The organism is Vibrio sp. 1F169 (assembly GCF_041439605.1).
Lineage (GTDB): Bacteria > Pseudomonadota > Gammaproteobacteria > Enterobacterales > Vibrionaceae > Vibrio > Vibrio tasmaniensis_A.
Genome location: NZ_JBGOOI010000004.1, coordinates 1 through 56,113, shown reverse-complemented (window position 1 = coordinate 56,113; position 56,113 = coordinate 1). Strand labels below are relative to the sequence as shown.

Annotated in this window: 65 protein-coding genes and 2 pseudogenes (1 of these 67 cut by a window edge); 53 read left to right on the top strand and 14 right to left on the bottom strand. The window is 43.4% G+C overall.

Translation table 11 applies throughout. The features are described 5' to 3' along the window. From ACED53_RS02765 to ACED53_RS02755, 3 genes are all read left to right on the top strand, one after another. A protein-coding gene (locus ACED53_RS02765; protein ID WP_017099862.1) for an AAA family ATPase crosses the window boundary here: on the top strand, positions 1-3,029 show its 3' portion. It extends 688 nt beyond the left edge of the window; only the last 3,029 of its 3,717 coding nucleotides appear in the window; its start codon lies beyond the left edge, outside the window; the stop codon is at positions 3,027-3,029. A 203-nt stretch (positions 3,030-3,232) separates the two neighbouring features. Continuing rightward, positions 3,233-3,376 carry a DUF2256 domain-containing protein gene (locus ACED53_RS02760; RefSeq protein ID WP_102579980.1) on the top strand — a complete coding sequence of 48 codons (144 nt, stop codon included), beginning with the start codon at positions 3,233-3,235 and terminating at the stop codon, positions 3,374-3,376. Positions 3,377-3,465: 89 nt separating this feature from the next. After that, the gene (locus ACED53_RS02755; protein ID WP_081326152.1) at positions 3,466-4,350 is read left to right on the top strand and encodes a PA4780 family RIO1-like protein kinase; all 885 of its coding nucleotides are present in this window, start codon (positions 3,466-3,468) and stop codon (positions 4,348-4,350) included. A gap of 147 nt (positions 4,351-4,497) precedes the next feature. Here the strand turns inward: ACED53_RS02755 and ACED53_RS02750 are convergent, their stop codons facing one another. From ACED53_RS02750 to ACED53_RS02735, 4 genes and pseudogenes are all read right to left on the bottom strand, one after another. Beyond that, the gene (locus tag ACED53_RS02750; RefSeq protein WP_017099865.1) at positions 4,498-5,238 is read right to left on the bottom strand and encodes an SDR family oxidoreductase; all 741 of its coding nucleotides are present in this window, start codon (positions 5,236-5,238) and stop codon (positions 4,498-4,500) included. Then, positions 5,238-6,797 (bottom strand): annotated as a pseudogene (locus tag ACED53_RS02745) (cryptochrome/photolyase family protein). Before ACED53_RS02745 ends, ACED53_RS02750 begins: the two are co-directional and overlap by 1 nt. Beyond that, on the bottom strand, positions 6,794-8,176 hold the full coding sequence (locus tag ACED53_RS02740) for a DASH family cryptochrome (protein WP_017099867.1): 1,383 nt from the start codon (positions 8,174-8,176) through the stop codon (positions 6,794-6,796). The pseudogene ACED53_RS02745 and the gene ACED53_RS02740 overlap by 4 nt, the downstream one beginning before the upstream one ends. A 274-nt stretch (positions 8,177-8,450) precedes the next feature. Next, a complete protein-coding gene (locus ACED53_RS02735) occupies positions 8,451-8,873 on the bottom strand; it encodes a universal stress protein (protein ID WP_102579981.1) in 423 nt (140 codons plus the stop codon). 243 nt (positions 8,874-9,116) lie between these two features. On the opposite strand from ACED53_RS02735, the gene ACED53_RS02730 reads away from it, so the two are divergent. From ACED53_RS02730 to ACED53_RS02695, 8 genes are all read left to right on the top strand, one after another. After that, the gene (locus tag ACED53_RS02730) at positions 9,117-10,247 is read left to right on the top strand and encodes a PcfJ domain-containing protein (RefSeq protein WP_017099869.1); all 1,131 of its coding nucleotides are present in this window, start codon (positions 9,117-9,119) and stop codon (positions 10,245-10,247) included. A gap of 24 nt (positions 10,248-10,271) precedes the next feature. Further along, positions 10,272-10,406, top strand: coding sequence for a hypothetical protein (locus ACED53_RS02725; protein WP_017099870.1), 135 nt, complete (start codon positions 10,272-10,274; stop codon positions 10,404-10,406). Positions 10,407-10,471: 65 nt separating this feature from the next. Then, a complete protein-coding gene (locus ACED53_RS02720; RefSeq protein WP_029225359.1) occupies positions 10,472-10,924 on the top strand; it encodes a GNAT family N-acetyltransferase in 453 nt (150 codons plus the stop codon). Between the two features lie 317 nt (positions 10,925-11,241). Beyond that, positions 11,242-12,021, top strand: coding sequence for an ABC transporter ATP-binding protein (locus tag ACED53_RS02715; protein ID WP_029225360.1), 780 nt, complete (start codon positions 11,242-11,244; stop codon positions 12,019-12,021). Then, on the top strand, positions 12,018-12,956 hold the full coding sequence (locus ACED53_RS02710; RefSeq protein ID WP_017099873.1) for an ABC transporter substrate-binding protein: 939 nt from the start codon (positions 12,018-12,020) through the stop codon (positions 12,954-12,956). The genes ACED53_RS02715 and ACED53_RS02710 overlap by 4 nt, the downstream gene beginning before the upstream one ends. Continuing rightward, complete coding sequence (gene fhuB, locus ACED53_RS02705) at positions 12,953-14,929, top strand: Fe(3+)-hydroxamate ABC transporter permease FhuB (RefSeq protein WP_017099874.1); 1,977 nt, start codon at positions 12,953-12,955, stop codon at positions 14,927-14,929. The genes ACED53_RS02710 and fhuB overlap by 4 nt, the downstream gene beginning before the upstream one ends. 415 nt (positions 14,930-15,344) lie before the next feature. Further along, complete coding sequence (locus tag ACED53_RS02700; RefSeq protein WP_029225361.1) at positions 15,345-17,546, top strand: TonB-dependent siderophore receptor; 2,202 nt, start codon at positions 15,345-15,347, stop codon at positions 17,544-17,546. Positions 17,547-17,792: 246 nt separating this feature from the next. Beyond that, positions 17,793-18,047 (top strand): DUF3297 family protein, encoded by a 255-nt coding sequence (locus ACED53_RS02695; protein ID WP_029223190.1) that lies wholly within the window; start codon positions 17,793-17,795, stop codon positions 18,045-18,047. 105 nt (positions 18,048-18,152) lie between these two features. On the opposite strand, the gene ACED53_RS02690 is transcribed toward ACED53_RS02695, so the two are convergent. Both ACED53_RS02690 and ACED53_RS02685 read right to left on the bottom strand, forming a co-directional pair. After that, a complete protein-coding gene (locus ACED53_RS02690; protein ID WP_017099876.1) occupies positions 18,153-18,653 on the bottom strand; it encodes a hypothetical protein in 501 nt (166 codons plus the stop codon). Positions 18,654-18,830: 177 nt separating this feature from the next. Continuing rightward, positions 18,831-19,550, bottom strand: a complete 720-nt coding sequence (locus ACED53_RS02685; protein ID WP_017099877.1) for a membrane lipoprotein lipid attachment site-containing protein — start codon at positions 19,548-19,550, stop codon at positions 18,831-18,833. Between the two features lie 511 nt (positions 19,551-20,061). On the opposite strand from ACED53_RS02685, the gene ACED53_RS02680 reads away from it, so the two are divergent. From ACED53_RS02680 to ACED53_RS02650, 7 genes are all read left to right on the top strand, one after another. Then, the gene (locus ACED53_RS02680) at positions 20,062-20,526 is read left to right on the top strand and encodes an ASCH domain-containing protein (RefSeq protein ID WP_017099878.1); all 465 of its coding nucleotides are present in this window, start codon (positions 20,062-20,064) and stop codon (positions 20,524-20,526) included. Positions 20,527-20,622: 96 nt separating this feature from the next. Continuing rightward, positions 20,623-21,567 carry a D-2-hydroxyacid dehydrogenase family protein gene (locus tag ACED53_RS02675; protein WP_029225362.1) on the top strand — a complete coding sequence of 315 codons (945 nt, stop codon included), beginning with the start codon at positions 20,623-20,625 and terminating at the stop codon, positions 21,565-21,567. 16 nt (positions 21,568-21,583) lie between these two features. Next, on the top strand, positions 21,584-22,090 hold the full coding sequence (locus tag ACED53_RS02670; RefSeq protein WP_017099879.1) for an HAD family hydrolase: 507 nt from the start codon (positions 21,584-21,586) through the stop codon (positions 22,088-22,090). Continuing rightward, positions 22,083-22,679 (top strand): class I SAM-dependent methyltransferase, encoded by a 597-nt coding sequence (locus tag ACED53_RS02665; protein ID WP_017099880.1) that lies wholly within the window; start codon positions 22,083-22,085, stop codon positions 22,677-22,679. Before ACED53_RS02670 ends, ACED53_RS02665 begins: the two co-directional genes overlap by 8 nt. A gap of 113 nt (positions 22,680-22,792) precedes the next feature. Next, on the top strand, positions 22,793-23,173 hold the full coding sequence (locus ACED53_RS02660) for an STAS/SEC14 domain-containing protein (RefSeq protein ID WP_017099881.1): 381 nt from the start codon (positions 22,793-22,795) through the stop codon (positions 23,171-23,173). 165 nt (positions 23,174-23,338) lie between these two features. Continuing rightward, positions 23,339-23,932, top strand: coding sequence for a hypothetical protein (locus tag ACED53_RS02655; RefSeq protein ID WP_017099882.1), 594 nt, complete (start codon positions 23,339-23,341; stop codon positions 23,930-23,932). 165 nt (positions 23,933-24,097) lie between these two features. Beyond that, the gene (locus ACED53_RS02650) at positions 24,098-24,499 is read left to right on the top strand and encodes an NUDIX domain-containing protein (protein WP_017099883.1); all 402 of its coding nucleotides are present in this window, start codon (positions 24,098-24,100) and stop codon (positions 24,497-24,499) included. Between the two features lie 53 nt (positions 24,500-24,552). Here the strand turns inward: ACED53_RS02650 and ACED53_RS02645 are convergent, their stop codons facing one another. Further along, positions 24,553-24,954 (bottom strand): YkgJ family cysteine cluster protein, encoded by a 402-nt coding sequence (locus ACED53_RS02645; RefSeq protein WP_017065706.1) that lies wholly within the window; start codon positions 24,952-24,954, stop codon positions 24,553-24,555. Positions 24,955-25,163: 209 nt separating this feature from the next. Here ACED53_RS02645 and ACED53_RS02640 point away from each other — a divergent pair, with 209 nt between their 5' ends. The 22 genes and pseudogenes from ACED53_RS02640 (at position 25,164) to ACED53_RS02535 (ending at position 37,844) form a co-directional block, all read left to right on the top strand. Continuing rightward, the gene (locus tag ACED53_RS02640; protein WP_017059212.1) at positions 25,164-25,325 is read left to right on the top strand and encodes a hypothetical protein; all 162 of its coding nucleotides are present in this window, start codon (positions 25,164-25,166) and stop codon (positions 25,323-25,325) included. Next, the gene (locus ACED53_RS02635; RefSeq protein WP_017099884.1) at positions 25,325-26,023 is read left to right on the top strand and encodes a pseudouridine synthase; all 699 of its coding nucleotides are present in this window, start codon (positions 25,325-25,327) and stop codon (positions 26,021-26,023) included. Before ACED53_RS02640 ends, ACED53_RS02635 begins: the two co-directional genes overlap by 1 nt. A 65-nt stretch (positions 26,024-26,088) precedes the next feature. Beyond that, positions 26,089-26,463, top strand: coding sequence for a VOC family protein (locus ACED53_RS02630; protein ID WP_017099885.1), 375 nt, complete (start codon positions 26,089-26,091; stop codon positions 26,461-26,463). 94 nt (positions 26,464-26,557) lie between these two features. Beyond that, entirely contained in the window at positions 26,558-26,692 is a 135-nt protein-coding gene (locus tag ACED53_RS02625) for a hypothetical protein (RefSeq protein WP_017099886.1), read from the top strand. A gap of 78 nt (positions 26,693-26,770) precedes the next feature. After that, positions 26,771-27,183, top strand: a pseudogene (locus ACED53_RS02620) (GFA family protein). Positions 27,184-27,413: 230 nt separating this feature from the next. Then, positions 27,414-27,665 (top strand): hypothetical protein, encoded by a 252-nt coding sequence (locus tag ACED53_RS02615; RefSeq protein WP_009846834.1) that lies wholly within the window; start codon positions 27,414-27,416, stop codon positions 27,663-27,665. Between the two features lie 322 nt (positions 27,666-27,987). Next, entirely contained in the window at positions 27,988-28,734 is a 747-nt protein-coding gene (locus ACED53_RS02610) for a hypothetical protein (RefSeq protein WP_102579983.1), read from the top strand. A gap of 118 nt (positions 28,735-28,852) precedes the next feature. Beyond that, entirely contained in the window at positions 28,853-29,713 is an 861-nt protein-coding gene (locus ACED53_RS02605) for an NAD(P)-dependent oxidoreductase (protein WP_017099888.1), read from the top strand. A 263-nt stretch (positions 29,714-29,976) separates the two neighbouring features. Beyond that, positions 29,977-30,594 carry an RraA family protein gene (locus ACED53_RS02600; protein WP_017099889.1) on the top strand — a complete coding sequence of 206 codons (618 nt, stop codon included), beginning with the start codon at positions 29,977-29,979 and terminating at the stop codon, positions 30,592-30,594. 79 nt (positions 30,595-30,673) lie between these two features. After that, complete coding sequence (locus tag ACED53_RS02595; protein ID WP_029225364.1) at positions 30,674-31,162, top strand: GNAT family N-acetyltransferase; 489 nt, start codon at positions 30,674-30,676, stop codon at positions 31,160-31,162. An 18-nt stretch (positions 31,163-31,180) separates the two neighbouring features. Next, positions 31,181-32,026 (top strand): MBL fold metallo-hydrolase, encoded by an 846-nt coding sequence (locus ACED53_RS02590; protein ID WP_017099891.1) that lies wholly within the window; start codon positions 31,181-31,183, stop codon positions 32,024-32,026. A 56-nt stretch (positions 32,027-32,082) separates the two neighbouring features. Continuing rightward, a complete protein-coding gene (locus tag ACED53_RS02585) occupies positions 32,083-32,496 on the top strand; it encodes an NUDIX hydrolase (RefSeq protein ID WP_017099892.1) in 414 nt (137 codons plus the stop codon). A 49-nt stretch (positions 32,497-32,545) separates the two neighbouring features. Next, positions 32,546-32,953, top strand: coding sequence for a VOC family protein (locus tag ACED53_RS02580; protein ID WP_009846826.1), 408 nt, complete (start codon positions 32,546-32,548; stop codon positions 32,951-32,953). 77 nt (positions 32,954-33,030) lie between these two features. After that, positions 33,031-33,465, top strand: a complete 435-nt coding sequence (locus ACED53_RS02575; RefSeq protein WP_017078753.1) for a GNAT family N-acetyltransferase — start codon at positions 33,031-33,033, stop codon at positions 33,463-33,465. 89 nt (positions 33,466-33,554) lie between these two features. Continuing rightward, complete coding sequence (locus ACED53_RS02570) at positions 33,555-33,911, top strand: hypothetical protein (RefSeq protein WP_032499009.1); 357 nt, start codon at positions 33,555-33,557, stop codon at positions 33,909-33,911. Positions 33,912-33,947: 36 nt separating this feature from the next. After that, positions 33,948-34,418, top strand: coding sequence for a GNAT family N-acetyltransferase (locus ACED53_RS02565; RefSeq protein WP_017099895.1), 471 nt, complete (start codon positions 33,948-33,950; stop codon positions 34,416-34,418). A gap of 49 nt (positions 34,419-34,467) precedes the next feature. Then, positions 34,468-35,082 carry a LysE family translocator gene (locus ACED53_RS02560; RefSeq protein WP_102579984.1) on the top strand — a complete coding sequence of 205 codons (615 nt, stop codon included), beginning with the start codon at positions 34,468-34,470 and terminating at the stop codon, positions 35,080-35,082. Between the two features lie 110 nt (positions 35,083-35,192). Beyond that, positions 35,193-35,609, top strand: a complete 417-nt coding sequence (locus ACED53_RS02555; protein WP_029225365.1) for a VOC family protein — start codon at positions 35,193-35,195, stop codon at positions 35,607-35,609. 53 nt (positions 35,610-35,662) lie between these two features. Continuing rightward, entirely contained in the window at positions 35,663-36,244 is a 582-nt protein-coding gene (locus tag ACED53_RS02550; RefSeq protein WP_017099898.1) for an HD domain-containing protein, read from the top strand. A 121-nt stretch (positions 36,245-36,365) separates the two neighbouring features. Continuing rightward, the gene (locus tag ACED53_RS02545) at positions 36,366-36,758 is read left to right on the top strand and encodes a hypothetical protein (RefSeq protein WP_009846819.1); all 393 of its coding nucleotides are present in this window, start codon (positions 36,366-36,368) and stop codon (positions 36,756-36,758) included. 188 nt (positions 36,759-36,946) lie between these two features. Continuing rightward, positions 36,947-37,204: a hypothetical protein gene (locus tag ACED53_RS02540; RefSeq protein ID WP_017099899.1), complete on the top strand. Its 258-nt coding sequence runs from the start codon at positions 36,947-36,949 to the stop codon at positions 37,202-37,204. Positions 37,205-37,385: 181 nt separating this feature from the next. After that, entirely contained in the window at positions 37,386-37,844 is a 459-nt protein-coding gene (locus ACED53_RS02535; RefSeq protein ID WP_009846817.1) for a DUF302 domain-containing protein, read from the top strand. A gap of 199 nt (positions 37,845-38,043) precedes the next feature. Here ACED53_RS02535 and ACED53_RS02530 read toward each other — a convergent pair whose 3' ends face one another. Further along, a complete protein-coding gene (locus tag ACED53_RS02530; protein ID WP_009846816.1) occupies positions 38,044-38,376 on the bottom strand; it encodes a PBPRA1643 family SWIM/SEC-C metal-binding motif protein in 333 nt (110 codons plus the stop codon). A gap of 255 nt (positions 38,377-38,631) precedes the next feature. Between ACED53_RS02530 and ACED53_RS02525 the strand changes: the two genes are divergently transcribed. The 4 genes from ACED53_RS02525 (at position 38,632) to catB (ending at position 41,369) form a co-directional block, all read left to right on the top strand. Then, on the top strand, positions 38,632-39,348 hold the full coding sequence (locus ACED53_RS02525; protein WP_017099901.1) for an HAD family hydrolase: 717 nt from the start codon (positions 38,632-38,634) through the stop codon (positions 39,346-39,348). A gap of 97 nt (positions 39,349-39,445) precedes the next feature. Then, complete coding sequence (locus tag ACED53_RS02520) at positions 39,446-39,829, top strand: nuclear transport factor 2 family protein (protein WP_017099902.1); 384 nt, start codon at positions 39,446-39,448, stop codon at positions 39,827-39,829. Between the two features lie 88 nt (positions 39,830-39,917). Then, the gene (locus ACED53_RS02515; protein WP_009846813.1) at positions 39,918-40,649 is read left to right on the top strand and encodes a glucose 1-dehydrogenase; all 732 of its coding nucleotides are present in this window, start codon (positions 39,918-39,920) and stop codon (positions 40,647-40,649) included. Between the two features lie 93 nt (positions 40,650-40,742). Continuing rightward, a complete protein-coding gene (gene catB, locus ACED53_RS02510) occupies positions 40,743-41,369 on the top strand; it encodes a type B chloramphenicol O-acetyltransferase (protein ID WP_017099903.1) in 627 nt (208 codons plus the stop codon). A gap of 79 nt (positions 41,370-41,448) precedes the next feature. On the opposite strand, the gene ACED53_RS02505 is transcribed toward catB, so the two are convergent. Continuing rightward, on the bottom strand, positions 41,449-41,814 hold the full coding sequence (locus ACED53_RS02505) for a cytochrome c (protein ID WP_017099904.1): 366 nt from the start codon (positions 41,812-41,814) through the stop codon (positions 41,449-41,451). 220 nt (positions 41,815-42,034) lie between these two features. On the opposite strand from ACED53_RS02505, the gene ACED53_RS02500 reads away from it, so the two are divergent. From ACED53_RS02500 to ACED53_RS02490, 3 genes are read left to right on the top strand one after another with little or no spacing between them, the layout of a single operon-like run. Further along, positions 42,035-42,286 (top strand): Rho-binding antiterminator, encoded by a 252-nt coding sequence (locus tag ACED53_RS02500; protein ID WP_029225366.1) that lies wholly within the window; start codon positions 42,035-42,037, stop codon positions 42,284-42,286. A gap of 8 nt (positions 42,287-42,294) precedes the next feature. Continuing rightward, entirely contained in the window at positions 42,295-42,528 is a 234-nt protein-coding gene (locus tag ACED53_RS02495) for a hypothetical protein (protein WP_004733848.1), read from the top strand. 48 nt (positions 42,529-42,576) lie between these two features. Beyond that, positions 42,577-43,026 (top strand): GyrI-like domain-containing protein, encoded by a 450-nt coding sequence (locus tag ACED53_RS02490; protein ID WP_029225367.1) that lies wholly within the window; start codon positions 42,577-42,579, stop codon positions 43,024-43,026. Between the two features lie 150 nt (positions 43,027-43,176). Here ACED53_RS02490 and gltS read toward each other — a convergent pair whose 3' ends face one another. From gltS to ACED53_RS02475, 3 genes are all read right to left on the bottom strand, one after another. Further along, positions 43,177-44,400 (bottom strand): sodium/glutamate symporter, encoded by a 1,224-nt coding sequence (gene gltS / locus ACED53_RS02485; RefSeq protein ID WP_017099906.1) that lies wholly within the window; start codon positions 44,398-44,400, stop codon positions 43,177-43,179. 76 nt (positions 44,401-44,476) lie between these two features. Continuing rightward, complete coding sequence (locus ACED53_RS02480) at positions 44,477-45,850, bottom strand: patatin-like phospholipase family protein (RefSeq protein ID WP_017099907.1); 1,374 nt, start codon at positions 45,848-45,850, stop codon at positions 44,477-44,479. A gap of 205 nt (positions 45,851-46,055) precedes the next feature. Then, positions 46,056-46,715 (bottom strand): glutathione S-transferase, encoded by a 660-nt coding sequence (locus ACED53_RS02475; RefSeq protein ID WP_017099908.1) that lies wholly within the window; start codon positions 46,713-46,715, stop codon positions 46,056-46,058. A gap of 104 nt (positions 46,716-46,819) precedes the next feature. Here ACED53_RS02475 and ACED53_RS02470 point away from each other — a divergent pair, with 104 nt between their 5' ends. Next, the gene (locus ACED53_RS02470; protein ID WP_017099909.1) at positions 46,820-49,075 is read left to right on the top strand and encodes a peptidase U32 family protein; all 2,256 of its coding nucleotides are present in this window, start codon (positions 46,820-46,822) and stop codon (positions 49,073-49,075) included. Positions 49,076-49,202: 127 nt separating this feature from the next. On the opposite strand, the gene ACED53_RS02465 is transcribed toward ACED53_RS02470, so the two are convergent. Both ACED53_RS02465 and ACED53_RS02460 read right to left on the bottom strand, forming a co-directional pair. Then, complete coding sequence (locus ACED53_RS02465; protein WP_009846805.1) at positions 49,203-49,667, bottom strand: thioesterase family protein; 465 nt, start codon at positions 49,665-49,667, stop codon at positions 49,203-49,205. 220 nt (positions 49,668-49,887) lie between these two features. Next, the gene (locus ACED53_RS02460) at positions 49,888-51,723 is read right to left on the bottom strand and encodes an ABC transporter ATP-binding protein/permease (protein ID WP_017100135.1); all 1,836 of its coding nucleotides are present in this window, start codon (positions 51,721-51,723) and stop codon (positions 49,888-49,890) included. A 541-nt stretch (positions 51,724-52,264) separates the two neighbouring features. On the opposite strand from ACED53_RS02460, the gene artP reads away from it, so the two are divergent. The 5 genes from artP to ACED53_RS02435 all read left to right on the top strand — a co-directional run bounded on the left by artP (position 52,265) and on the right by ACED53_RS02435 (position 56,055). Next, entirely contained in the window at positions 52,265-52,993 is a 729-nt protein-coding gene (gene artP, locus ACED53_RS02455; RefSeq protein WP_009846803.1) for an arginine ABC transporter ATP-binding protein ArtP, read from the top strand. Positions 52,994-53,096: 103 nt separating this feature from the next. Beyond that, positions 53,097-53,840 (top strand): lysine/arginine/ornithine ABC transporter substrate-binding protein, encoded by a 744-nt coding sequence (locus ACED53_RS02450; protein WP_009846802.1) that lies wholly within the window; start codon positions 53,097-53,099, stop codon positions 53,838-53,840. A gap of 3 nt (positions 53,841-53,843) precedes the next feature. Further along, the gene (gene artQ / locus ACED53_RS02445) at positions 53,844-54,530 is read left to right on the top strand and encodes an arginine ABC transporter permease ArtQ (protein WP_017100134.1); all 687 of its coding nucleotides are present in this window, start codon (positions 53,844-53,846) and stop codon (positions 54,528-54,530) included. Then, positions 54,527-55,195 (top strand): arginine ABC transporter permease ArtM, encoded by a 669-nt coding sequence (artM, locus tag ACED53_RS02440; protein ID WP_017100133.1) that lies wholly within the window; start codon positions 54,527-54,529, stop codon positions 55,193-55,195. Before artQ ends, artM begins: the two co-directional genes overlap by 4 nt. A gap of 320 nt (positions 55,196-55,515) precedes the next feature. Beyond that, positions 55,516-56,055, top strand: a complete 540-nt coding sequence (locus ACED53_RS02435) for a hypothetical protein (RefSeq protein WP_017100838.1) — start codon at positions 55,516-55,518, stop codon at positions 56,053-56,055. Positions 56,056-56,113 lie beyond the last annotated feature (58 nt).

The following is a 56,113-nucleotide window of genomic DNA, read 5'->3' as shown; positions in this document are numbered from 1 at the left end:
CCGAACAGAAGCGATTAGCTGAGCAGTTAAAAGAGTGGCAAGCGCATCTAAGCTGGTGGAAAGACGTGACCAAAGCTCAGCAAACTATTGCAACCAGTGAGCACGATTGTAAAACCGCTCAAGATGAACTAGGCCGTAACCAACCTTCATTAGAGCGCTTGGCAAACAGTGAGCCGGCTGAAAAGCTGCGCCCAATGCACAAAGATTTAAAGCGTTGCGAACAAGAGGTGAACACTACTCAAGCTCACTTAGATAACAGCACCAAGTTACTTGCCCTTCGTGATGTAGAGAAGCAAGACGCGCAAACTCAACTGACTCAAAGCAGTGCAATTGTCGAACAGGTTAAAGCCGAGCAACAAGATCAAGAGAAGATCATCGATCTCGTACGTCCGCTAGACAACCAAATTACCGTACTCAAAGATAAGCAAACTGCGGCCGTTAATGCAGCAAATACGCTAAACGAGCAACACACGCAACAGCGTAATCAACAGATTGTTTTAGTCCAAAAAATTGATGCACTGAAGCAACAAGATCAACTCAGCACTGAGTACTTAAATACACATCAAGCTGACCAACATCTGGAAAAATACTTAGGTCAGTGGCAAGCCAAAGTTGAGCAAGTTCGTACGCTAGAGCGTCAACATGCGGAACAGTTAAACTCGGCTAAGCAAGCTTTGTCGGCTCTTGATGCTCAGCAAGCGGTTATCAAAAGTGCGCAACAAGCCAAAGCAACGCAAGACAAAACTTTAAGTGAATTGGTTGTGTTAGAGAGTAGTGCAAAGCAACAGTGGGAAGCATTGCAAGGCAACACCAGCGAACAAGTATTGAATGCGCAAAAAGATCTGTTGGAGTACTGGAATCGCAATACGCACTCATTACTTGAGATCAACCGTGGCTTCCTAAATGCCCAGCAACACCTGCACGCAAAAACTCAGGCACATCAGACCAACATCCAATTGGTCGACAAGCTTTCGAAAGAACGTGAAGTGTTGGTGGAGCGATATAAAGAGAAAGAGACTTCGCTTGAGCGATTAACGCGTTTGATTGATCAAGAAGGCGAGTTGGCGAAGTACCGTGCAGCTCTAGAATCAGGCTCTGAGTGCCCGCTATGTGGTTCAACAGACCATTCGATTGAACAGTCACAAGACACTGCAAATTTGGTTGCTCAAAAAGAAACGGAAAACCTAGAGTTAACGGCCATCAAAAAAGAAGGCCAAGAGCATCGTCAGCAGTTAGATTCTCTGGCCCCTATGATTGCGGCGCTTAACGATGACATTCAGCGAGCGCAAGCGGATATTCAACAAGCTCAACTGAATTGGCAAGGCGTTGTCGGCAAGCTTCAACAGAGCTTATCTGATTTCGTTGACACGGCTCCAGAGCTAGCACTGCTAACGGTAAACGATTTAGGCAATGAAGCTACAGTCGCGACCTTTGCTCAGCAGTGTGAACTTCAACTAAGTCAGTTCTCGCAGCAACTCAAAGCGTTGGGTGATGCTAAAGCACACTATGCCGAAGCTGAGAAACAACGCTTGTCGGTAAGTGTTATGGCTGACAAGGCGAAGTCTAATCTCGAGTTGGCCGAGCAACGCTTAGCGGATCTGAATAAGCAAAACCAAGTCGCAAACGAGCAAGTGACTCAGATTGCTCAAGCGAAAGATCAGCAATGGAACGCTTTGAAAGAGAGCATTGTTCAAACGGCTATCGAAGCGCCTGAACTTGAACATATCGATGATTGGTTTACTGCAAAATCACAGGCATCAAGCACTTGGCAGCAAACTAAACAGCAACAGGCCGATATTGAAAAGCAGCTGATTACTCAAAATGCCGAACTGAAAACTTTAGATGACAAGCTAAGCAGTGTTGAGAAAGAGCTTGCGACACTGACGCAAGAGCATGAGTCTTTAGTGTCAGAGCTCACTCGTGTAACGGCTGAAAGAACTGAGTTGTTTGGTGACAAAGACATTCAAGCCACCAGCAATGCGATGAAGCAAAAAGTCACTGACGCGGTAAATGCATTTGATGCTGCGCAGTTGGTGCTTAACCGTTGTGAACTGGAGCATCGAACTGAGCAAACCAAACACACCAGCTTCTCTGGCGAGTTGATCAGCAAGCAGTCAAGTCATACACAAGCGTTGAATGTTTGGTTACAAGCACTGAAAGCTAGTCCTTTCGAAGTTGAGTCTGATTTTGAAGCGGCGTTGTTAGACGAAGAGATTAGAATTCAACTTCAAAGCCTGAAGAAGTTTTTAGACGAAGCGATTGTCAGTGCGCAAGCTAGGTTGAACACCGCCAAAGCGACACAAGTGGAGCTACAAAATCACGAAAATGCGAAAGCATGGCAAGAGCAAGACCAACAGCAAGTTGAAGAAGCGACTACTGAGTGTCAAAACGCACAGCAAAGCCATGCGACAAAGATCGGTGCAATTTCTGCCAATCTTGAAACGGATAGCCAGAACCGCAGCAATCAGCAAGATCTGTTCAAGAAAATCGACGAGCAACAGATCGAGTTCGATGATATCTCACGTCTGAATTCACTTATTGGTTCTAAGAACGGCGACAAGTTCCGTAAGTTTGCTCAAGGTCTAACACTGGAAAACTTGGTGTACTTGGCCAACAAGCAGCTACAGCGTTTGCATGGTCGTTACGAGCTAAAACGTAAAGCCGACGATGGTTTAGAACTGCAAGTGCTCGACACATGGCAGGGCGATGTGATGCGTGACACCAAGACGTTATCAGGTGGCGAAAGCTTTTTGGTGAGCTTGGCGCTGGCATTAGCGCTTTCTGATCTTGTGAGCTACAAAACCAGTATTGATTCTCTGTTCTTAGATGAAGGTTTCGGCACGCTCGATAGTGACACATTAGACATTGCTCTAAACGCGCTGGATAACTTGAATGCGTCAGGCAAGATGATAGGCGTAATCAGCCACGTTGAAGCACTGAAAGAGCGTGTGCCTGTGCAACTTAAAGTGACGAAACATTCAGGCCTTGGCGTGAGCGAGATGGAGAAACAGTACAAGGTTGTCGCTTAGGTTCTTGCTATATTTATCAGCGCAGAAATAGAAGCAGAGCTAGATGAAGCGATCCCCGACTCGGTCGTTCCTCCTTCTCGAGGATGACGGAGTCGGGGTTGTTATCAATCACATCGTCGTCACTCGCTAAAGTCAGGAACGAGCGTAATAGGGAATCTCTCTTCAACGAATAGGTTAATGGATTCATCGACAAGGAAGCGGTCATGCACAAGAAACAACATCTACGCACCAAGACATGTCCCGTTTGCCTCAAACCATTCTCATGGCGTAAAAAATGGCAACGTTGTTGGGAAGAGGTGATTTATTGCTCTGAACGTTGTCGTCGCCACAAGACAAAACCCACATAATCTCCCTTCATTTAAGAATCTATTGAGAATAACCACTCATTTAACGAGTTAATATTTTATCTGTCAGGTAACTCATGTATAAAGACGACATGAAGATACCTAAAAGAATACAGCCCTTAGTTGACGATGGTTTAGTCGACGAGGTGAAAAGCCAACTCATGAGTGGCAAAGAAGCGTCAGTGTACATAGTACGCTGTGGTGATACGATCCGTTGTGCCAAGGTATATAAGGAAATTAGCCAGCGCAGCTTTAAAAAAGCGACCGCGTATCGTGAAGGCCGAAAAGTCCGAAATAGCCGCCGTGCTCGAGCGATGGAAAAAGGCTCTGGCTTTGGTCGAGAGCAACAAGAAAAGGTTTGGCAAAGTGCTGAAGTGGATGCCTTATATAAACTGGCAGAAGCGGGCGTACGTGTGCCTGTCCCTTACGGTTGCTTTGATGGCGTGCTGCTTATGGAACTGGTCACTGACGATGATGGTTATGTTGTACCACGTTTGAACGATGTTGTAATGCCACCAGAACAAGCGATTGAAGATCATGCGGTGATGATGACTTACGTGGTTAAAATGCTTTGCGTTGGTTTGATCCATGGTGACTTGTCTGAGTTTAACGTATTGGTTGATGAATACGGTCCGGTGATTATCGATCTACCACAAGCGGTTGATGCTTCGGCGAACAACAACGCTGAGTGGATGTTGGCTCGTGACATCAATAATATCCGTGACTACTACGCTCAGTTTGCTCCTGAATTGGCGAAAACCGAGTATGCCAAGGAAATGTGGGCGCTTTACGAGAAAGGCGACTTAAAGCCAGACAGCAAGCTGACGGGCGAGTTTACAGAAACTGACGATTTGGCAGACATCGAAGCCATTATGCAAGAGATAGATGCTGCGCGAATTGAAGAACAACACCGACGCGAGCGTGTTAAAGAAGAGAAAGAAGGTGTAGACGACAGTAAGTTCAATTGGGCTGAGTAGTCGTAATGACCCGTTTTGATCTTTCGTAAAATGTCAGTCATAACGCCTTAAAAAACTCAGGCGTTCTTTCAAAAAATAACCCAATAGAGCCTCAACTCTGTTGGGTTATTTTTTTTAACACTCATGAAAGACGGCCACTGGTATTAACTACCACTTTAACTGCTCACCATCGTAAGCGTAGAAGTGACCACTGTTATCCGGTGTAGCAGTGCGAATGATGTCCACCAATTGATGGGCGACATAGCTCGACTCAAACAACTTACCTTCAGGGACATTGGTCTGAAAAGGTTTCGATAGAGCCGTGTCTGTCGTGCCCGGGTGCAGAGCCAACACGGTGCCTTTCTTAATGGTGCGTTGCCATTCGATCGACATGGTTTTGATGAACATGTTAAGGGCTGCCTTCGATGAGCGATAGCTATACCAACCGCCTAATCGGTTGTCTGAAATACTACCTACCTTTGCGGAAACCACAGCAAATTTTGGATTGTCACTCGTTCTAAGAATTGGAGTGAAGTGCTTTGCCAATAACAAGCTGGGTAGGGTATTCACAGAGATGTTTTTCAGGAAAAATTCAGGGTCGATAGACGACAAGTTCTTTTCTGGCCCAAGATCTGGAGTGTGGAGCATACCCACGCAGTTTATCAACCAGTCCAATTTTTCAAACTGTTTGCTGAGTTGCTCAATATCAGCTTCGTTGGTTGCATCGACTTTGTGCCAGTTCAAACGACTGTTTTCTAGTTCTGGCTGTTGAGAGTGGTAAGTCGCGTCGACATGCACATCAAGAAAATCAAAGCGAGACAGCTCAGATAATAGGTGTTTAACCACAGCGAAACCGATACCGCCACTCCCACCGACCACCAAAATGTGTAATCTGAGTTGCTCAACCATTATAAATTCTCCAAGTTTGTGATTCGTTGTTCTGCGGTCTCGAGTATCGCTTGTTGGTCTTGTTCATCCATATTGTCCCAAGAGCGATATAACATGCCCATGCGTGGGTTACGGTTTAACGCATCGCGGTGCTGGTTCATAAAGCGTCAGTACAAGCTATTGAAAGGGCAAGATTGCTCTCCGCTGCGTTCTTTAATTTGGTAATGACAGCCTTTGCAGTAGTCACTCATACGGTTGATGTAAGAACCGCTGGCAGAGTATGGTTTGGTTCCGACGATCCCGCCATCCGCAAACAGTGCCATACCTCGCGTATTTGGCATTTCGACCCACTCAATCGCGTCGACGTATATACCAAGGTACCAACTGTCTACTTGGTCGGGGTCTATGCCCGTAATTAAGCAGAAGTTGCCAGTGATCATTAACCTTTGGATGTGATGCGCGTAAGCAAACTCAAGGGACTGGTCAATCGCATGCTTCATGCAATTCATATTGGTTTGTCCGTCCCAAAAATAATGGGGCAGCTTATTGGTTGCTGAATAATGATTTTTATTGGCGTACGCAGGCATGTTTGCCCAATAGACGGCGCGTATGTACTCTCGCCACCCCAGTATTTGGCGTACAAACCCTTCGACTTGTGCAATGTCGATAGTGGGTGTGTTTATCTTAGAAGAGGCCTGATAAGCCGACAGCGCAGCATCAATCACTTCTTGGGGGCTTAGCAGTTTGCTGTTCATCGAAAAGGAGAGGCGGCTATGGTACAAGCTCCATTTTGAGTCGTGTTCTGTCGTCATCGCATCTTGAAACTGACCGAACAGCGGTAGACAGACTTGGCAGAAGTGCGCGAGCAGAGACAAGCTTTGTGCGCGGTTAACTGGCCATAATAATTGGTCGCCAACTTCACCAATGGTTTGAGTTTGATGACGCTCGATGCGTTCTAAAATCGCGGAAATGTCGTTGGCAAACATCAGAGGTTGAGGCAGGCTTTCAATGTCTTGTTTCTTGAGTTTCTTTCGATTGTTCGCATCGTAATTCCATTTGCCGCCAACTGGCTTTCCGTCTTCTAGCAAAATGTCAAAACGCTTTCTCATTCGACGATAGAAGTGTTCCATCATGATGTGTTTGTCTTTCGGAAACTGTTGTTCGATTTCTTCGAATGGAAAGAGGAAGTGTTCGGAATCACAACAACCTTTGGTTGCATTAGTAAGTTTGAGCTTGTTCATCTGTTCTAAAAGGCGATATTCATCTGGCCTTTGATATTCGAATTTCTCTGCGCCGAATTCGTGTACGTAGTATTGCAATAGAGCATCGAGATTTTCAAATTGCGTGGTGTCATCAAGAGTGAAGTGGAGTACCTGATGACCTTGTTGTTTGAGTTCGTCGGCAAAATAGCCCATCGCAGAGAAAAAAGCGGCCACCTTTTGGATGTGCGATGCAACGTAGTCAGTCTCTTGCTTAAGTTCAGCGATGATGTAAATGACCTCGTCATCAACCTGTTGATACCAAGAGTGCTGGATATTGAGTTGGTCGCCTAAGACAAGGCGCACGGTTTTGAAATTCATAACACATCCCGATTGTTGGTTAAGACAAGTTCTTTGCTGCTCGCATTCCACTTGTTGATAAACGTATGGTTTGGGTCGTACATATCCGTTTGCTTACCCAAATCAAAATGACGTGATTTGGGTTGTGCTTGGTTGGTATTCTTTTGCTTGTTGGTTTGAGTGCTTACCTGAGGTCTCAGCGCTCCGGCTATATACGCCCAATTGCCCCAGTTTGATGCCACGTCATAGTCGATAAGTTGGCTCTCAAAATAGGCTGCGCCGTGTCGCCAATCGATCCCTAGTTCGTAGATCAAACAGCTAGCGGCCAGCTGTCGTCCTCTATTCGACATATAGCCTGTTTCGTTAAGTTGGCGCATACACGCGTCGACAATCGGGTAGTTGGTATTGCCACTTTTCCATTTAGCGAAATCGCGGTTCGACGTTGCCGAGGAGTTAGGGCTGTAGAGTTCACGGTTTGAAGAATCACCGAACAACGACGAGCCCAGTGATAAGCACTTCCAATAGAAATATTCGCGCCATAACAACTCAAAGTAGATCCAATAGGTCGAATCGTTACTGCCTTGTTCGGCTTCGAACTGTTTCAAATGGCGATAAATCGTTTTAGGCGAAACGCAGCCGAGCGCTAACCACGGCGAGAACTTGGTTGAATTTTCGATGCCGTCAAATGCGTTTCGAGTCTGCTTGTAATTAAAAGCGTAGTCATGTGAAAAGTAGTTTTCTAAATGCGCTAGTCCGGCATCTTCTCCGCCCAAATAATCGCTTATTACTGCGCTTTCATCATTTGGTGAACTGAATAATGAGATTGTCGATGTCGATGCTAGTCTCACTGCTGGTGGTAGAGCTGAAATAACCGTCTCATTGCGATTAACGTCTAAGTGCTCGACTAGCTTTCTAAATTTGGTAAAAGAGCTCGGGACTTTTGAGAATTCGAACGGTAGCTCATGTGAGTCAAACAAGGTTGAGTGATGTGGTAAACACATTACTAAGTTAGGCGACTGTCTTTGTATTGATCGAATCAATAGTCGCTCATCGTAACCGCAGTGTGCATTGGCGAAAAAGTGGGTGACGTGCTGTGTAGCAATAATTTGGCTGAGTGTTTGCTCAGCAGCGCCTGGTTCTAATTGGTTACTGTGAATTACGACAAGTTGCTGCCCAAGCTTTACTAAATTCGATTCTAAATTGGCTATCGATTGTGAAACAAAAGCCTGGCGATGTGCGCCATAATTTTGCTCTTGTGCTAAACCAGCAGAGAAACGAACCAAAGTGGGTTCGACAATCACGCAAATGAGTTTATCGACGCTCTGCGCAGCGTAATGGAGCAATTGATTGTCGTTGATTCTTAAGTCGTTCGTAAAAAGATAGAGACCAATCTTTTTCATTGCTTGCACTCGTGATTTGTTAGTTATTAGACGGTTACGAGTGGATGAACAAACAAGATCACAAATGATTACGTCAAATGGGTAATGGTTGAATTTGGGGAAAGAAGAGGATTGAGGAGGGGATAGAAGCCAACCAATAATACCGATAGAGGTTGGCTCATCAAGTCTGGCTTTATAAGCACAAACAGCTATTTCTTAAGATCGACAGTCTTTAGGAGACGTGAGCCTTTAGAAGCTCTAGTCCATAGCAGCAGTCAGTCTTTAGGAACGAGCTCTAGTCCATAGGAACGACGAGTATGTCGACGGGAGAAGAGTCTATCAATTGCTTCGAGTGCGAGATGATCTTATGCCAAAAATCATGATGATGACCACAGAGCATTAGATCAATGTTGTGTGTTTTCACAGCATCTTTGAGTTTGTCATTCAAATCACCCGTACCTACAAAAATATGCTGAACCGGCTGTTTAGCGTAAGCCTCAAACTCTCTTAAGTGTTTTATCGCATCATCATTGACAGGTAAGTCACCATTATTTTTTTGAATATCAACGAGTTCTGGGTAGATTTCTCCGTGAGTACCGTCGATATAAACAAACGAAAGTTCCGTTTCTAGTTTGTTCGCGAAGAAGGTTGCTCTATCAATGAGTATTTTCGAGTCATCAGACATTTCAAGTGCGACCAGAATATGTCGGTATTCCATAATTAAAGCCTCTTGTTATTAGTGATGTTACAAGCATAGTTTCTCTCTAAGTAAATGATATCGAAGAGGTCTCATATTACGTAAAATCATCATTCAAAGATCTTCTAAGTACTCTCGTATTTATATCGCTTTGATTGATAAGAAATTTACAAAAGGTTGTTATAGTGAAGTGAGTTCGATCTTTACGCTTTTTGCTATTAGATAAGCTCGCTAGTCCAACTCGTCAATAACCAAGAGGCATTAATGACAGCATTACTCACCATCCCAACTCGAACATTAGGCTTTGACTACGATATTGAGATCCGCGATTGGTCTCAAAAACTTGTCGGTTTTCACGTATTTGAAGATGGTAGACGACCGCTCGATGGTGGTATTGGCTTGAGCTTAAACCTCGTTGAGCAGTTTGATGTGAATGGTCGTTGGTTAGATTCATTGCCAGCTCGTTATCGTGAGATCACCGATGATTTCCCAGAGTATCAATACCAGATGTTGTGGCTCGCGGCGAATACTTATGAAGCAGCTCAACTGCTTGAATTGAGGCCGGTTATTTTGGCATTAATCTGCATGAAGCACAGTGTCGATAACAAGAAAGCGTTGGAACTGAGTCGCCTAGGGCAAAAGAGAATCTTAACCAAACTGGGCTTAGACGGCAGTAAAGCGACCCTAAAATTCATCGATAAGCTAGAGCTTCATTACAACGTCGGTGATGAGCTTGACCACATTGTACGAATTCTCGAACCGCTGCAAAGGCGAGTTCTTAAGTTTAAGCATTACTCAAAAGTTGGATACACAGCCCTGCGTTTGGACCAAGTTCATCCGTTTTTAACCGGCAGTCGATTAGGTATTGCAATGGTTGAAGAGGGCAGGCTCAATGCGCCTTCAAAGATGGCCATGTTCCAAGACGCGATTTTACTGGGTCAAGATTTGGAGATGGACGATCCATTGCGCGCCATCACCAGTCAAAATTCCTTTGCTATGTTTGAGCAACTGCATGATAGGTGGACAGAACAGCGTCAGTTACGCCGTCTAGAAGGAAATCGGCCAGTGGACATGGACATCCCTTATCCCGTTCCTTTACTCGGTAATGACAATATTCATCCGCTTACTGATTACTACGACCTTGAACAAGAGGGTGTGGAACAAAAACATTGTATTGGCGTCTATCACAATCGAATCATGAGCGATCGCTATGTGGTGTTTCGAATGCTTAAGCCTCAGCGCTTAACCATTGGCCTACGTCGTGTTCCAAGCAAAGCCTTTCCGTTTGAAATTGACCAGATTTGTGGGAAACGAAATGCGCCGCCATCGGAGTCTGCTCGCCAAGTCATCCATGATTGGTTAGAAGCGAGTAAGCAAAAGTATCCGAAGCAATAGCTGTGACGTAGAAGGAATAACAGGATGTTTCAACAAGGTGATTTATGCCCGCATTGTGGTTTGATTATTGTGATGCCAACAGATTTGCAAGCCGAATGCTTGGGGTGTGGCGAAGAAATCAATCAAGACCCAGCAGACAGTTACGACGAAGAAGAGTAGCTTTATCTACACTGATATAAACCAAGGCTAGGATGGCCAAATTACCCTTTCAAAGGATGGAAAAAATGCAGAAAGTAATCTTTAGAAATTGTGATGAAAGTTCACCTTTTTGGAGTGAATTAGAAGGCTTATTTCAAAGCGAATGGTCTGATTTCAAGTTTAAAGATACCTATAAAGACAGCGTGCAACTACCACCAGCAATAACAGTACTTCGCGATAATGTGGTCATTGGTGGCTTGGCGTATTCCCATTTTCAGGAACCTCATCAAGTGCGGGATGTGGTGTGGATCAACGCCGTGTTTGTTGAACCTCAATGGCGCGGTCAAGGTATTGCGAGTGAATTGATTAAACGAGCTGTTGAACAAATGCCAGACTATTATCAATCCCAACCCTCGAAAGATTCAACGTCTAAGTTGTACGCCTACACCAATATTGCGCCTTTGTACCTTTCTCTTGGTTGGTCAATCGTCGAGATTGAAACCGAACCCAATCATCACGTCATGAGCGTTTCGTTTTAGGCTGAATATTCGGAAACAGCCTAACAGACACGAAACTCTCTGCCTTTCTCATCTATCTACTTATGAGCGCATTTTCATAAATGCTTAAACTTCGTTGCGACAAGATCTTGAATCAACGTCAGATTGCCTTCTCTAAATTAATCTTCTAACTCTTTAAAATATAGGGATAAATTGGTACGACATTCAGTTTAATCTAAATGAAAATCGTTTGCGTTAGCGTTTTTGCAAGTGTATAAAAGCGTGTCTGTTAATGATTTTATGAATATGTTCGTATTTCATTAATTCTTTAGTGAATGATGTGTTTTAAGGTTGAAGATATGCTCGAAGCAAAGGGACTCGGTTTTAGCGTAGGGGATAAGCAATTGCTCAAGACATTTGATGTGTCGTTTGAACAAGGAAAAATCTACGCTTTGGTTGGGCATAACGGCTCAGGGAAATCGACCTTATTAAAGTTGCTAGCGAAGCAACAGCACGCCACTTCAGGCGATATTTTCCTGAAAGATAAACCAGTCGCTAAATGGTCGGATAAGGACTTCGCACAACAAATTTCTTACTTACCTCAACATTTACCTGCAACCGACAGTTTATCCGGCAAAGACCTGGTGAGTTTTGGTCGCTACCCTTGGCACGGCCTATTAGGTCGACTTTCAAGTAAAGATAAGCAATACGTTGAAGAGGCGATGCAACTTACCGACACAACGCAATACGCTGATCGTTTGGTGGATACTTTATCGGGTGGTGAACGCCAGCGTGTGTGGCTTGCGATGCTGTTGGCTCAACGCACCAAATACCTTTTGCTGGATGAGCCTTTAGCAGCGCTCGATATTGGTCATCAGATTGAAATGCTGACATTGATTAAGCGCCTGAGTGAAACATTGGAAATTGGCGTGATCATTGTGATACACGACATCAATATGGCTGCACGTTTCTGCGACCACATTATTGCCTTACATAGTGGCGAGCTATTAGTCGAAGGTGAGGTTGATGAGGTGTTCAAAGAATCGACCTTGAAAGATATCTATGGTGTGCCTATGCACATTACTCAACACTCTGCGGGTTACCCAGTCGCGATGCCTGGTGATTTGGAGCCAGCATGATGCTTAAACAGTCTTTCCAATCAATATTACATCGCTCGCACGTCACTCGTAATCTTATTTCAATAGTCGTCATATCGAGCGTACTGGTATTTTCTCCACTTGCGTTAGCCAATCAAGATACATCTGGGTTGAATGATGGCGATCGACCTCGATTAGTTTCCATCGATTGGACTCACACTGAAACGCTTTTGGCGTTGGGCGTTACACCTATTGCTGTCGCGCAAATACCCGATTACAACTCGTGGGTAAAGTCTCCTCAAATTCCCCCAACTGTTGCGGATGTTGGCTTACGAACACAGCCAAACCTTGAACGTATTCATGAGCTCAAACCCGACAAGATATTACTCTCTCCAATGTTTTCAACGTTGGAGACTCAACTTAGCAAAATTGCCCCTGTTACGACCATTGGTTTGTACCGAAGTGGTGATGTTGATTGGTCAGCGCTAGAAACGGTTACTCGAAAGCTAGCAGAAGTCTCTGAGAAACAACCTCAAGCTGAAGTTTTGATTCAGAAAGCGAACACTGAAATGGATCGTTTAGGATCTCTGCTACCCAACAGTGCTCCTGCAATGTTGATGGTGCAATTCATGGACACTAATCACGTTCGCGTCTTTGGGGATAACAGCCTATACAAAGCCTCAGTAAACAAGATTGGCCTTGAATCAGCATGGAAAGAGCAAACCAACGCTTGGGGTTACAGCTTGGTTGGTGTCGATCAGCTTATTGGCGTTAAAGGACAAATCGTGATTATTTCGCCAATGCCAGCAGGAACTGAAGAGAGCCTTAAAGCAAATCAGTTTTGGCAATACATTGTGAAAGAGTCGGGCTATCCCGCGCTACAAGTACCAGCGGTGTGGAGCTTCGGCGCGATACCTTCTGCAACACGCTTTGCAAGGTTCATTGTTTCTGAATTGAACCAAGAAGACGTGCTATGAGAGCTCTCTCGTTTGGTGTTTTAACACTATTAATGGTTTCTACACTGGTGTTAATGGGCCAACACTTATCTGTATCTCAGTTCGGATTGAGCCGACTTTCTAGCTTGTGGAGCGCTGATTTCACTTCTCCTGACTCAGTGAAACTGCATTTGGCTTGGTGGCCGAGGTTATTCACTACATTGCTATCTGGCGCAGCGTTGGCAGTGGCGGGTGTCTTGATGCAACAGGTGCTCAGAAACCCATTGGCTTCACCGTCTACATTAGGTGTCGCGAGCGGTTCGAGCTTTGCACTTATGTTAGCGACGCTTTACGCCCCTTGGCTTTTGGAGTGGTCTTATTCGTTGGTGGCACTTGTTGGTGGCCTAACTACGATTGGTTTGGTGTTTGTTTTGTCTTGGCGACGTGCTTTATCTCCAACCGTCGTGATTGTGTCTGGCTTGGTCGTGAACCTCTATTTTGCTGCTGTGAGTACTGTTTTGTTGATGATGAACCAAGACAAACTGAATGGCTTAATGATTTGGGGCGCAGGTTCATTGGTTCAAACCGGATGGGAAGATGTTCAGTACTTGGCTCCACGCTTATCGATTGCGACTCTCATGGCGTTTCTGTTTGTAAAACCACTGAGTTTGCTCCAGTTATCAGAGCAGGGCGCTAAGAGTTTAGGTGTTTCGTTACCGAAATTGAGAGTCGCTTGTCTCGGTTTGGCGGTGTTGCTAACGGCTTGGGTCGTGAGTGCTGTGGGTGTTATCGGTTTCGTTGGTTTAGCAGCCCCTGCGTTAGCACGCTTGATGGGTGTGCACCGTTTAGTCCCTAAATTATTGGTTTCGATGGTACTTGGTGGTTTGTTGTTAAGCCTTACTGATCTGCTTATTCAACAGTTGCCGGGCATCATGTCTATGTTTGTCCCGACAGGGGCCGCAACGGCTGCGTTGGGTGCTCCACTGTTGTTGTGGTTATTACCCAAGTTATCAATGAAAAGCCAGTCACAAACGCAAACTGTATTAACGCGTCATAAGGAAGTAGCTTCTCGCTTAAACAAATATTCAGTGGTATTAGCCAGCTTGTTTATTGTTCTGTCGTTGGTCGTGTTTAGTTTGTTCTCTGTACAAACTGAAGGTTGGCGTTGGTTATTTCAAACTCAAGACTGGGCAATGCTCGAATGGCGTTTACCTCGATTAACTGCAGCGGCATTGGCGGGCGGCATGCTGGCAGTTGCTGGTACGATCGTTCAGCGTTTGAGTGGCAACCCAATGGCTAGTCCAGAAGTGATTGGTATCAGTTCTGGTACCGCATTAGGTTTGATCATCGCAATCTTTGCGGGCTTTGGCAGCAACGTGGTTGGCCTTTATGTCGGTGGCTTTATTGGTGCGGTCTGTACTTTGGGCATCATTGTCGTGCTTAACCAGAAGTCGGGCTTCCAACCGGAAAGAGTACTATTAACAGGCGTTGCGATAACGGCACTGATGAACGCTGTGCAAAGTTTTGTATTGGCAGGCGGTGATCCAAGAAGTTATCAAGTTCTGGCTTGGTTGGCAGGTTCAACGTATTACGTCACCGAAGCAACACTCGTTCCGTTACTGATATCTTCAGTTGTATTTATCTCGTTAGGTTTCCTCTGTGCGCGATGGTTGGATGTGTTGCCATTAGGGCAAGCGAGTGCGCAATCTCTTGGTATCAATGTATCAAGATCTCGAATTCTATTGTTGGTGCTGGTGGCATGTTTAACCGTGAGCGCAACACTGGTGGTGGGCCCGTTAAGCTTTATCGGTTTGATGGCTCCACACATAGCGAGATTATTTGGTTATAGCCGTGCTAAAGAGCATCTGATCTGTTCTTCGTTAATTGGTATGGCACTGATGTTGTTCTCGGATTGGCTTGGTAGACAGTGGCTTTACCCACAGGAGATCCCAGCAGGATTGGTAGCTTCGATTATCGGTGGCATGTATCTGATGTGGGGCTTAAGAAGGTTATAGCTTAGCTGCTTGTAGTCCTTGTCGTTACTTATCGCGACTACTGAACGCTTGTTAACGGATTTCTGTTGAATGAACGGGTTGAGCTTTTAGAGGACAAGACTAAACAACAAGATTGTCGTGCTTGGTTTATACGGAATTGTCTCTTTCTTTATTGATAATGATAATCACAACAATAACTAGTTGGTCATTTCAACGAAGAAGCTGAACGTATTCTAAAAATGGATAACGGCAATCTTATTGAGTTGAGTAAAGGGCGTTTAGCTCAAGCGCACCAAGCACTAGAAAGTGTTGTCGCGTGAGTTTTTAAGAGCCTAGTTAGGTTCAAGAACAAATGATTTAAAAGTAAAAATCATTTGTTCTTTTTTGCAATTGGTTCATAGCCGTATTGAAGGAGAAATATATGAATCGGCACTTTATGCGTACCCCAACAGCACTTGCGGTCGCTTTAGTTATATCGTCAGGAATGGCTCAAGCTAACGAAGATGAAACCGTTGTTGTTATTGGACAGCAACTTGAAGACAGCTCAGTAGGTCCTGATTTTAGTTACGTAGGATTAAGCAGTCGAACAGCAACAAAAACAGACGTTGCGATAGGTGAGACACCACGTGCAATTTCTATTGTTACTCGTGAACAGATGGACGACCGAGCGTCAATCAGTATTGCCGATGCATTACAGTACACGCCTAGTATCCAAGCGAACTATTTTGGTGAAGACAACAAGCAAGATTGGTTTGTTATCCGCGGCTTTAAGCAAGCTAACAGTGGTTTATATCAAGACGGAACGCGTTTGTATTCATCGGGCTTTTACAGCTGGCAAATCGACCCGTTTGGCTTGGAACGAGTAGAAATCTTGCGTGGTCCAGGATCAGCGCTATATGGCCAAACTCCTCCAGGTGGTGTTATTAACGTAATCAGTAAGCGTCCACAGTTTGATGGTGGCTCGGGTAAGTTTGCTATCGAATACGGTACTGATGATCGAAAGCAAATTAGCTTAGATGTGAACTCTGAAGTTAACGATAAAATGGCGTTTCGCCTGCAAGCGCTTGGTCGTAAAAATGGTACCCGTGTCGATGGTGTAGAAGCTGAACGCATTTTTATCGCTCCTTCTCTGGCTTACAAGTTTACAGACGATACTAAAATTACGGTGCTAACTAGTTACCAAAAGGATGACTCTGACCCATACCTACAATTCTTACCGATGGAAGGGACGCTAACGTCAAATCCAAATGGAAAAATCAGTGATAGCCGGGCATTGGGAAATACAGATTGGGAGACGTTTGAGCGTGAACAAATCTCGATAGGTTATGAATTTGAACATCACTTTAATGACCGTACCTACTTAATGCAAAACGTTCGTTACAGCCAAATGGACATAAACCTACGTCAAATGTATTACTCGCGGTATATTGGTGACACAGCTCTAGCACCTTACGATCCAACCCGTTCTTCTATTATCCGACAAGCATCGACGGAAGAGGGGACATCCGATGCGTTTAATATCGATAATCGTTTGATCCATAAATTTACAACGGGTTCGGTAGAACACACCTTGTTGACTGGTATTGATTACCAGAGCATCGATATTGATAGTAAAGATTACGCTGCTGATCCAATCATTGGTGACGGAAACAGTCTTTTGCCTGTGCCGGGTGTAGGAAATATACCGAACCCAATATTTAACGTGTTTGACCCGTCATACAGCACAAATGTAGCTTTGTTGAATCCAACAACGTTTGCGCCACTTGATGAATCAGATCGTCAAACCACTAAAACGAAAAATAATCAATTAGGCCTTTATTTACAAGACCAAATGATGATTGCGGATAAGTGGGCAGTACAAATCGGTGTTCGTTACGACGATTCTCAAAACAAGACTCATAACACGACGACAGGTGCTAAAACTAAGGTTGATAACGAAGAGTGGACAACCAACTTCGGTGTTGCTTACCTGATGGATAGTGGCTTTACACCTTATGCGAGCTATGCGCAGTCGTTTAATCCAATCATTCAGCTTGATCAAAATGGTGACCCAGCGAAACCAGAACGTGGCGAGCAATACGAAGTGGGCTTGAAATACCAACCGCGTAGCTTCGACGGTTATTTCAACATTGCAGCGTTTGAAGTCTCGAAAGAAAACTTAGCGCGTCAGGTTGCCGGTCAACTAACCCAAATTGGTGAAGTTCGTAACCGCGGCCTTGAGTTAGAAGCTGTCGCAAACGTAACTGAAACATTAACCTTGATTGGTAACGTATCATTCATTGATTCCGAAATAACTGAAGATGCGACAAGCAGCAATGTAGGAAATACGCCGTCACAAATTGCTGACCAACTGGCTTCTGCTTGGGCAAACTATCGTTTCCTAAATGGTCCATTAGATGGCTTAACGATTGGTGCGGGTGCTCGTTATGTTGGTGATTCTTACGCCGACAACACTGAGACGAACAAAGTGTCTTCTTACACATTGTTTGACGCAACATTGAGCTATCGTATTGAAGACTATAAGTTCCAAGTTGCAGCGAAAAACTTAGCAGACAAAGAGTACGTTGCGACGTGTGATTACTACTGTTTCTACGGTGATCGTCGTAACGTCATTGCAAGTGTAACGTACGACTGGTAAGACTGACTAATAAGCACTCAGCTTGTGGGCTGGGTGCTTTTATTAAGTTCATCATTTTTCTTCTTATTAACAATGCATAACTCTGTTAAATTTTCGTTGAAACTCATGCCTATATCGCCTTTAAATCAAACAACTCGCTGTTGATTAAAACGATCTCTACGATTTATTGCACCAGTTGTTGAGCACCAAGCCTATATTGACTAGAATGACGCACTTTTTTTATTTACGTACATACAGGTAATGAACATGAGCGATACTAATTCAAGACCAGCTTTACCAGATCATCTTGCAGGTAACCCACGCAGCCCACACCACGTGGCTGAGTGTTTCGAATACCCAATCGGCATTCGTCTAAATGGTAAAGAGCGTACTGATGTTGAAGAATACTGCATCAGCGAAGGTTGGGTTAAGATCCCTTCTCCTAAAGCGCTAGACCGTTTTGGCCAGCCAATGCTTATTACTCTTAAAGGCACAGTAGAAGCTTTCTACATCGAAGATTAATCACTTCGTGTAACTCGAGAATGTCGAGTACAAAACGCTGTTTATATAGAAGGGTCTAGAGAAATCTAGGCCCTTTTTGTTTGCGTATGATTCCTTGAGTCGACTTTACCAAGCGATACCTGCACCAATCGAAAACTCGACGTCTTCACCTTCTGCTTTATCAAAACCTGCGGTCACAACAAAGCCACTGTCCATAATATAGGTTGCGTCTAAGCCACCGACTTGTTTGGTTGAGCTATCAGAGAACTCACGGTTATCTAAAGTGATGTCCATATGGGTACGCTTAATCCCGTAACCTGGGGTGATGTACAAGTTTTCGGTGATACCAATAGGGGCGTGAAACTGATATTCGTTGTCGTGTTGCTTGTATTCGTACGATTCTTCATCTTCGTTATAAGCCGAGCGAGTAAACTCGATGCCATAACCTATGCTTCCCGGGCCACGATACTTGATGTAAGAAGCAGACCAATCTCTCCACCCACGTTCAGCCGATAGGCCAAATGTTATCGCAGTTTCTTCTTGGTTTTGTTCATTGGCTTGTGCGTTAGACATAGTGAACAGCAAGACAGCGGCTAATGTCAGAAGGGGGAACTTTTTGATGGTCATTGGATCTCTCGCTTATGTATACAAAATATCGGCGAATTCAAAGTACTGAATGCCAGTAAATTAGTAACCTAGTCCGGACCTTCCTTGAGCTTTTTAGTTATGTATTCTTGGTTGATGCTTGATCGGCATCCTCTTGGATTTGAGGATGCCTTTTTGATATGGGATTGGTGATAAGTATTACTTCAAAGTACGTTGCTTATTAACCTGCATTTTTGCTCGCACTTTGGTGGCTTGTGCTTGCGACGGCAAGTTGTCTTTAACCTTGTTTTTAATGTCTGCGACAGGGATGAAGTTCCACTGACCGTCGTGATACTTAACCACAAATGTTTCACGGTTCATTTCTTCACGGAACACCCAAACACCATCGTCGAGACGCTTAAAGTCACCAACTACATTGCCGTTCGTACCTCGAATAGTCCAAAAGGTATGTTCAGTATCAAGATAAGACTTCTGCTCACCTGAGATCATCTTGTCTCCAGAGCTAACTTTGACATAGTTATCACGAATGATGATTTCACCAACACGCTTATCATCCACGTAGATGCTGTATAGCGTTTCGTGATCATCAGAACGTTGTTTTACGGCGCTTATATGAACTTCACCTGTGTCTTTATTAAAAAATGGTACATCACCGATATCTGGGATGTAAACGAAGCCTAGATCAGCTTGTTCAATGGTATCAGCAATGTTTTTTGAATCATCTTTGCCATATCCAGGGTCGATATTATCAAACCCATTGTCGACATCACTATCAGAGTCGCCGTTTCCAAAACCTGGGTCAATGTTTTCGAAACCATAGTCACCATCAAATTGAGGTTGTGCCGGTTCAGAACCACTGCCAGATGAACAACCTGCTAAAACAGCAGTAAGAACGAGTGCGATAAGTGATTTGTTCATGATATTTCCTAACGTTATTTAATTTCGTAAAGGCAATGTGTGGCTAACCAATCCCACTAGTCGCTGGCCTAACGTACTTAACGCTGTAGGGCTGCTGCATTGCTTGAGGTTGTACGATACGTAAACATCGATGTTGGATAAATAAACTGAACAATAGATTTAACATCACAATTGGTTATGTGTTGTGACTTCGAAAGAATGCTGGTGGGTATGGGTAGTGGGCGAAAACTGAGCGTGTAATCGTCTTGCAATGTGGATCTTGAGTGGCTTCAATAGTTCATTAACTGGACAACGTCATACTAATAAACAACAGAGGCAGGTATATCCTGCTTCTGTTTTATTTGGTATCTATTGACAAACATTCCCACCAATATTCTTCTTTCTCAGCCCACATTTTGATATTCACTCGGTTTACAGTAATAACCTGACTTGATAGGTTACTCCCAATGCAGCCAGATGCTTAATCTATAAGTATTTATCGGCTCAACCTAATATTGAATTTGGAAAGATCATGGAAGAAAGAAGCAAAGCTTATCTTGATAACTACCTCAACACATTGCCAGCAGACGTTGCCTCGCAATACACCTCCTTTAGTGCTGATTATTACTGCGCCGACGAGTACAACGCTAACCTCTGCGCACAGTTGATATTAAAAGGTGAAAAACAGGCGTCCTGCGGCCTTGAACACTGGTATACCCATGAAGGCGAGACGAGACCCATAGTTGGTCACTTGCAAGTCGTCACCGATTGGGATGGTAAGCCCGTATGTATTGTTGAGATCACGTCGGTGTCGTCGTGCAAATACAACGAAGTGACCGCTGAGTTTGCTGCCGCAGAAGGCGAGGGTGACAAATCACTCGAATGGTGGAGAGAAGCTCACTGGAACTTCTTCTCTCGTGAATGTGAAGAGCTTAAGATCTCACCAAGTGAAGACATGCTACTTATGTTGGAGCGTTTCAAAGTGGTTTATCAATAGTGAAGTCCTAGCGCGTGCCGTGTTGAATCGAAAGGCATGGCACCTTAGTCTTCATTTGAACAAAGCCAGAAGATTAACAATCACAAGGAGAGTGATGTGAAGATAGCGATATTGGATGACTACCAGAACGTCGTTAAAGACCTCGATTGCTTCAACAAACTCGAACAATACGATGTCACGGTATATACCGAGACTTACTCAGAGCAAGAGCTCGTCGCTAAGTTGGTCTCGTTTGAAGCCATTGTGCTCATTCGTGAAAGAACCGAGATCACCGAATCTTTGTTATCACAACTCCCCAACCTCAAGCTGATTAGCCAGACGGGCAAAGTGAGCAACCATATCGACCCGCAAATGTGCGAACGATTTGGTGTTACCGTTTTAGAAGGTCGAGGCTCGCCTGTTGCGCCTTCCGAGCTATGCTGGGCGCTGATTATGGCTGCATCGCGCCACATTCCTACTTACGCGTCAAACCTTAAACAAAACCAGTGGCAGGATTCTGGCTCGTTAGGGCTAGGTCGAACTTTGAAGGGCTTGAAGCTTGGTATTTGGGGCTACGGCAAGATCGGCAAATGCATTGCACAATATGCCCAAGCATTTGGGATGTCTGTCGTAGTGTGGGGGAGCCAAGTTTCACGCGATCAAGCACAAACAGATGGCTTCAAAGCAGCAACAACCAAACAAGATTTCTTTCGAGAAGTTGATGTGCTTTCTTTGCATTTGCGTTTGAATGATGTCACCAGAGAATGTGTTACGGCACGCGACCTTAGCTTGATGAAGCCGAACTCACTGTTTGTGAACATCAGCCGTGCCGAGTTAGTCGAACCGATGGCTCTCTATCATGAACTACGCGAGATACCGACCAAAACAGCCGCTATTGATGTGTTCGATTGTGAGCCAGTAACTACAGACATCGAACCGCTATTGTCCTTAGCAAATGTCACTGCGACACCGCATTTGGGCTATGTTGAACAAAATAGCTACGAACTCTACTTCGATATCGCTTTCGACAACATTCTGTCCTATCAAAGAGATGGCCTATAAAAATGCAGGAGGCAAGATGACAAAGCTAATCGAATTAACAGAAATAGTCTTATTCGACTGGGGCAATACGCTGATGGTCGATTTCCCAGACGCACAAGGGAAGATGTGTGACTGGGAAACCGTACAAGAAGTGAGTGGTGCTCGCGCATTACTTGCTGATCTATCGAAAACTCAACAAGTTTATGTTGCCACCAACGCTGGTGATTCCAGTAAAGACGACATCATTCGAGCCTTTGAGCGTGTTGGCCTTCCTCAATATATATTGGGTTACTTTTGTAAGGCGAGCATTGGCTTTTCTAAGTTCGATTCGGGCTTTTATCCTGCCATCATTTCCAAACTCGGTGTTGCACCACAAGATATCACCATGGTGGGTGACACCTTAGACAAAGACATTTACCCAGCACTTGAAGCGGGTTTGAAAGCGGTGTGGTTGAACACGGAAGGTACTGAAATTAAGTCAGAGCATCCGAATGTCATGCAAGTTCAATCCCTAAGCGAACTGTTGGAGAAGTACCATGGATGATCACTCTGAGATCTGGCGTCAGTATTACCAAAAGGCACTAAGCAAACCTCATTTAAAGAGAACTGAGTACGCAATTAAACTGAATGAGTCAGGCTTAAATGTTGCGATTGATTGTGGTTGTGGAACAGGTAGTGACATCGCCTTTTTAGAACAGCAAGCGTATCAAGTGTATGGCTTCGACGTTAATCCTGATTCGATTGCACTATGTCGGGATCGTTTTGGTCGCAAATCTTTGGTCGAGATATCTGAAAGTGGATTTGAACACTATGATTACCCGAAATCTGGCGTAGTGATTGCCAATTCGAGTCTGTTTTTTGCTGATCCAACCCGTTTTGACGAGGTTTGGCACAATATTGAAAACTGTCTTGAAGTGGGAGGCGTGTTCGCGGGCGATTTCATGGGCGTCGATGACAGTTGGGCACATGGCTATCGAACCCCAACAACGCCGTTAACAAAAGCCAAAGTACTTAGCTTATTCAACGACTTTGAGATGGTACGATTCCATGAGCGAGACGAACAAGCACTCACGTCGCTGGGTAGGATGAAGCATTGGCACACTTATTCGGTTGTTGCGACTAAGCGCTGTTAAAATGTCAGTATTTAAAACTTGTTTGGATGCATGTCTGTTTTGACGCCAACCTCTCATCTCTTTGTTATTTAATCCTCTAAGCTAACTCTAGTTTCTACTATGAGGGCTAGGTTATGAGTATCGAACGTCACGGGATATCGGTTGGAATTGAACGTGTTAGCGGTGAAACTATCGTTGTGTTCAAAGCGAAAGGCAAACTCACACATGATGATTATCAAGCAATGATGCCAATTCTAAATACCACGCTAGAAGAACTCGATTCATCTGAACTCAAGATGCTGGTCGACATCTCCACCTTAACGGGTTGGGAGTTGCGTGCTGCTTGGGATGATTTCAAACTTGGATTAGAGCTCAATTCTAAGATAGACAAAATCGCGATTTATGGTGATAAAAGCTGGCAAGAATTCGCTTCAAAAGTAGGGAGCTGGTTTGTGTCTGGTGAGATTAAGTCATTCGAAGACCATGACTCAGCGCTTAAGTGGCTAGTCGATTAGCGGTTTGATTATTACGAGTGATTAACGTGATGGTTGAGATGTTGTGGTTAACCGTCACGGTTCTATAGCTTATGATTGGCTATTTTAGTCGTAACGATACAAATATATTGTTTCAAAGCAACAGTTTACGTTTGTACTATGCGTTCTTTTTTTGAATAAATTAATATGAATAAAGTTGTTGTAGCTCTTATTGCTTTAGTTGCGTTGAATGCTTGTGTAACGCGAAAAATTCCTGTTATGAAAGAAGCCATGTCTGTCGGCCAGATATCTGAAATTGCTGTACATAACTTAAATTGTACAATGATCGATACTTATACACTTGAAGATTCCCATCCAAATAACGTGATTCCGGCTCTCAAAAACCAAGCATATATGTCCGGCGGAAATCGTTATCGAATAGCGGATGTGCTTGATACTCGCCGTGGACGACCAAGCAGTGTAGTTGCAGAATTTTATCTTTGTCCGACGACTTCATATCAAGTGAAGCCATCGGGAGTAGTTCAATTATTGCCAGGTGCTCATGAAGTTAAGCCTATTGCTTTTGCTGAGATTGAAAACACAGCTTGTAACGTTATTGGCAGCCACGTAGTGCAAGAAACTAATCCTAAGTCAGTGTACACAGAGCTAGCCAATGAAGTATTTATGCGAGGTGGAAATCGCAACCATATTACGAATATTATAGCGACAGACGGGTCAAATCCGACTTCAATTTCCGCTGATGTTTACCGATGTAAGCATCGTTCAGTTGCTTTTAACTAAGTTAGCGTTAAGCGACTAGTTGTGCCGTTTGGAATTCCACTTATAGCAACTTCAATCGGCATTTTTGTTTTCTTTGCTACTTGTTCACATTCGTTATTGTTTAACGGTTTAAAGTTCGTTAGTGTGCGGAAATAACAAATTGTTTAAATAACAAGGTCTAAGAACATGAATAAGGTAATTGATAAGCTGGCTTGGATATTCATCAAAGACGGTAAGCTGTTGATGGTCAGATCAAAAGGCAAAGAACTGTTCTATCTACCGGGTGGTAAGCGTGAAGCTGGCGAAAGTGACGAGCAAGCACTGGTTCGCGAAATAAAAGAAGAGATCTCAGTAGATTTAATGCCTGATTCAATCAAATACGTTGAGACGTTTACAGGCCAAGCTGATGGCAAAGCGGAAGGCGTATCAGTGCAATTGACTTGCTATCTTGCTGATTATACTGGCGAACTGTCTCCAGATGCCGAAATCGAAGAGCTTAAGTTTGTTGATGGCAACGACAGAGCGGTATGTTCATTGGCAGCACTGGTTGCGCTTGATTGGTTAGAAGCGAACCAGTATTTGGCTTAAGGTTTTAGCGGCTATTAGCTAACGCTGAAGATTGATCTTCAAAAGATCATCGCTTACGAATAGCTTGAAGGGCGGCTGTCTTTCATCAACAGGTCGAGTTTCCTTTGAGCTTTCTTCGTGTCTTGTAAATCCACCACCTCAATCATTTCACACTCATCTCGTACCATCTCATTAATCAGGCTTGGATAGTGTCTGCAATCTTCTGGTCGGTCTAAGTAGATGCTGCATGTGTACTTGGCTTGAGCCTTGGTGTCTTTCGTCGGAACTAGCTCCAGAAAAGGGCAGCGAGTTAAACGTTCACCAGATTCAGGGTCGAACCAGATCTCGCTTCCTCGAACATACTCAAAGATGTCTGGGTTGAACAACTCCCACAAATCAATCTCTTCTTGCGTTGCGGCAAGGTCACCATCTCCGTATTTGATACAGCATTTTCCGCATTGATTACAATCTTTCATTATCGACTTCATAAGTTGGTGAGCTTTTATCATTTTACCATTGATAGGCGTGGCACGTTGATTTTGTTGTTCATGGTTAAGCCGTTACGGGGCGGGAACTTGGAATAGCGGTACTTAAAATCAATTTATCTATGAACCACCACTCCAATCCAAGATGTAAACAGTGATACAATTTGCGCCTCTCACGTTATTCAAGCAAAGGCATCAAAATGAGAACCGTATACACCACCGAAGGCAACATTAACGCAAAGAAACAAAAAGAGGCTTACCCAAAGCTCGCTTTATGTGACAAGTGCGTTGGTGACTATGTGGTTATCGAGCAAGGTGAACGAACTTACAAGCCTTGTGCTAAATGTGGTGCCGACGATTAATGCGCCTTGATAAATATCTATGTAAAAGCACTGACCTAACCAAGCCTGAAGCGATTGAACGCATCCATAATGGCGAGGTGAACGTAAACTGTGAAACAGTCACCGATGAATCGACTCAGGTTCATGAAAGCAACACCATCTTGTTAAATGGCACTCCGCTTAAGTTGCGAGAATTTCGATACCTCCTAATGCACAAGCCTGCGGATACTATCTGCTCTAATATCGATGAAGTTTATCCTTCACTGTTCAACTACATCGAGATAGAAAAAGCATCAGAACTACACATCGCTGGGCGCTTAGATGCAGACACTACAGGCTTAGTTTTGATTACCGATGATGGGCGATGGTCATTCAATATCACGCTGCCAACCAAGTCATGTAAGAAGATGTATCGCGTGACGTTGTCACGAGATATCAAGGGCGATGTCGCTGACAAGTTCAAAGCGGGCATTCAATTGCAGGGTGAACAAAAACTGACGCGTCCGGCAGTGCTCGAAGTGATTACCAGTAAAGAAGTGCTGTTGACCATTACAGAAGGTAAGTTTCATCAAGTAAAACGAATGTTTGCTGCGGTAGGGAATCGAGTTGTTGGCCTACATCGTGAACAGATTGGAGATGTACGTTTAGATGTTGAAGTAGGTAAGTGGCGTTATCTAACTAAAGCCGAGGTCGACTCATTTCAGCAAGACTTTGAATAAACGCTGTAACCACTTAAAGCGTTAAGGGTGTCAGCACCAGTATATCAACACTATAAGGATCTAGGATGGAAAACCTAAAAGTCTCAGAAATTAAGTCTTTCGTACCGGCGAAAGACTTCGATTTATCTAAGCGTTTTTACCAGTCAATCGGCTTCGAAGTGATGTCTGAATTTCACGATATCGCCTATCTACGACACGGAAGTTGCGCCTTCCTTTTGCAAAACTTTTATGAACCTGCGCACTGTCACAATTACATGATGCACTTGCTGGTTGAAGACGTAAAAAGTTGGTATCAACACATCCAGAACTCTAATGTAGTGTCGGAATTTGAAGTTACCGTTTCCGAGGTTGTTGAACAGCCTTGGGGAATGCTTGAGTTTTGTATCACTGACCCAAGTGGTGTGCTGTGGCGTGTGGCTGAAAACATCAGGTCGCGCTGATTCATCCAACTTGCATTGATAGTATGTCTAGGTTCACGGTGCTTTTCTGTCCTATTTGCTAGAGTGACAATTCAATGAGCATGGAGGTTTTATAATGGGAACTGTAATCGGTTTGGTGATTTTAGTTGCTATAGATTGGTATCTTGTTCGTAAAACAGGGCTTCATATTCATAACTGGATCTCTAAAAAGTATGCCGTGTATTTGTCGGATAAGGAAAACAAAAAATAGCCTTTTCTTATTACGTCATCGGTATAAAAAACGTTATCTGCTATTCATTTTACACACATTGCAAAGATTGGAGGATTCATGAAAGGTAAAGGAAAGTGCCTATGTGGCTCAGTTGAGTTGGAAGTAGAGTACGCCAGTAATGAATTGGGGCTTGTCATTGTAGTATGTGTAGAAATTGGTCTGGCGGGCCGATGTTAGTCATTGATTGTGCTGACTCAGTTAAAATATCAGGTGAATCAAATGTAGTGAGATATAAGTCATCCGAGTGGGCTGAGAGAGGGTTCTGCGGTAAATGTGGTACTCACTTGTTTTACTTTTTGGTGCCGAATAATCAGTATCACCTTCCTGTCGGTTTATTGATGTCTGGGGATGACTACAAATTAACTCATCAGATATTTATCGATGAAAAGCCCGAATACTACGAATTTAAAAATGAAACACAAAATATGACTGGCGCAGAAGTATTTGCCCACTTTGAAAGTGGAGAGTAGCACTTAGTTTTTATTAGCTTAAGACTAATTCACAACGCTCGGCATTTTTTAGTTTCGGTCGAGTTTTGTGTTTGCGGTGTAATGGTTTCGGTTAGGTGTTGCTCACGCTTAACGTCTCTGCATCAACCCCCAATTTGAAGTGACTCGAAACTCGATTGTGTGAACTGCTAATAGTTGAATGGTTACTCTAAAGTACACTGAGTTTTCTAACGGCTCTCAGGGGGGCAGAAATGACAGATATGGCAATATCAAGCTACCTTGGCTGGTTGTTACTTCTTATAGGTTGTTATCCTTTCTGCCTTGTTGGTGTCAGTATGTTTTTCTATGATGCAGAGCGTAAACAAGCATTAAGGTGGTTGAACGGCGTTAGTTTTCTATTGGCTGTATTCCTTCTTTATATGCATATGCAAACAGAAGTTATCTATGGTCGGGAACTGCTCGAAGCCTGGTATCGTGATAACCCAGGAGATAGCCCTCAATAGAAAGCACATAACAAGCGCTTATTATCTATATCAGCATGATGCTAAACGATTGGCATTTCCAGTTCGAATCAACTTTAGTGTTTTCGGTACAATGGTTGAGGTTAGGTGGTTGCTATGTCAGCCACTTAAAGCGGCGATAACTCGTCTATCCAATTATGCTTATCTGAGTGAACCATGTTCTCTTATAAGTATAGCTCACCATTTTTGGCATCAACTACGTACGGTTTTTGACTGGTAAAAAGAGTTACTTAATGTTGGTAATTACTTAGGTTACTATTTAGCAAAGTATTGATTTGATATACAAAATTTTTGGACGAAGGTTATGAGAAAAATAATATTAAACATTGTCTTACTATCGGTGTTTGTTGCGTCTTTATTTCTAACAATTTCATCAGCAATAGACATTTCAAAAGAAGTGACCGTAAAGCTCCATGAGTTTGATTGGAGTGGTGTCTCCGGTGTAATGGACATGGTCATGGTTATTTTAACTTTCGTCTTACTGGTTGGACTGAAACAAGGTTCGAAATCTATTGAGGAATCGACCCGAAGTCGTAACGCCGAATTGTTGAATTGGGCGATGGAAGAGATGTCAGCATTAAAACCTGCGATTAGGTTGGTGACAGACGCTTACAAAAGAGAGCCTTATAGTCAGGTAACTAGTGACGTTAGTGTGGATTATGTATCGACATGGAGCAAAGAAGAACTACAAGCAGCTCAAGCTGTAAGTGTCGCGTTGCAGAGAATGGGGTACTTTGCTACTCATGATTTGGTATCAAAAAAGCATTTTCTGAATCTTTGGGGGCCTTTATATCTATCATGTTGGTACTCACTCGAAGGTTGGGTTAAACATAAGCGACTTCAACTTGATGAACCTTTTGATATCGCTGATGGTGCATACTCGAGGCTGTACTTTGAAAAATACGCCATGTACTGTGAAGAAAAGTTACCGCCTTTGTTATTGAATAATACAAGAAAGCAGTTTGGCTTAGAGCCAATGGTTCAACCCAAAGCCCACATTAAGTTGGGCATAAAATTGAAAGCAAGGCACACAGAAAAGGTTGATATCTAACTACTCACCACACAATACTTTTTGGAATCAAAGGGGCTTGTTAGCTTGATCAACACATAAATGCTAAGAGTGTATTGGCTGATCGTATATTGAAGAATGTTTCTTCAAAGGGAGATGCATGTCATTGGTTATGTGTAATGGAGAGAATAAGGGAATAACGAAAGTATTAATTGCGGGGGCTAGTGGATACATTGGTCGTCACGTTACATCGCTATTCACAAAAAGTGGCTTTGAAGTTTTTACATACGGTAGAGACAAAGTCGTCATACCTCCTATAGTGGGGTTAATAGAAGATAGAGCTGACTTTGAAGGCTTCTTTGACGTGGTTGTGAATTGTGCGCGTCCACATTGGTCACAATTCTCCGCACATGAAATAGCCGATGTGGAGCAGAAATTGCTCTCTGAGTTAGACCTACTTGCCGCTAAAGGCGCAACAAAGATACATACATCAGGTGTTTGGCTTTTTGGCAACGCATCTAGCGCTGATTTGAGACAGTTTAGACTGAAACCCTTAGACGCCGTTAGATTAGACGTAGAAACGATACATAGCGCTATTAGAAACAGGTGGCACGTCGTCTACTGTCCTAGTTTGGTTTATGGCGGTGAGGATTGTCAGCTAAAACGAATTGTAGAATCTTTCGCTAGCCAAACGATTCAAGTAGGTGTGCCGTCTATAGGCTATAACCAATATGTTCATGTCTACGACATTGCGAAGTTCTATCTACTTTTGGCGCAAGGCCGAACCTTAGAAAAGCAGCATTTTATTGCTGAGACGCAAGGCTATAGTCCTGCAGAGTTCGCTCGACTCTTACTAGCTGCAAAAGCTGTAACAAAAGTAAGAAAGATCCGTTGGGAAGAGTTTGAGTCAGAAAATGGCTCTATGGCCGTTGGTATTGAACAACTGAATCTAAAATTACCAATTAGTTCTTCGTTTGAGGCTACTGAGTCAATTAGTGAATATATTGAAAATTACATATAGTTGAGTGCTTATTTCTAATTACCAACCCTAGTTACTTTTAGTTGAGTTTAGTCTCTCCGGCGTCTGTACTTAAGTTAATCGGTAGCGTCACAATAATTTCCTTTCGTAACAGATATGAAGCTACCGAGTCGCAGGAATAGATCTTTTTGTAGAGCTGAGTCCGAGGTCAACGTTATCTTTGAGTTAGCTCTATATCATTGAATGACAAGCGTGCGTCACACCTTTGTTTGGCGTGAGGATTAGTTCAAACATGGAGTGAAAATATGAAGTCAGACTTTTCAAAACTTGCGACAACCGATTACGGAAACATACTAAGTAACGACCACTTTATTAATTTTAGTATTGGTCCTCTTTGGCAGGGAATGCCACGAATTTGTGGAGAAGCGTTTACTGTCCAGCTAACGTCTGGTGATAATTTAATGCTTCATTCAGCCATATACGAAGCACCAGAAGGTTCCATCATTGTAGTGGATGGAGTTGATAGCGAATATGCAGTAGCCGGCGGTAATGTATGCGCAGTCGCTAAGAGTCGAGGTATCAAAGGTTTTATTATTGATGGTGTCATTCGAGATTTGACTGAAATTTCAGATATGAAGTTTCCAGTTTTTGCGAAAGGTGTTCATCCAGTACCGGGAAAGAAAGAGATCTATTCTGAATTGGGCGCTCCGATCACTTGCGGGGGAGCAAAGGTCTCTACGGGAGATATCATTGTTGCTGATGCAGAAGGTATTGTCGTTATTCCTAAATCAAAGAAAGACGAAGTGTTTTTAATGGCTTCAAAGAAAGCAAGTGACGAAGCTTCATTAACACTCGCTGAGTGGGAAACGAGTCATAGGGCTAAAATAGCGCAAGCAATAACGTCTGCGAAACAAAAAACTTAAGTAGTGCTACAAGTTGATTTGTAACGCGTGGCATTTTCATCAATTAACAGGCGTTAGGCGACAACGAATAAATTCATCCATGGAGAAGAGAGTGATCGTACGGACTGCGACGAAAGAAGACTCAAGTGTCTTGTTAGAGTTTATTGAACAAAAAGCTGACTTTGACCGGAGTATGAAAGGGTTTAGTGGCGAAATCTCGACAACTATAGAGAAAATCGAACGCACATTATTTGGTGATTACGCATTTGCTCATGCATTAATATTGGAACGGAATTGTGAGCCTTTTGGCTTCGCACTGTATCACTATCGATATTCATCCTTCAGTGGAGAGCCATCAATCTGGCTTGACGACCTATTGGTTACAGGAAATCAAAGATCAAAAGGGTATGGCCGTGAACTTATGTTGGCTTTAAAGTCACAAGCGGAGTCATCATATGCCTCTCACATCTCATGGACGGCAAGTCCACATAATAAGAAAGCGCATGAGTTCTACAAAAGGTTGGGTGCAGAGGTTGAGCGAATGGATGGTCAAAGACCTTATTTCCGTTGGACAATGTACGATTCGTGATCACATAAAAAGAGAACTATGAAAATAACGACGCTGGTTGATAACTCTCGACTGGATAATAGGAAAGATCTAGCCGTTGAGCGCGGACTATCACTGCATATTGAAACTGAATCGCTAAAGATCTTGTTCGATATGGGAAGTGGCGATACGTTTTGTCAAAACGCACCATTACTGGGTATTGATATCAAAGATGTAGACATCGCTGTCATATCGCACAGGCATCATGATCATTGTAATGGCACCGCTGATTTTGTTGCTCATAACTCTAAAGCCAAAGTGTTTCTGAAAAATTGCGAACAGAAAAGCTATCATTTCCGGGCTTTCGGTTTCAAAAGTGATGTCGGGATCAATCCGGACTTACTAGAAAACAGCAACGAGCGGTTAGTCTTCGTTAATCGTACGACTGAGATCGCCCCAAATGTCTTTGCTATCACAGATATTAGCGTGAAACACGAACAACCTAAGGGTAATAAATACCTTTATACACAGTCGAAGAATCGACAGGAGCGCGACTCATTTGATCATGAATTACTGTTAGTGGTTAAAGAGTCAGACGGTTTAGTTATATTTACTGGTTGTGCGCATAGTGGCGTTCTCAATATGGTTGAAACAGCGGTTGCTATGTTCCCAGGAGCGAGAATAAAAGCCGTTATCGGGGGCTTTCATCTAGTGGGGTTACCATTATTGAATAGTATTGGTGGCACAAAGCAAGACATTAGAGATCTTGGATTGACGTTGTCTCAATACCCCATTGATAAACTGTATACAGGGCACTGCACAGGCAAGAAAGCTTATGGCCTGTTGAAAGAAGTATTAGGCGAGCGTTTGGAAGCAATGCCGACAGGTCGGCGTATTCATGTGTAGCGTTGGTCAAACCTTAGCTGTACGTTTGTCACTTGGTAAGAATTAAGGAGTTTTAAGTGAGTCAGGAAGTAAGAGTAGGTGTCGCTGCGGTTATTCTACGTGAAGGACGAGTACTACTTGGAGAACGAATTGGTTCTCATGGGGCTCATACGTGGGCAACGCCGGGCGGACACCTTGAGTGGGGTGAAAGTATCGAAGAGTGTGCCAAACGCGAAACACTCGAAGAGACTGGTTTAGTTGTTAGTGCATTTGAGAAGCTTTCTTTTACCAATGATATTTTTGAGAAAGAGAACAAGCACTATAAAACGCTGTTTGTTGTTGCTTCTGACGCTAGCGGCGAACCAGAGATAACAGAACCTGATAAATGTAAGCAGTGGAAATGGTTTAAGCTCGATGAGTTACCTGAGCCATTGTTTCTTCCTCTGACGAATCTGTTGAGCGATCCGGTCATCCTTGGGAAGCTAGCTTAGTAAAACAGATTCTCCTCATATATTTAATTGAATGACTAAAGGATCAATGATGACATTACGAGTAGTTCCAGAGCTTTATTGTTTCGATATTAATGTGAGCCAATCCTTCTTTGTCGATGTGTTGGGATTTGAAGTGAAATACGAGCGCCCAGATGAAGAGTTTGTTTATCTAACGCTTGATGGTGTTGATGTGATGCTTGAAGGGATTGCGGGCAAAAGTCGAAAATGGCTTTCAGGTGACCTGGAATTTCCTTTAGGGCGTGGCGTTAACTTTCAATGGGATGTTATCGATATCGAACCACTTTATCAGAGAGTTAACGAAAGCGCCGCTGATTCTATTTACTTAGCGTTAGAGTCGAAGTCTTATCAATGTGGGGGTTCGATCGCGACTCAGAAGCAGTTCATCGTTCAAACTCCTGACGGTTATCTCTTTAGGTTCTGCCAAGATATTCGTTAACACATAAGTATTATTAGCTACTCATTTATTACGAGAAACACGGCTAACTAAGTACCCGTATAAACAAGGAGAGTAGAGTGGTCAACATTCGGGAAATGGCAATTTCAGACTACGACTCAGTGATCGCGTTGTGGTGCCAGACAGAAGGCATGAGTATTCGCGATGCCGATTCGAAAGAAAGCATTGCGAGCTATTTAGATCGTAACCCTGGCCTGAGTTTTGTGGCTGAAAGTAACAACGAGATCATTGGCGCTGTGTTAGTAGGAACGGATGGACGTCGTGGGTATTTACAACATTTAGCTGTCTCGGCCAACTTTAGAGGACAAAAGTTAGGTTGTAAGCTTGTCGCAGAGGCGGTCAACGCACTTGCAGGGTTAGGCATCCCGAAGACCCACTTGTTTGTCTATAACGACAACATCAACGCTCAACAGTTTTACGAAAAATTGGGCTGGTTTCCTCGAGATGAAGTTCGAATGTACTCGTTTAATAGCTCGGATAATAGTAACGTTTAGCCTTAAAGGTTAGTGTTGGCTGAGCGTTAATTTGTAACAGGTTCGCACGCATCTTCCCAATATCAAAACAATCCTTGGAGTATTTAGAAATGTTGTTTTTTAGTCTGTCTAAACCATTGATTCAAGGTTCCGAGTTATGTTCTGAGCTGCTCAATTTCTTAACAGAGCATAAGAGTGATTTTGAAGAAAAGTTAATCCCTGATCTGTCATACATCGATGATATGGCGCACGTGGTGAACGGAATTAACATCAAAGGCGTTCTACACATCAATGCGAATCAATACCGACTTCAATACTCGTTTGATTGGGAGCTGTTTCTAGGTTGTTCAGATAGGAACGAAACTGGTGTAGAGAATGGAAGTGTTCTATTCACGCTTGAGGACGATAACGTTCTTAATATCAACTTCCCAATCTACGGTTCTCGAGATACTAGCGATGAGCTCTAGTCGGTTTTTCGTGCGTGTTATACAGAAGGAACAACAATGATAACTATTGAAAGGCTTCAAGAATCACATGTGGCGTTAGTTCAGGCCATCCAACTCGCCGATGAACAGGTTAAGTTCGCTGGTACAGCTGCAGAGTTTTTATTAGACGGCAGTGAAACGACGCACTTGCACGTGATTAAGTCTGATAACGAAGTTGTTGGTTTCTTTAAGCTGGATATCGCTTACGCAGAGCACTACGAATTCTGCCCTGAAGGAAGTATTGGCTTAAGAGCTTTTGTGCTTGATAAAAACCAGCAAGGTAAAGGTTTAGGAACGGGCACGGTCAAAGCTTTGTTTCCATATTTAAAAGCGAATTACTCAGCGTATGAGTTGATTTACTTAACCGTGAATTGCAAAAATCCCGCAGCATTCAACTGTTATAAGAAAGGCAGCTTCGAAGATACCAATGAACAGTATTTAGGTGGCGCAGCAGGCCCGCAATTTATTATGCGCGGTCAAATCGTTTAGTCACATAAATAGGTTAATTGTCGAACGACAAACGATCTAGGGAGGGATCATGTCAATTACATCAGGAATAGCTCTATTTGTTGCGATGTTACTATCTGCAGCCATACCGGGACCCAGCGTTCTCGCAGTTCTGTCGAGGTCTCTAAGCTTTGGTTGGAAACAAGGCTTGTTAGTGGTGCTTGGCGTACTAATCGCGGATTACATTTTTATATTCTTAGCTTTGTCTGGTTTATCAGCTTTAGCTAGCGCAATGGGTGAATTTGCTAAGGTAATTAAATATGTAGGCGTTACCTATTTGTTTTGGTTGGCTTACACAACATGGACGTCAGATGTTAGTGAATCAACGAGTACATCTTCGGAGCAAGGAACGAAAGCCTCAAGCGTGACTATCGGCTTATTGATGACAGTTTCAAACCCAAAGGCGATTTTGTTTTACATGGGTTTCTTTCCCGCATTCATAGACCTAAAAACATTTACCACAACAGATGTGATGATGATTTTGGTGATTTCAACTGTAGCTGTAGGTGGAGTATTGAGTCTCTATGCTTGCACTGCCTCTAAAGCTCGTTTTGTATTTCAAGGGCGCTCAGCAAAGATGCTATTGAACAGATTATCAGGTGGCTTTTTGGCGACTTGCGGTGCTTTGCTAGCAACTAAAACATGAGTACTTTTTGGAATGGTTTAGCCATAACACCAAACTAAGCGTGAACACCTAGTGTCTTTGCTTGCTTCATGGCATCATTCCACGCAGCTAAAACCCCAACAAGGTATGTTATGAAACAGAATATTGTCCACATTGCACTCGTGGTAAAAGACTACGATGAAGCGCTTGATTTCTATGTAAACAAGCTTAAGTTTGATCTCATCGAAGACACGTATCTACCAGAAGAAGATAAACGCTGGGTTGTTGTTGCTCCACCAAATTCAACAGGTGTGAGCCTGTTACTTGCTAGAGCTTCCAAGCCAGAGCAATACGATTTCATCGGCAACCAAACTGGCGGACGCGTATTCCTATTCTTAAACACCGATGATTTCTGGCGTGATTACGAGCGCATGACGTCTTTGGGCATTAACTTTGTCCGAGAGCCTAAAGAGCAAGGCTACGGTACCGTTGCTGTGTTTGAAGATCTTTACGGTAACTTGTGGGATCTCCTTCAGTTAAACCCTGAACACCCTATGGCTAACAGGTAGATAAGCTAAGGCTCATTCGTGTGTTGCTCAAGCTCAATTAAAGGAAGCTCATCGTGGAAGAAATCAAAGGCATTCTGAAATTCATGGTCGAAATTGAACAATTAAAGGATGTTCATCGACAGACAAAACCAGTTGGATTGGATCGATATGAAAACTCCGCTGAGCACAGTTGGCACGTCTGTTTGAGCGCTCTTATGTTGAAAGACTATGCCAATGAACAAATCGATATTACGCGAGTGATGAAGATGTTACTGATACATGACCTTGGGGAAATCGATGCAGGAGACACCATCATTTATGCCAGTGAAACCGAAGAAAACAAACTCAAAGAGAGAGACTGTGTTGAGCGCTTGCTGAAATCATTGCCAAGCCATTTAAGAACCGAGTATTTGGATTTATGGCTTGAGTTCGAAGCGGGTGAGTCACCGGAAGCCAGATTTGGTAAGGCGATCGATAGAGTGCCACCTTTGCTTCATAACATCCATGGTGATGGTCACAGCTGGAAGAAGCACAACATATCCAAAGACAAAGTACTGACCTTTAATGGCGAGCGTATCTCTAAAGGCAGTCGTGCTCTATGGAAAGAACTAGAAGTGCAACTTGAAGGTGCTGCGGACAAAGGGCTATTAAAGTAAAAGTTAGCTATCTTGCCAAGTAATGGCAAACAAGTTTCACCTAACAACGTTTAAATTAAACCCGGGAATTCATAGTGTTACTTCAGAGTAGCAAGCCCATTGTTGAAGGAATAAGAACCACATGAAAACCACTGCTTTAGCTGTATTGTTACTTGGCGTTTCCGGTTGTGTATTTGCAACCGATAACAATATTGAAGCTATCGATTACCAAGTGTCGATCACTGTCGAGGATTCTGAATCAAAACTCAACTTCCCAACCTTTAAGTTCGACTCTTTCGGACAGGAAGTCTCATCTCAAACTGAAGAATGCGTTTATTCGGGTGTTCTTTCTAAGCATGAAGCTAACGCTATTCTACTGGAAGCCAAAATGTCATGCGATTATGAAAATGGAGAGTCTAGCGGACAGATGCCTGTTTTTATTCTTGATAAAGAGGGTGGGGAAGCAAGTATCGAGCTCGGAGAAGATGAAGCAAACCTGTGGAAATACACGGTTCTAATTAAAGCGCTTAACTAAATTTCAAACGATACACGGTTACTCTTTTTGTTCTGCGCAATGCCAATAAAAGTAGATACATGGCACATGGTATTATCTCGTGTCTCATTTCTTTCTAATAAAACTCTAAAGGACAACAATGAGTTCGAGAACCGAGTGATAAGTTGTTAGTATTCGTCAACTTTATAAATGCTAGATGGCTTATATAAATGCTTAATAATAAATATATTAAACACCCTTATCACTGTGAGCAGTGCAACGCACTTACCCCGCACCTTGCTGTTAACGCTTCCGATGCTCAATCTAAAGCGGAAGCGGAATCTGAAAAGAAACAATGGAAACTAGGCGTGTTGATGGAGTACCTGATGACGTTATTGTTTAAAGGTGACCATAATGTTCCCGGTTTTTATGTCGACAGTGATTACGAATACCAGTGTGAAAAGTGTGGGACTAAGTCGTGGCACTGATCATGTGTTTAGCTTTTGAAACAATTCCTATCTCAACTGCTGATAATAAGACGCATTAGAAAAGTGATCCTCTCTGCAAATTGAGAATGGAAACGTGTCTATACTGACATGGGTTACGTCGCTGATTTTAGAAGTGGCGCTACGAATGTAAGTTTGATTAGGTTAAATCTCAGAGGTGACGATGAAAAAATTACTACCACTATGCGCCATTTTACTCTCGGCATCATTTTCAGCTACGGCTTCTGATGGTTTGATTAAATATCAAAGTAATTACTCAGTGAAAGAGACCGCTGACCGCTTTGAAGAAATCGCCAAAAGCAAAGGATTGACCTTGTTTGCGAGAATCGACCATCAGAAAAACGCGAGTAAGGTCGATCTTGAATTGAGACCAACCGAAGTCATCATCTTTGGTAACCCGAAAGTAGGGACACCATTAATGCAATGTGCTCAAGAAGTCGCGATAGATTTACCGCAGAAGGTGTTAGTCACGGAAGATTCCAATAAGAAAGTATGGTTGTCTTACAACGATCCTAATTACTTGGTAGAGCGTCACGCGATCAATGGCTGTGACAAAGTGATTCAAAAAATATCGGGTGTACTAAGTAAGTTGTCAGAAGCGACAGTGGCTAAAGCGAAATAACCCAATAGTTCACCTGCATGTTGGTTGATTTATCATGGTTGAGCAAAAGCTATTTTTCTCTAAAAGCTAATGTTCTCTAAAAGCTAATATATTTCCAAATGAGCAACTCTGGACATAAAAAAAACGGGCAGATCGTGGTGATCTGCCCGTTTTAATCAATCATCTTAATCACACTATGAGTAGCATGAATCAGAAGTGCTTATGCACAACATTTCTTGTATTTCTTACCGCTACCGCAAGAACATGGATCGTTACGGTTAGGTGTTTTTTCGAACGTCATTGTTTTTGGCTTGTTTAGCAACGTGTCGAACTCAAGTGTGTTTTCTTCTTTCTCTGCATCCACAGATACAGTCACGAAGATTGAATGTTCAGCAGCGATTGCTTCAACTTCAGTTTTGCGAGCGTCAGTTTGAACCGTTACATTGACTGGTGACTCTTCAGTACCCACTTTAACATCGCGGTTTACGTTGTAGCCTGCAAGAACGTGATTTTGTCTTGTTTCAATACGGCCTTTGAAAAATAGTTTCGACATTGGGTACTCATTAAAATTTTGGATGACGCTCTTCCAATGCTGGATAGCGTTATAGAGCGGGGGATTATACTGATATATTGCAATTGATAAAGCGGTTATGTGAGCAAAGGCTGTTTGGTTTTTGTTTGCTAGTAACGGTTTGTTCTCTAGCTTTGCTCCTATTAGACAAATTTCGAAATTCAAGACAATAAGATTTCCCTCAATAGGGTTTCAAGTGATAAATTGAAATCGTCAATTTAAACAACGAGATACACCATGAAGTTAGATGCCATCCTGTGGGATTACGATGGAACCTTAGTCAACTCCGTTCCAAAGAATATCGCAATCACCAAAGACATTATCTCTTTAGTTGCGCCACACTTGTCAGGCGACAACTTACCTAAATATTTGCTTAGCGAAGCGCTTTATCGTGAAGCTAACCACGGTGCTAAAAACTGGCAAGCCTTGTATGTTGACTATTATGGGATGTCTCATGATGAAATGTTGATCGCTGGTGGTATGTGGGCAGAGCATCAAGAGCAAAATCAAACTCCCGTAGCCTTGTTTGAGGGAATGGAAACCGTGATCAGTCAGTTCGCGCACCTTCCTCATGGGATTTGCTCGCAAAACTCTCAATTGAATATTCGAACGGTACTCGATAGCTACGGTATCGGTGAGTTGTTTAAGTCAGTAGTTGGCTATGACGATGTATCGAATGGTAATCAAAAACCGCATCCGTTTGGCGGCATGAAGTGTGTTGAGAACATATTTGGCGCCGATCAGTCTAACGAGCTTTGTTTGATGTACATCGGTGACCATGAAGCGGACACACAGTTTGCTCGCAATATTGAAGCAGCATTGGGTAACAACGCAAAAGTGATTGCGGTGGCTGCCGGTTATAGCCGATCGAAACCTGAAAATTGGCAAACCAAGCCCGATTATATTGCTAACCATGTCGATGATCTTTTAACGATCATCGGTAAGTATACATAGAGGTATATAGTTTAAGCATGCTTAAAGCGATGTCTTCACGTCCATAAATAGCTATGTATGAAAATTCGTTATAACTGAACGATTTTAAGGAAGAATAATGACACCAAAACAAGTGGTATTAGGATTTTGGGATGCAATGCGCAGTAATGATTTTGCAAAGGCGAGTGAATGGCTAGCCACAGATTTTGAAGGCTATTGGCCGCAGTCGTCTGAATTGACGGTAGGGCGGGACAACTTCACAGCAATCAATGCTGAATACCCAGCCAATGGTGTTTGGGAGTTCACGCTCAATTCAATTGTCTGTGAAGGTGATACGGTAGTAACGGACGTTTCGGTTACAGACAGTGTATTGAAAGACCGAGTGATCACCTTTCACACGGTTGTTGATGGCTTAATTCAAAAGCAAACTGAGTTTTGGCCAGACCCATTCGAAGCGCCGGCTTGGCGATCGCAGTGGATTCAGGTTGTATCGAACAATTAGTTTGTGTCGATACGATCAGTTTGTAACGAAAAACCAGGTCGTATCGAATAATCAGGTTATAACAAACAAGTGGCATTAGGAGGTTTCATTGAACAAGGTAGTGATTGTAACAGGCGGGAGCCGAGGCATTGGCGCGGCGACATCTAAATTGTTGGCCAGTAAAGGCTATGCTGTATGTGTTAACTTCATACACAATGAGTCTCGAGCTGAAGATCTAGTGAACGAGATTCGTGAACAAGGCGGAACCGCCATAAGCGTGCGTGCGGATGTGTCTGTTGAATCGGACGTGAAATCCTTATTCGAGATTGCTCGTAACAAGCTAGGTCCAGTGACTCACTTGGTCAATAATGCCGGGATTCTATTTACTCAGTCACCTTTGGTTGACATCGAATTGGATCGCTTTGAAAAGGTGATGAAATCGAACGTATCAAGCTGCTTCCTTTGCAGTAAAGCCTTTATCAAACAAGCTGACGGTGCGGGTTCGATTGTGAATGTATCGTCTGCGGCTTCGCGAACGGGCGCACCGTTTGAGTACGTGGATTACGCAGCATCGAAAGGTGCGATGGATTCACTCACTAAAGGCTTATCGCTTGAATTGGCTTCACGTAATATCCGAGTGAATGGCGTAAGGCCAGGTTGTATTTATACTGAGATGCACGCAGATGGCGGAGAGCCTGATCGCGTAGACAGACTCGCTTCGCAGCTACCGTTACAACGAGGCGGCACACCAGAAGAGGTGGCTAACTCTATCGCATGGTTATTATCAGACGAAGCTTCGTATGTAACCGGTTCGTTTATTGATATTGCAGGCGGTCGTTAGGGCACGTTGGCATTTACACTAAGATAAACCTGTTAAAACCATAAACACGCAACAAAAGTACCTAATTAAAAGAACGAAACTAAGAGTACAAACATGAAAAACTATTTTGAGAGCCCGTTTGTCGGAAAGTCACTGAAAGAACAAGTGACCAACCCAAACATCATCGTGGGCGAACATAGCTACTATTCAGGTTATTACCACAATCACAGCTTTGATGATTGTGCACGTTATCTGCTGCCTGATAGAACAGACATCGACAAGTTGATCATCGGCAGTTATTGCTCGATTGGTTCAGGTGCCGTATTTATGATGGCGGGCAACCAAGGCCACCAAAATCAGTGGGTCAGCACTTTCCCGTTTTTCTATCAAGACGACGAGAAGTTTGAAGGTGCGATCGACGGCTTTGAACGCTCTGGCGATACTGTGATTGGTAATGATGTGTGGATCGGTACAGAAGCGATGATCATGAGTGGTGTTAAGGTTGGTGACGGGGCGATTATCGCGAGTAGAGCGGTTGTGACGAAAGATGTAGCGCCATACTCGATTGTCGGTTCAAACCCTGCACGTCATATCCGTTATCGATTCGATGACACTGAGATTGCTCAGTTGTTAGAAATGAAATGGTGGGAGTGGAGCGAAGAACAGATCAAAGGCGCGATGTCGTTGATGTGCTCTTCAGATATCAACGGGCTTTATCATTATTGGAAAGCGATCAAGTAATCGCAGTCCCCGATATAGCCACGCGTGACAATGTAGCCCCTCATGGTGTTTATACAAGAATGCTCAAACAAGTGAAAATTTACTGAATTGAATCTATATATGACAAGACATCTAACGCGTCTTGCTTTGTGATAACACCTTGCCATGCTGGCATATCTTGTTCTACGTTACCTTCTAAAATGTCATCCGCCAAAGAACTTGGACTGGTAAAAAAGCCGCCTAGTTTATTAGCGATATTGGCGGGCTTGTGTGGCAATGAAGCGGCAGTGGGGCCATCACCGTGTCCTTTGTCGCCATGACACACCCGACAAAGCTGCGTGTATTTGGCTTTGCCATTGGCAAAGTGCCTCGCATCGATTTCTGAGGCGGCACTTGCATTAAACGTCATCATTGAAGCGACTAAGCCTAAAAAAGCTAACACGTGTAAATGGTTCATGGTTTTCATTGTTTTGTTCTCGATTATTATTTAACAATGAAAGAATAAGCAGGCGTGAGTAGAAGAAACGTGAATGGGTTAAGCTGGATTAAGCTAAGTTTAGAAGTAGGTTTAGAAGCAAGTTTAGTTTCGGACGAGCATCAATGTGATTTGGGTAAATGATTGATTATATGCATATTGCATAGTATGGCGTGTCGCATTAGCGTGGTGGATGAATTGGAGGGGTATTATGATTAGTTGCAACGATTACGATTATATTGAGATTGTGTGTATGCACCGATACCCAATCAAATTAACGCTGAAGTCTGGCGAGCAGATTGAATGTGTCGGATTAGATACTCAACGCAATGATAGCCGTGAAGAGTGCATTAAGGTCAGTATTCAAGGTATAGAACAACTTGTCGTACTCACTGATCTTTCCACACTAGAAGTCTGTGTCAACAATCCTCATTTTCAGCAAATTTCATTCAAAACGTCATAGGCTTTCAAATGAATAACACCATAGAACAATGCTATTGCACCGCGTGCAGAGAAGACACACAACACGTTGTTGTGTTGGTCAGAAAGACCAGTGCGTTTGCAGACAAACCTAACCAAAAGCGAAGCGAGTTTTGGGCAGGCATGATAAAAGGTTGGTTCCTTGGCCCGTTTATCGCGTCAATGGATGAGTTTTCTCGTCATCTTGTCTGTGAAAAGTGTGGCCACAAAGAGATACAAGATTAGTTAAGATTTTACATAGTTAAAACGTCGATTGGCTTAGGAATAAAACGAATGAAAGTAGAAACGATTGAAGCCGTAAAGGCGTACGGGTTTTCAGTAAGAACCACTAATACCGATGAGATTGATCCAACAAAAGCAAAGATAGGTCAATTATGGCAAGGTTTTTTCGATCAAGCTTTTCCTAAGCTGACACCAGATTCAAAAGTGTATGGTGTCTACACCAATTACCAATCGGATTTTACTGGTGAGTTTGATGTTATTGCATGTACCAATGCACTTACCGATAACAATTTAGATGCGCTTGTAGAAACCGAAATACAAGCAGGCAAATACTTAACGTTTTCTGCTGAAGGTGAACTTCCTCAAGCGGTCATCGATTTATGGGGCGAAGTGTGGGCGTACTTCAACGCAGCAGATTGCCCACATGTTCGAACTTACACGACAGACTTTGAATTTTACAAAGGCGAAACTGAAGTCGAGATTTCGATAGCGATTCAATAAGCTTTGGGTTGTCGTTAGTGATAGTCAAATTGAGTCATTAGTAAAAGAGTCGCTCTGTATGAGCGGCTCTTTTTATTGGGGTATACCGCCTAAATAAATTGCGGTACACCGCTTTAACAAATTGTGGTGTACCGTGTTAACAAAGGTCAGCTACATCATTCTCATGAAGTAAGGAATAATCAGTGCGTTCGCTAAATCAATGAAGAACGCGCATACCAATGGCACGATGATGAAGGCTTGTGCTGAATGCCCATACTTCTGACTTACTGCCGACATGTTCGCCATGGCTGTCGGTGTTGAACCTAACGAAATCCCTCCGAACCCAGCACATACAACAGCCGCATCATAGGTCTTACCCATTGATGGGAACACGATGAAGATATTGATTATCACGGCCAGTAGCAGCTGCATTGCCAATATCGCGAAGATAGGACCCGCCAAGTCAATGAGCGTCCAAAGCTGCATGCTCATTAATGACATCGCCAAAAATGTACCCAGAGAGATTTCAGCAATTAAGTCGATAGCGGGCGAGCGTGTCGGCCATTTTGCGCCCGAGATTCTTGGGTAGGAGTCTGGCATTACGTTGGTGATCACGATACCCGCAAACAAACACGATACGAACAGTGGAAGTTGTAATCCTGTTTGACTGATCAATTCATTAAGCAACGCGCCGACAATGACACAAATATGGATCGCTAATACGGCGTCCAAAAATTGAAATGATGTGAGAGCTTGTTGTTGCTTTTTGGCCTTTGAATCGATTGAGCCTGATTGCTCATCGGTAGGTTTGAGGTTATGACGCTTGATGAGAAACTTTGCAATAGGACCGCCCATAAGGCTGGCTAAAATCAGCCCGAACGTTGCACTGGCGATACCAATTTCCATTGCGCTTTCTAGGCCGAATTCTTCTGCAACCTTGGGTGCCCAAGCAATCGCGGTACCATGTCCGCCAATCAGTGAAATACTTCCGCTGAGCAGGCCAAAGACAGGCTCTAGGCCAAACATTGATGCGACAGAAATACCGACGATGTTCTGCATGATCATGAAGAAGATAGTGATTGCTAGCAAAATCACCAAGGGCTTTCCGCCTTTGAACAGGTCTTTCAAACTTGAGTTAATCCCAATCGTGGTAAAGAAGTAGACCAATAATACATCGCGGGCAAACAGATCAAACTGCACTTCGATTGAGGTCGTCGCGTATAAAACCGCGAACAGAAGCGATGCCAAAATCCCACCAGAGACAGGTTCAGGGATGCTGAACTCTTTCAAAAAACCGATGACTTGATTCAGCCTTCGTCCGACAAATAGAACCACGATCCCCATGGTCACTGCAAAGAATGACCCGAGATGTAAGATGTTGTTTTCAAATTCCATAGTGATCCTTGTAAAGGTGAAGTTATGACGTAACTTTAGTTGCCAAATTGCGCTTTAATAAGCAACTAGATTAGCATTATTTGTTGCGTTCAAATGATAAGAAGTTTCGGAATTCCGGATCGGCAACAAGTTGTTTGTTACCTTCTTCAATCAATAGGTCGACGTTTTCTTTGTCTATCATAAAGTCCGTCGGAATTTGATTGAGCAAATATCGCTTTGCGCTGTTGTCTGATTTATTCAAGCTGATCTCAATGAAGTAGGGTGAAACCTTACGACCTTGATAAGAGGCCAGTTCTTGCCAAGATTGCAACTCGTCAACGATCAAATCTTTTGTTGTATCGTTGTAGCGATGCAACTGTATATCGGTGATGACATCCACCGTTTGTTTCATGGAAGGTGCTTCAATCGACTCTCCAATGCCAGATTCTGGCGTCGTCGATGCATCAACCGAAATGATGACAATAGGGCGCGCGTGTTGGTTGTCGTACAAGTTTTTCAACTCTTCGTTGTCGTTGTAACGCAAGTATTCAGACATCTCATATACCGATAGCAAACCGAGGTTGTCAGTAATCCCGCCATCCACAAGGTGGAGATAACTCACATCATCCTTATTGCTATAGGACTCTAGCGATTTGATCAGATTTCGGTTGCGGTAACTTGTGGCCTCAAACGAGGGTTGTAAATGCTCTGATTTATCACAGTCATTTTTGTTTTCTAGTACCACAGGTGTGAAAACGAAAGGCACAGCAGAAGAAGCCGTCACCGAACTGGACACTGAATAGCTGTTCAAGTCTGAACATATGAGGTCAAAATACTCTTGTGTGAATGAAAAACGCGAACCCGTTGAAATGTCGGTCGCGTTAATAACAATGTAGGGTGCATCTTCTCGGTGCATGTCGGCAAATGTACTTTCACCGAAGATGTTGGCTTTGTAATAGTCGGTGGCTTTGTCTGTTCTGGTGGCGTACGAGAACCAATAAGTCGGAGATAAAAGGATGGAGAACAGATCTTTTGAGACTTCGTGATAAAGGAACGTTTCTTCGTAATCTTCGAATATCTGGTCACCATACAAACCATAATACGCGGCGGTAAAGCTGCCACCGGATACCGAACTGATCATATCAACTTCTTCTAACAGATTGACCGTTTCACCATTTACTTGGATGTTGGTGTCGCGCAATGCTTGCAACACACCATATGAGAGCGCAGCCGCTCGTGTGCCGCCACCAGAAAAAGAGAGGATCAACGTAACTTTGCTATTGGGTTTATTGAAGCTTTTCGCCGTGTAGGTTTGATTCTGCTGCGCAGCAGATGGGCTTGTGTTGGTTGCTTTGTTTTTCGCGCTACAGCCTGAAAGGGCAAGCGAGAAGGCCACTAACAGTGAAACTTTCGCGAACCCTTTAAAATCGGGGTTAGGTGTGTTGAATGTGTTTACTTTGTTTTTTGGCATAGCGCATTTCAAACTAACGTTGTGATTGAGTGAAATGCGATTTTCGTTGATATCTAATATGCCATCAATAGCATCGCTTGCGATTCAGTGTCACGATTTTCATAACAATAGAGAGCTGTCTATGCTTATTTAGAACTGTTTTCAGTCATCTTCGGCAATCTTCAGCAATATGGAGTTATCTCCAGCAATTCATAGCGACTTAATGCTACCCAAAAACACAATCTTGCTTGGTTTCATTCCACAAAGGGTATTGCTTCATGACTTGGGTGTAGAGCTTACTGTCGAGGTGCGCTCTTAACCAACGTCCTACGTTCTGATATTCAGATTGCACAAACCACTTCTTCTCGACTCTTACGAACTGGCTAACAAACGGCATCACAGCAAAGTCGGCGAGGCTTGGCGTTTCTCCAAAGAAATAAGGCTGATTGGTGAGTAATGCCTCTAACTTGCTGATGAATCCTTCACAGGCTTGTCTGCGTTGTTCACTATCGATGTTTCGGTAACGCACTGAAGCGCGGTATTTCTCTAAGTGACCAATGAATTCTTCATCGTTGGTTTCGATGAGTTGTTGGACTTGCTCGCTAAGTATTGGATTGCTTAAGCGCAGAAGATCTTGAGGATCGTTTTGTTGAAGCGCCCAGTTCATCACATCTAAGCTCTGTTCTATGATTTGACCATCAGGCAATACCAATACTGGAACAGTGCCTTTTGGCGAACTTGCCAATAGTTCGCTAGGCTTATCTTTGGTAATAATTTCTCGAAGTAACACTTTCTGCTGTGATAGTGCGATGCCCATCCTGCCTCGCATAGCGTAAGGGCAGCGTCTTAAAGAATAAAGGATAGGTAAATCGAATTCGTTTGGCATTATTGAGGTCATTTAGTTTGGAAAGTGTTGTTAGGTGGTAAAGAGATCGTGTTGTAGGTAGAATACGCGCCTTAAAAATTATAAGTAAGTGAGCGACTTCAAAAATGAGCAGAAAGATTGAGTTATTAGCCCCAGGTGGCGATGTCGAGGCGATTAAAGCCGCTATCGTGGCCGGTGCCAATGCGGTTTATTGTGGTTTAGACACCTTCAACGCTCGTAACAGAGCCTCTAACCTTTCGTTAGATGAGTTGAATGGTGTGATTCGCCTTGCTCATGAATATGGTTGTGAAGTGTTTCTGACTCTTAACGTTGTGCTGCTGGAGCATGAAATTAAGACTATCACTAAATTGCTGAACCAACTGGTGAACACCAAACTAGACGGCATCATCGTTCAAGATCTTGGTTTGTTTGATTTGGTGAAAAAGCATTTCCCATCGTTAGATGTTCACGCATCGACTCAGTTAACGACGCACAACGAAGGCCAGATTAAGTTCTTGTCTAAGATTGGCGCGACGCGCGTTAACTTGTCTCGTGAATTGAACCTACCAGAAATCAAAATGCTGACGGAAGTGGCACACGATCACGATGTATTGACTGAAGTGTTCGTACATGGCGCTTTGTGTATCGCATTCTCTGGTCAATGTTACTCAAGCTCAGTAAGTGTGGGTAACTCAGGTAACCGTGGGCGTTGTAGCCAAGCGTGTCGTGATGAATACGAAATCACCAACGCAGGCAACAAGTTTCCACTGAACTTGAAAGATAACTCCGCTTACTACGACCTACCTGAACTGGTTGACGCGAAAGTTGACTCGTTGAAAGTAGAAGGCCGTATTAAAGGCGCACACTACGTATACACTGTGGTAGAGACGTGGCGCAAACAGATTGATAGCTTTGTAGAAAGTGGTTTGTTGATCGAAGACGATTCGAACCTACACAAAGTATTCAACCGTGATTTCACCAACTCTTTCCTTAAGGGCAACCTAACGAAAGACATGTTCATCGATAACCCTCGCGACAACAGCATGAATTATGCTGTAGATAAAGCGACGAAAGAGAACAATGAAATCTCTGTTGTGCAAATTCAAGAAGTAACTAGCGATCTTTATGAAGCTAAAAATGCGCTAGGTAGTGAAATGCGCGACAAGATCGAGTTCCTTGATATTAGTAAAACACCGGTGTCATTGTCGTTTAGCGCTAAGGTGGGTCAACCATTTACGGTGACAGTGAACACACCAAAAGAAAACTTTACGGTTCAATCTCAATCGTTGTTGGCAACAGCTAAAGAGACTGCGATTACTCAGGCGTTACTTGAAAAGCGTTTCAAGTCAGTGAAGAGTGCTGTTCATACGCTTGAAAACTGTAACTACGACAACTTAGATGAAGGTCTGATTCTTCCTTTGAAAGAAGTGTCGGTCTTAAAAGACGAAATCGATTTCATCTTAAATGGTTCTGTGAAAGTGATTAAGCACGTTGAAGTGCCAGCACTGCCTCAGCAACCGAAGGTGAACGAGAAGCCAACCATGTCGATGCTTATCGCTGATGTGGAAGATTTGCACCTGTGTGACGTAACTGACGCGGATGTATACTTCAAACTGCCTGAAAGCTTCAAGAAGCGTTGTAACAAGTACATCGATATCTTGGCAGCAAACCCACGTTTGATTCCTTGGTTCCCTGCAGTATTGATCGGCAAAGATTACGATGAAGCAGTTCGTATCCTTGAAGAGATCAAGCCAGCTCGCATCGTGACCAACAACACGGGTATTGCCTACAAAGCTTACGAGATGGGAATTGAGTGGGTAGCAGGCCCGTTCATGAACACCACAAACTCTCACGCATTGGTTACGCTGAAAGAAGAGCTAAACTGTGCCGGCGCTTTCATTTCGAACGAGATCAACAAAGGTCAGATTCGTCATATTCGCCGTCCAGAGAACTTCAAACTGTTCTACAGCATCTACCACCCAATTTTGATGATGACCAGCCGTCAGTGTTTCTTCCAAAGAACGGTAGGTTGTAACAAGCCAAGCATTGAAGCCGGTTGTATGCTGAAGTGTGAGAAAGCGACCACGATAACCAACGTGAAAGGTATCTCTTTCGCGGTTGATAAGCAGAAGGGCGGCTACCCAAGCATTTACAACCACGAGCAGTTCTTAAACCATGACGCTGTAACGGATTTCTCTGGTCTGTTCGACGAGTTCTTCATCGACCTAACCAACATCGGTGCGGGTTCGAAAGAAGTACAAGACAAAGTAGAGCTTATCAAACACTTCCAAGGTTTGATTGACGGCGTTGATGGTTCACAACAGAACCTAGAGCAGATGGTTGAAGTTCGAACTAACGCTCAATACGTGCAAGGTCTATAGGGTTCAAGGCTTATAACACTAAAGGTCTATAAGGCTTAACCGCTTATAATCACTCTGAACCAATAAACAAGAGGCCACTCAATCGAGTGGCCTTTCTGTATCTGAGTATTCTGAATCAGCGAATACGTTATTCCGTCACAGCTTCCTGTTTGAAGCATGGGCTCTTTAACGTGTTCATCTTCTCGATTTCATTGGTTAAACGCAGTGAAAGCAGCGCTTTTTGGTTTGAAGCAAAATCGAACATAACGATGGTCGCAGTGCCGATTGTCGTCAGCTTCTGTTGAGCCTTACTGACGATCGCGTATTCCATGGTGAAGCGGTCGTCTTGAATGTCTGTAACACGCGAACCAATCATCAGCGTGTCTGGATACGTGACTGGTCTGAAATATTTACAATAAGTGTCGCCAAGAACAGGGCCAACTTTGGTAATCGCCATCTCTTCCATCAGCTCGACATGCTTGAAAAAATCTAAGCGAGCAGTTTCGAAATAACGAAAATATACGGCGTTGTTAACGTGATTAAGCGCGTCCATTTCTCCCCAAGCGACAGGGATTTCTGTTACTACCGGGTAGTCAGATAATAGTGCTTCCATGCGAACTCTCTTATTTTTATCTGTGTAGTTAGTGTTATCTGGGTAATTAACGTTATCTGCTTATCCTTCATCGGGATAAGTTGTTATTGGAATAAAAACCCTACCGTTAAATTAACAAAACTGCAACACGTCTGATTTAAGTTTTTGAAGCTTGAAACCACGCAATGTCAGGGACTTAGTCTTTCATTACTTAATGACTTGAACGCATTTGCTCCATAACTTAGCGATTAAGGTGTTTGAATTGCAGTTCAACTAGGCGTTGGTACAATTCGCAGCTATTGATGAGAGACTGGTGGTCGCCGATGTCTACTAGCTGTCCTTTATCGAGTACCGCAATTTGGTCTGCGTGTTTAATTGTTGATAAACGGTGCGCGATAATGATGGTCGTTCTGCCACGCATTAACTCTTCTAAAGCTTGTTGAACGTGATGCTCACTTTCACTGTCTAGCGCACTGGTTGCTTCGTCCAACAATAGAATATTCGGATCTTTTAAGATGGCACGAGCGATTGCGATACGCTGACGCTGACCGCCAGACAATCTCACACCGCGTTCACCAAGAAAGCTGTGATAGCCTTCAGGTAGGTTTTGGATGAACTCGTGTGCGTGCGCTTTTTTTGCCGCTTCGATAACTTGTTCGTCCGTTGCTTCTGGGTTCCCATATCGAATGTTATGGAACACATCGTTACTGAACAGGGCGGGTTGCTGCGGTACAAGCGCCATCTGCTTTCTCAGTTCATTCGGATCAAACTGATTCAGTTCAACACCGCCTAACGTCACTTTGCCCACTTGTGGGTCGTAGAAACGTTGCAGCAGTTCGAATAGGGTGGTTTTACCTGCGCCAGACGGGCCAACCAATGCCAACACTTTACCTTCATGGGCCGTTAGCGTGAGGTTGCTTGTTGCGGGCTGGTCCGGCCTTGATGGGTAACAGAAGGTCACATCATCAAAAGCGACTTCTGGTGTCACGTTATCCAGTGACGTTGGGTTTTCTACAGGCGCAACAATGTGGCTTTCAACTTGTAGAATCTCGATCAAACGCTCTGTTGCGCCTGCAGCACGTTGCAATTCACCCATCACTTCAGAAATCGTACCTAGCGATGAAGCAACCATGATCGCATAGAAGACAAATGCAGCCAGATCACCCGCCGACATCGTGCCGTTGATGACATCGCTGCCACCAACCCAAAGCATGCCTGCAATCGCACTGAACACGATAACAATCACACCAGAGATAAGAATCGCGCGCTGTTTTACACGTTGGCGACCAATTTCATATGCTTTTTCCACTTCAATCGCAAATGACGCTTTCTCTTGTGCTTCTCGGCTATAACTTTGCACCGTTTTAATATGCTCAATCGCTTCGCCAGCATAAGAACCCACATCAGACATCGAATCTTGGCTTTGGCGAGATAGGGCTCTCACTCGTCGACCGTATACCAAAATCGGAATCAGGATAAACGGCACAGAGGCCAACACGATCAGCGTTAGCTTAATGTTGGTCGCGAACAGCATGATGATTGCGCCAATACACATTAATGCGCTACGCATCGCCATAGAAAACGACGAACCAATAATGCTTTGAAGCAGAGTTGTGTCGGTTGTGATACGCGACATGATGTCGCCACTGCCATTGGTTTCAAAGTAACTCGGATGAAGTGTCACCACGTGATTGAAAACCGACAGGCGAATATCTGCACTCACACGCTCCCCAACAGAAGAGACTAAATAGAAGCGGAAAAAGGTGCCAATCGAGATCAACACGACTACAACCATGATGAATTGAATCGCACTGCCTAAATCTGATAACGATTGTTGACTGAAGCCTTGGTCGATAAGAAGACGAATACCGTGTCCGACTGAAAGGGTTAAGCTCGCCGTGAAGATCAACGCAATCAATGCTGCAATCACACGGCCTTTATAGGGCTGAATAAATTTGCTGAGCTCAAATAAAATACTGAGGCTTTTCTTCTCAGGTTTGGGTTGTGGCGCTTTTTTAGTCGATCGTTGAGCCGTTCGCTGAGTAGAGTCACGCGTAGAAGAGACGTCGTTTTGCATATGACTGCCTTAATGTGTTGTCGCTTTAAGAGTAGATGGCTTGTTGTTTGTACGTACATGTCACGAATTAAGTGCTAGTCGTTCGTAAATGTTTGTTGCTTACAAGAGAAACCATTAAAGCACGCATCGCTGACTGATGCTTCCTAGGATACTCAATTTTCGGACTTTGATGCCTAGCAAGTGAGGGAATCTTACTGTTCAAAAGGAACATTAAGCATTTAGTGGCGCTTGAAATAAAGATCAAACGAGCTATTTGATTCTAATTTTTATGCATGTGAGCGTAAGCCAATAGCTAATGGAAGCTACAGGTTCTTAGATCTTGTACTGATTTTTTAATTGGAAGAGAAACGTTTGCTTTTTCCTCGATATCAAGCTTATCAGTAACTTGTGATTTTTGGTTATAAGACCAGTTATAGCGACTGTTTTTTGCGCAACTCTCGTTACAAAAATTCAACAAAACAGTTTTTTATACATTTTTCTTGCATAAAACATCGAATTGAATAGAATAACCAACAAATGATAATTAATGCAGTATTGTGGCATGAGTATTCAAGTAAAGAGCATCAACAAATCATACGGTAATACCCAAGTTCTTCATGACATCAGCTTTGACTGTGAAAGTGGCGAAACCTTGGTATTGCTTGGCCCAAGCGGTGCGGGCAAGAGTTCATTACTGCGTGTATTGAACCTGTTAGAAATCGCGGACAACGGCGAATTAGACATTGCGAACGAGCAATTCGATTTTTCAAGCCAGATCCAAGAAAAGCAGGGGCTTAAACTTCGTCGTAAAGTTGGCATGGTGTTCCAACAATACAACTTGTGGCCACATATGACGGTGATGGAAAACTTAATTGAAGCTCCCACCAAAGTAGCGGGTTTAGATAAGCAAGAAGCGATTAAGCAAGCTCAAGAAGTACTAAAGACACTTCAACTTGCCGACAAAGCAGACGCTTGGCCACTTCAACTGTCTGGTGGTCAACAACAGCGTGTTGCGATTGCACGTGCGCTGATGATGAAACCGGATGTGTTGTTGTTTGATGAACCAACAGCGGCGCTTGATCCTGAGATCACCAACCAAGTTGTGAGCATTATTAAAGAGTTGAGTGGAACGGGCATTACTCAAGTGGTTGTGACACACGAAGTTGATTTCGCGAAGAAGATTGCTAGCCACGTTCTGTATCTAGAAAAAGGGTACATCGTTGAACACGGCACCAGCGATTCATTCGTTAACCCGCAGACCCCCGAGTTTGCCGAGTATCTTACGCATTAAACCTAAGTTGACTCACTAGATTTAGCTAAACACAACATCGATTAAAACAATCAAATTATAAAAATGGCCACAGGTCAAAATCACACAGATTCGGAGTAACAAAATGAAAAAGATTCTACTAGCTTCACTTATCGGCCTTTCTTCTGCAGGCATGGCTGTTAATGCATCGGCACAAGACGAAATCAAATTCGCAATGGAAGCGACTTACGCACCATTCGAATACATGGACGAGAACAACCAAATCCAAGGTTTTGACGTAGACCTAGCAAACGCACTTTGTGAAGAGATGAAAGCAACTTGTACTTTTCACAACCAAGCGTTCGATAGCTTGATCCCAGCGCTTAAATTCAAACGTTACGATGCCGCTATTTCGGCAATGGACATCACTGAAGCGCGTCTTAAACAAGTAAACTTCTCTAACGCTTACTACGACAACTCGGCAGCATTCATCTCTATTGAAGGTAAAGTAGCAGACCAAGCAGCACTAGAAGGTAAGCGTGTTGGCGTTCAAAACGGTTCAACTCACCAGAGCTTCCTACTTGAGCAAATGGCTGGCGTAACAGCGGTACCTTACTCAAGCTACCAAGATGCATTCATCGACATGAAAAACGGTCGTATCGATTCAGTATTTGGTGACACAGCGGTAGTAGCTGAATGGTTCAAAAAGCAAGACAACCTAACGTATGTAGGCGACCAAGTAACAAACCAAGAGTACTTCGGTAACGGCTTTGGTATCGCAGTAAACAAGAGTAACCAAGAACTTGTAGACCAGCTTAACGTTGCACTTGCAGCAGTGAAAGCGAACGGCGAATACGACAAGATCTTTAACAAGTACTTCGGTAAGTAATTTATGGAATTAACGGGTTACTCTTTAGGGCTCGTCGAAGCAAGCTGGATGACAGTTCAGCTTGCGTTCGTAAGCCTATTGGTTGGATTGGTTCTAGCAGTGTTGTTTGCAAGTGGTGAGATGTCTCGTCGTATTGCAATCAAATGGCCAACGACTGCATTTGTGACGATTGTTCGTGGTTTACCAGAAATTCTGGTCGTACTGTTTATCTACTTTGGTTCGACACAAGTTCTGTTCATGATCACAGGCGACTTCATAGAAGTGAGCCCGTTCTTATCTGGTGTTGTTGCACTGTCACTTATTTTTGCTTCTTACGCTTCGCAAACTATTCGTGGTGCGTTGAAAGCAGTAAGCAAAGGCCAGAGAGAAGCAGCAAGTGCGCTTGGTATTTCGCAATCTCATGCTTTCTTCAGAGTCGTATTGCCACAAGCTGTAAGACACGCGCTACCAGGGTTAACCAACCAATGGTTAGTGTTATTGAAAGACACAGCACTGGTTTCATTGATTGGCGTAACCGATCTATTGAAACAAGCGCAATTAACATCAGCAGCTACGCACGAAGCATTCACTTGGTACGCGACAGCAGCAGCAATCTATTTGGTCATCACTTTAATCACACAAAGATTGGTAAAAGTGATTGATGGTAAGTTCTCTATTCAAGGTTTGGGTAACAAAGGGGCAATGGCATGAATCAACAATACCTCTCTCAAATGCTTGAAGGCTTAGTGACCAGTCTTCAACTCACAGGTGCTTCATTGCTTGTTGGTTGTATCTTGTCATTGCTGATGACGGTAACGCTAATCCTAAGAATACCGGCGATTCACTGGTTAACACGTGGCATCATTACTCTGTTTACCGGCACACCATTGTTGGTTCAGATCTTCTTGGTGTATTACGGCCCGGGTCAATTCGATTGGATTCGTGAAAGCTTCCTATGGGCATGGCTTAGCCAACCTTGGTTCTGCGCAATGTTAGCACTAGCATTGAACACCGCGGCATACAGCACGCTACTGTTCAGAGGCGCATTCAACGCGATTCCAGCAGGGCAGTGGGAAGCATGTCGCGCATTAGGCATGGACAAAATCGCAACGCTTAAAGTGTTACTGCCATACGCTCTACGTCGCGCCGTTCCAGCATACTCGAACGAAGTGATTCTAGTCTTCAAAGGTACATCACTGGCAAGCACCATCACCATCATGGATTTGATGGGTTACGCTCAGCGTATCAACGGCCAAACCTACGACACGCTAACAGTGTTCGGCATTGCTGGCGCATTCTACCTAGCCGTGAATGGTGTATTAACGCTGGTCTTCCGTCAGGTAGAGAAGAAGGCCCTCGCATTCGAAGCGGCGTAAGCTAGCAATTCACAAGCGTAACTAACGTATAAAGCCTGCCATTTATTTTCGCATAAATGGCAGGTTTTTTTGTGTTTGGGGTATGTAAGGTGGGTACTGTGTTTACGTACAGTTTAGTGAGGTTTTCGCTAAAACCATACTATATAGAAATATTCTGCATTTTGTCATTCAATGAGCTTATCTATGTTTTAAGTCACTGAAATACTGTGATTAATCATGGTAGAGTGCCGTGCATATGAAACTAGATAGAAAAATTCTATATTTAAATGCAGAATTTTTCTGTCTAAGAACTGTTAGCTTACACGAGGGTAATTGTAGCTGTGAAAGATGACTTTGAATTTGTTCTAAGTTTAGTGGAATGCTTCTTTGAACAAGAGGAAGTGCAAAATAAGTTTAATTTGATAAACCAGCATGAATTTACGGGATGGGAAATTTGGTTCCAGATCGAGTTTGCGAGCTTTTTGCAGCAGCATAAAAATGTAAGTGAAATTATTCGAGAATTTGGGTACTCAATCGATAAAAGAATGTCGGGTTACCAAGAACGAATGTATATAGACTTTTTGATAAGAAAGAAGCGGAGCTCGCGCAGTAGCTATATTGCGCTTGAGGTTAAGCAAAACCAGAGTGCTGCGTCGTGTGTCAAAGGCATGATGGCGGATATCCAAAAAATCTGGAAACTCAAGCAATCCGAGAATGACCTGCGCAGCATGTGGTGCTTGGGGATCTACCCAACTGTAACGAAAGAAAGAATAGACGAAGTCATTGATAAGTATTCAGAAGCTGTAGGTGTGGATTTACCTGACAGATTGATAACTACGAAAAATATTTCTAATACCAGTTTTTCGTTTACTTTGTTGTAGTAAGCTAACAAATAAGGATTAAGGTGTTGCGTAGCCAACACTAAATCCCAAGTGTTGA

Excerpts from the sequence above, each read along its gene's own strand:
- ACED53_RS02760 (WP_102579980.1), top strand. The coding sequence starts at position 3,233 with ATGCACAAGAAACAACATCTACGCACCAAGACATGTCCCGTTTGCCTC.
- ACED53_RS02755 (WP_081326152.1), top strand. The coding sequence starts at position 3,466 with ATGAAGATACCTAAAAGAATACAGCCCTTAGTTGACGATGGTTTAGTC.
- ACED53_RS02750 (WP_017099865.1), bottom strand. The coding sequence starts at position 5,238 with ATGGTTGAGCAACTCAGATTACACATTTTGGTGGTCGGTGGGAGTGGC.
- ACED53_RS02740 (WP_017099867.1), bottom strand. The coding sequence starts at position 8,176 with ATGAAAAAGATTGGTCTCTATCTTTTTACGAACGACTTAAGAATCAAC.
- ACED53_RS02735 (WP_102579981.1), bottom strand. The coding sequence starts at position 8,873 with ATGGAATACCGACATATTCTGGTCGCACTTGAAATGTCTGATGACTCG.
- ACED53_RS02730 (WP_017099869.1), top strand. The coding sequence starts at position 9,117 with ATGACAGCATTACTCACCATCCCAACTCGAACATTAGGCTTTGACTAC.
- ACED53_RS02725 (WP_017099870.1), top strand. The coding sequence starts at position 10,272 with ATGTTTCAACAAGGTGATTTATGCCCGCATTGTGGTTTGATTATTGTG.
- ACED53_RS02720 (WP_029225359.1), top strand. The coding sequence starts at position 10,472 with ATGCAGAAAGTAATCTTTAGAAATTGTGATGAAAGTTCACCTTTTTGG.
- ACED53_RS02715 (WP_029225360.1), top strand. The coding sequence starts at position 11,242 with ATGCTCGAAGCAAAGGGACTCGGTTTTAGCGTAGGGGATAAGCAATTG.
- ACED53_RS02710 (WP_017099873.1), top strand. The coding sequence starts at position 12,018 with ATGATGCTTAAACAGTCTTTCCAATCAATATTACATCGCTCGCACGTC.
- fhuB (WP_017099874.1), top strand. The coding sequence starts at position 12,953 with ATGAGAGCTCTCTCGTTTGGTGTTTTAACACTATTAATGGTTTCTACA.
- ACED53_RS02700 (WP_029225361.1), top strand. The coding sequence starts at position 15,345 with ATGCGTACCCCAACAGCACTTGCGGTCGCTTTAGTTATATCGTCAGGA.
- ACED53_RS02695 (WP_029223190.1), top strand. The coding sequence starts at position 17,793 with ATGAGCGATACTAATTCAAGACCAGCTTTACCAGATCATCTTGCAGGT.
- ACED53_RS02690 (WP_017099876.1), bottom strand. The coding sequence starts at position 18,653 with ATGACCATCAAAAAGTTCCCCCTTCTGACATTAGCCGCTGTCTTGCTG.
- ACED53_RS02685 (WP_017099877.1), bottom strand. The coding sequence starts at position 19,550 with ATGAACAAATCACTTATCGCACTCGTTCTTACTGCTGTTTTAGCAGGT.
- ACED53_RS02680 (WP_017099878.1), top strand. The coding sequence starts at position 20,062 with ATGGAAGAAAGAAGCAAAGCTTATCTTGATAACTACCTCAACACATTG.
- ACED53_RS02670 (WP_017099879.1), top strand. The coding sequence starts at position 21,584 with ATGACAAAGCTAATCGAATTAACAGAAATAGTCTTATTCGACTGGGGC.
- ACED53_RS02665 (WP_017099880.1), top strand. The coding sequence starts at position 22,083 with ATGGATGATCACTCTGAGATCTGGCGTCAGTATTACCAAAAGGCACTA.
- ACED53_RS02660 (WP_017099881.1), top strand. The coding sequence starts at position 22,793 with ATGAGTATCGAACGTCACGGGATATCGGTTGGAATTGAACGTGTTAGC.
- ACED53_RS02655 (WP_017099882.1), top strand. The coding sequence starts at position 23,339 with ATGAATAAAGTTGTTGTAGCTCTTATTGCTTTAGTTGCGTTGAATGCT.
- ACED53_RS02650 (WP_017099883.1), top strand. The coding sequence starts at position 24,098 with ATGAATAAGGTAATTGATAAGCTGGCTTGGATATTCATCAAAGACGGT.
- ACED53_RS02645 (WP_017065706.1), bottom strand. The coding sequence starts at position 24,954 with ATGAAAGATTGTAATCAATGCGGAAAATGCTGTATCAAATACGGAGAT.
- ACED53_RS02640 (WP_017059212.1), top strand. The coding sequence starts at position 25,164 with ATGAGAACCGTATACACCACCGAAGGCAACATTAACGCAAAGAAACAA.
- ACED53_RS02635 (WP_017099884.1), top strand. The coding sequence starts at position 25,325 with ATGCGCCTTGATAAATATCTATGTAAAAGCACTGACCTAACCAAGCCT.
- ACED53_RS02630 (WP_017099885.1), top strand. The coding sequence starts at position 26,089 with ATGGAAAACCTAAAAGTCTCAGAAATTAAGTCTTTCGTACCGGCGAAA.
- ACED53_RS02625 (WP_017099886.1), top strand. The coding sequence starts at position 26,558 with ATGGGAACTGTAATCGGTTTGGTGATTTTAGTTGCTATAGATTGGTAT.
- ACED53_RS02615 (WP_009846834.1), top strand. The coding sequence starts at position 27,414 with ATGACAGATATGGCAATATCAAGCTACCTTGGCTGGTTGTTACTTCTT.
- ACED53_RS02610 (WP_102579983.1), top strand. The coding sequence starts at position 27,988 with ATGAGAAAAATAATATTAAACATTGTCTTACTATCGGTGTTTGTTGCG.
- ACED53_RS02605 (WP_017099888.1), top strand. The coding sequence starts at position 28,853 with ATGTCATTGGTTATGTGTAATGGAGAGAATAAGGGAATAACGAAAGTA.
- ACED53_RS02600 (WP_017099889.1), top strand. The coding sequence starts at position 29,977 with ATGAAGTCAGACTTTTCAAAACTTGCGACAACCGATTACGGAAACATA.
- ACED53_RS02595 (WP_029225364.1), top strand. The coding sequence starts at position 30,674 with ATGGAGAAGAGAGTGATCGTACGGACTGCGACGAAAGAAGACTCAAGT.
- ACED53_RS02590 (WP_017099891.1), top strand. The coding sequence starts at position 31,181 with ATGAAAATAACGACGCTGGTTGATAACTCTCGACTGGATAATAGGAAA.
- ACED53_RS02580 (WP_009846826.1), top strand. The coding sequence starts at position 32,546 with ATGACATTACGAGTAGTTCCAGAGCTTTATTGTTTCGATATTAATGTG.
- ACED53_RS02570 (WP_032499009.1), top strand. The coding sequence starts at position 33,555 with ATGTTGTTTTTTAGTCTGTCTAAACCATTGATTCAAGGTTCCGAGTTA.
- ACED53_RS02565 (WP_017099895.1), top strand. The coding sequence starts at position 33,948 with ATGATAACTATTGAAAGGCTTCAAGAATCACATGTGGCGTTAGTTCAG.
- ACED53_RS02560 (WP_102579984.1), top strand. The coding sequence starts at position 34,468 with ATGTCAATTACATCAGGAATAGCTCTATTTGTTGCGATGTTACTATCT.
- ACED53_RS02555 (WP_029225365.1), top strand. The coding sequence starts at position 35,193 with ATGAAACAGAATATTGTCCACATTGCACTCGTGGTAAAAGACTACGAT.
- ACED53_RS02545 (WP_009846819.1), top strand. The coding sequence starts at position 36,366 with ATGAAAACCACTGCTTTAGCTGTATTGTTACTTGGCGTTTCCGGTTGT.
- ACED53_RS02540 (WP_017099899.1), top strand. The coding sequence starts at position 36,947 with ATGCTTAATAATAAATATATTAAACACCCTTATCACTGTGAGCAGTGC.
- ACED53_RS02535 (WP_009846817.1), top strand. The coding sequence starts at position 37,386 with ATGAAAAAATTACTACCACTATGCGCCATTTTACTCTCGGCATCATTT.
- ACED53_RS02530 (WP_009846816.1), bottom strand. The coding sequence starts at position 38,376 with ATGTCGAAACTATTTTTCAAAGGCCGTATTGAAACAAGACAAAATCAC.
- ACED53_RS02525 (WP_017099901.1), top strand. The coding sequence starts at position 38,632 with ATGAAGTTAGATGCCATCCTGTGGGATTACGATGGAACCTTAGTCAAC.
- ACED53_RS02520 (WP_017099902.1), top strand. The coding sequence starts at position 39,446 with ATGACACCAAAACAAGTGGTATTAGGATTTTGGGATGCAATGCGCAGT.
- catB (WP_017099903.1), top strand. The coding sequence starts at position 40,743 with ATGAAAAACTATTTTGAGAGCCCGTTTGTCGGAAAGTCACTGAAAGAA.
- ACED53_RS02505 (WP_017099904.1), bottom strand. The coding sequence starts at position 41,814 with ATGAAAACCATGAACCATTTACACGTGTTAGCTTTTTTAGGCTTAGTC.
- ACED53_RS02500 (WP_029225366.1), top strand. The coding sequence starts at position 42,035 with ATGATTAGTTGCAACGATTACGATTATATTGAGATTGTGTGTATGCAC.
- ACED53_RS02495 (WP_004733848.1), top strand. The coding sequence starts at position 42,295 with ATGAATAACACCATAGAACAATGCTATTGCACCGCGTGCAGAGAAGAC.
- ACED53_RS02490 (WP_029225367.1), top strand. The coding sequence starts at position 42,577 with ATGAAAGTAGAAACGATTGAAGCCGTAAAGGCGTACGGGTTTTCAGTA.
- gltS (WP_017099906.1), bottom strand. The coding sequence starts at position 44,400 with ATGGAATTTGAAAACAACATCTTACATCTCGGGTCATTCTTTGCAGTG.
- ACED53_RS02480 (WP_017099907.1), bottom strand. The coding sequence starts at position 45,850 with ATGCCAAAAAACAAAGTAAACACATTCAACACACCTAACCCCGATTTT.
- ACED53_RS02475 (WP_017099908.1), bottom strand. The coding sequence starts at position 46,715 with ATGCCAAACGAATTCGATTTACCTATCCTTTATTCTTTAAGACGCTGC.
- ACED53_RS02470 (WP_017099909.1), top strand. The coding sequence starts at position 46,820 with ATGAGCAGAAAGATTGAGTTATTAGCCCCAGGTGGCGATGTCGAGGCG.
- ACED53_RS02465 (WP_009846805.1), bottom strand. The coding sequence starts at position 49,667 with ATGGAAGCACTATTATCTGACTACCCGGTAGTAACAGAAATCCCTGTC.
- ACED53_RS02460 (WP_017100135.1), bottom strand. The coding sequence starts at position 51,723 with ATGCAAAACGACGTCTCTTCTACGCGTGACTCTACTCAGCGAACGGCT.
- artP (WP_009846803.1), top strand. The coding sequence starts at position 52,265 with ATGAGTATTCAAGTAAAGAGCATCAACAAATCATACGGTAATACCCAA.
- ACED53_RS02450 (WP_009846802.1), top strand. The coding sequence starts at position 53,097 with ATGAAAAAGATTCTACTAGCTTCACTTATCGGCCTTTCTTCTGCAGGC.
- artQ (WP_017100134.1), top strand. The coding sequence starts at position 53,844 with ATGGAATTAACGGGTTACTCTTTAGGGCTCGTCGAAGCAAGCTGGATG.
- artM (WP_017100133.1), top strand. The coding sequence starts at position 54,527 with ATGAATCAACAATACCTCTCTCAAATGCTTGAAGGCTTAGTGACCAGT.